Genomic DNA, 54,214 nt, shown 5'->3' on the forward strand with positions numbered 1-54,214 from the left:
CCATTACCGAATTTAAAAATAAAAGAAAAGTTTGAAACAAAAACCAAGAGTGAAGAAAAGAAAAAAGAATTACCACCATTACCGAATTTAAAAATAAAAGAAAAGTTTGAAACAAAAACTAAGAGTGAAGAAAAGAAAAAAGAATTACCACCATTACCGAATTTAAAAATAAAAGAAAAGGTTGAAACAAAAACTAAGAGTGAAGAAAAGAAAAAAGAATTACCACCATTATCAGATATAAAGGACAGCGAAGATAGAAAAAATGAAGTTAAAAAAGAAGATAAGATTAATAGACAAATAGATAAATCAGAAACTAGGAAAAATAAACCTTTTAAAATGGATACATCATTTTTGAAGAATGACTAGCCCATTTCATTTATTAGACTAAACATTGGTAAATAAAGTGAAATAACTATAGTACCTACTATTGCAGCAACAACAAAGATAACAGCAGGCTCCATCGCTTTTGTAAGTACAGTAACCGCCTCTTCCACTTCCCTTTTGTAAAAATTTGCTAGATTTTCTAACATAAAGGATAGTGCGCCAGTTTCTTCTCCTATTTTTATCATTGAGATTAATAACCTCGGGATAACTTTTGCTGACTCTAATGATGTACTTAATTCTTGTCCTTGAGTTACCAAAGATATTGATCTTCTCAAAGCAATTTTTATTATTTCGTTGCTAGATGCATTTATACACCTCTCGATAGATTCAACTATGGAAATTCCAGAATTGATTAAAGTGCTTAAAGTGTCAGACATTGAAGCTAGTTCAGACTTTAAAATTAAATCTCCAAAAAGAGGTACTTTCAAAACTAAATTATCAACGAATTTTCTTCCTGATTGAGTAGTGTAAGTTGTGTTAAAAAGGTAAAAACTAATAAATACTAAAATTGGGGTAACTATAAGAAATTGCAAAGAAGTCACAACTCGTGATAAGAGCAACATAAATGATGTCAATCCAGGTAATTCAGCTCCCATACTCTTAAACATTTCATCAAATGTAGGAACTATAAAAATTAAAAGAGCGAGACTTATCGTCACCGCTAAAACGAGAATTGCCACTGGATAAATTAAAGCTCCAGTTATTTGACCTTTTATTTTACTTTGAGATTCAACTAAGGAGGCTAATCTCTCCAAAACTTCAGATAATATTCCTCCTGCTTCACCAGCTTCAATAAGCCCTATCATGATTGGACTAAAAATTCTAGGGTATCTACCAAGACAGGTTGATAATTCTTCTCCACTTCCAAGTTTTTTTGATACATCAAATATGTTGGCCCCAAACTTTTTGTTCGTCATATTCTCTGCTAATAATTCTAATGCCTGTGAGAGAGGTACCCCACTTTTTAGCATTACTGCCATTTGCCGAAAGAAAACTAGTAAATCATTTTGGGGGACTTTTAATTTCGAATCAGGTTCATAATCTAAGTAAGAAACTTCCCCGAATGAGATTCCAAAAACAACTAAAGGGGTATTTTTATTTGCCTTTTTCTTGACTAAGTTAGCGTTTCCATATTCAACCATTATTAAAAAATCAGTGCTTTTGGATTTGAAGCTTTTCCTAAAGCTTCTTCTTTAGTAATTAGATTCTGATTATAAAGATTATTAAGACATTGTTCTAGCGTACTCATCCCATATTGGCTTCCCATTTGCAATTGTGAATAAATCTCGCTAACTTTTTTTTCTCTTATCAAATTGCCAATAGCAGGAGTATTAACCATTAGTTCGTAGGCGAGTGATCTTTTACCTTTTGTGTTTTTACATAATGTTTGGGACATAATACCAGCTAAAGAAGTTGAGACTTGCAATCTTGCTTGCTCTTGTTGATCAGCAGGAAATACATCAACTATTCTTTCCACAGTTTTCGCAGCTGATGATGTGTGTAATGTTCCTAATACAAGATGACCTGTTTCTGCTGCAGTAATTGCTAGTTGAATAGTTTCTAGATCTCTCATTTCACCAATATAAATTACATCTGGATCTTCTCTAAGAGCTGCCCTTAATGCAATGGAAAATGAATTTGTATCTCTTTTGACTTCCCTTTGATGGATAATTGAATTCTTAGAATGTTTAAAGATAAACTCTATGGGATCTTCAATGGTAAGAATGTGCCTTTGCTGTGTGTCTAGCATGCAATTTATTAAGGCAGCTAAAGTTGTTGACTTGCCTGATCCAGTAGGCCCAGTACATAAGACTAAGCCTCTATGAAGTTTTGACAATTCTATAAAAGCATTTGGTAATCCTAAATCTTGCCATTTAGGAAGTTGGTCAGGCAGAAGTCTTAGGGTAAGACATCTTTTTTCATTAGCTATATATGCATTTATTCTTAATCTGGATAATCCTTCCAATCCTATGGAACTATCTAAATCTCCGGTCTGATTAAATTCATTTAGTTTTTCTTCTCCAAGTAATTCTAATAATAATTGATCCATATCTTCTGATTCTAAGTTCTGGGGGCTAACTTTTATATCGGAATTCACCCTTACCGCAATTGGAGAATCTTCTTCTAGATGGATATCAGATGATCCAGCCTCCATCGCGAATTGTACTATCTCTCTTGCTATTGACATATTTAATTTAATCTGATTTGCATACTCTAATTACTTCTGAAAGAGTAGTTAAATGATCCTTCACTAACTCTACACCGTATTGAGTTAGCGTAAGCATTGAATTCTCGTTTACAGCTAAATTCTCAATCTCTTTATCAGTTAAACCTTGGGATATCGCACTTTGAATTTTTCCATCAACAACAAGAAGTTCGTATGTACCAATTCTTTGATGATAACCAGAACCTTGACATTTTTGGCAAAGAGTATTTTCTCTTTTTCTTTGTGCCTTTTCTTCAGGAGATAAAGCATTTGCATACTTAATTGGAGTATTTTTTTTGATGTTAAATTTTGCAGCTTCACTTTCTGATATTGGTCTTTCAATTGAACATCCAGTGCAAACTCTTCTAAGTAATCTTTGAGCCAATATTCCTCTAACGCTTGCATTTAATTTGTATTTTGGGACTTCCATATCTAATAGCCTTGTCAAGGAACTAGATGATGAATTTGCATGAAGAGTTGTAAAAACTAAATGTCCAGTTTCTGCAGCATCCATAGAAGATTCTGCTGTTTCAGGATCTCTTGTTTCACCGATAAGAATTACATCAGGATCTTGCCTAAGAAAAGTTCTCAAGATAGTAGCAAATGTCTGTCCCTTTGCTCTATTAACTTGTACTTGAGTTATGTCTCCACCCATCTCATATTCAACAGGATCTTCAGCAGTAATAATATTTGTCTCTCCATTATCTTTTTCTCTAAGTGCAGCTGCAAGAGTAGTTGATTTCCCAGAACCTGTTGGACCTGAAACAATTACTATTCCATTTGTTGAATTCATTATTTTCCTGAAGTTTTTTCTAACATCTTCTATGTGAATTAAGGTATCTAATTTTAGGGTTTCGGTATCACTTTTTAAGATTCGGAGAACCATTTTTTCACCATGTTTACTTGGGACTGTGGAGCATCTAAACTCGAGTCTATTTCCCTGAAACTTTCTCAATATTTTCCCATCTTGACTGGCTCTTTTTTCCGCTACGTCCATCTCATTAGTCATAGTTTTTAAGCATGAAACTAATTGAATTCCAGATTGTCTTGGAATTGTCATGAGTTTTTGCATTACTCCATCATTCCTAACTCGTATTTTGTATTGTTCGCTATTTGGTTCTATATGAATATCGGAAAAATTACTTTTTACAGAATGAATCAATATTTTCCCTGCTGCTTTTTGAATTTTGCTTTGCATCATTTCATCCTCTAGATCTTCCTCTTCAATAGTTTGTTCAATTTGTGCATCATCAAATTCAATGCCACCAATAACAGAATCTTCATTATCAGTTGTATCTTTAAAAGCCTCAATAACAGCATCTTCATCAAATTGAGATATTTCTATTGAGTCTCCACTAATAAATCTCTCTTCTGATGCTAAATCTAAAATTTCTTGAATCTCTTCTTGAGATCTCTCAACAAATTCACATTTAAAACCAGATTGACTTAACCTTTCTTTGATTGGTGAAGCTATAGTGCCTAAATAAGAGTAATTTGCAATAGCTATTTTTATAACTCCCTCCTTCATGGGCAAGGAGGTTTCCTCGTAAAGAGGAACTACAAAGTTATCCCTGCACCATTGAAGTGAGAAGAATTTATCAACTAATTTTCTTACGCTTGTTGGCGTGTATCTATTTTCAGCCATTTAAGGACACTTACACTGTTTGCTGTTCGCGCTGTAACTTGGCCAACCTCTGAATTGAGGTTTACAACGTTTATGTCTCCTGAAATAAGGGGGCTTACAGCGGTCCGGTTGTGGTCTTGGTCTAGGCTTAGGTGGTGGAGGGGGCGGCTTACCACAACTTGTAGTTCTGTAGGCACTGAGTGATGAATATTCAGACCCATTACATAAATAGACGGCTTGACCACAAGGGGCAGGTCCTGGAGATGGACCGTACCTATATAGCCCCTTCTTTCTTAGTCTTAAAGCATTTGATCTATCATTCATACATTTTTGTTTTTTTATTTGGTTATCAAAAGCAGTCCATTCTGTTTGAGAACTAAATTCATAGCCTGAATGATACCAATATTTTATCCCTCCGCATTCAGGATCTTTAGTTTCAGGTTTGCCATTTCTGCTAATGCTCTTACTTCTTCTTTTTGATGTCCTCCAATCGAGGCATGCCCTTCCATATTTAGCTTTTAGAGCTTGATCAACAGCTTCAAGAGTATTTACTGGAATTCCCTCGAAAGCATATACTTTTCTTGTACAACTTTGCTTATCACTGTCCCAACTTACATTCTCACCACTACCGTCGGCAGCAAGCCAATTATTATATTTCCCAATACATTCTGCTTTAGACTTTGCTAGAGCTGCTAAACGAGCAAATTCTGCTTTTTGAGCCTCTGATAGCCCGCAATTTTTACCTGCCCAGCCTCTACATGAATTTAAGAATCTAGGATTACTTGAAGGTGTAGCAGTTTTAAGAATCTTGCCTTCACTTGTCATTTGAAAATCAAAGGCATAAAGATCTTTTTCTTTTTCATTCAAAGGCTTGAGTGCTATGTGGGAACATTTATTTTTATTGGCATCTATCTGATACCCAAGGGTTTGTAATTTTATATCATCTAATTGATCTGGAGTTGATTGCTCTATAAATTTTACTGGATCAGTAGATATTCTATATTTCCCCAAACAATCAGCTGCATACCCATTCATTATTGCTTTAGCTTCTTCAACTTTATTTAACTTTAATGAAGCTAATACGTTCGGGAATGTAAAACTACCTAAAGCAGCTATACCGGCGATAACTATTATGAGCTCAATTAAAGTAAAGCCACTATTGCTATTATTTCTTATGTTGGATATTTTCATTTTATATCCAATAAAGCCTGGTTCCTAATTATATTATTTATTTTATATTTATACAAGTTAATCTATTTATTTAGATTTGACTTTTATAATTCAAGAATATAATCTTCATTCTCAAAACTTATAATCAATTTTAATTTTTTAGGATCTATTTTTAATACTTTTGCTCCATTAGGTAATAAATTAGTATTTTCTCCCCCAATAGATTCCTCAGTAATTGTACCTTCTTGACCTAAGTAACTTACAAAAACATATTTACTTTTTTTTGTGTTGAGAAAACCAATTAATTTGAAATTAGTATTCAAATTATTTACTTCATCTTTTATACCTTCTTCAGAAAAAGGGTCAATTTTGCCTAGTGGTATTGAACTTAAAATTTCAGATTTATTTTGATAATTTTTCAGTTCATTTTTAATGATTTCTTTTTTTGTTACTAAGGAATCTTTGCTTTCTAAATTTAAAATTTTTTCATTATTTTTTGGTGGAATTTTAAAATTTGATAAATCTAAATCAAAATTTTCATTTTTACTATTGCAACTTGATATAAGGATTCCTAGGAGTAGGTACGAAATAAAATTTTTGTGAAAAAATTTATACATTTAAAAAAAATCTCAAGATTTTTAATCTTGAGATGTGCATCAAAAATTTATGAAACCTATTACCAGTTACCGTCTGTAGTTGTAACGCCCGTAACAGGATCAGTAACTGGAGTTCCATTACATCCGGCAGCACCAACATCTGAACAGGTTTTGGAAACTAATCCAGTTTGAGGATTCATAACAATTGTAAAATTGGAATCTCCACTACCTGCAGCAGCGGTTGCTGTAGCTGCATAACAGGTGTCTCCTGAGGATGCTTCTTGTCCCATTGTATAACCTTGAAAACTACCTGCAGAAAAAGATTGAGCATCGGCAAAAAGTGTTGAATCGAAATCTGATGCTCTCACAACACATTCTTTCACTCCATTAACTAAACCATTCTTAACGGCAGATGCTCTTGCTCGAGCTTGTACCCCAACAAAAGCTGGAATAGCTACAGCAGATAGAATTGCTAAAACAGCAATTACTACAACTAATTCAACAAGAGAGAAGCCCTCCTCTCCTTGTTTGGTGCTAAGAGTTTTTAAAACTCTTTTATTAATTAAAAAACTTTCTAATAAAGTCATCGTGAACAATAGAAATTTGGATTTGTAAGTTGATAGCAGAATTATATACATTATGCTAGAAAAGTACAACTTTTCAGAATGCTAACTATATTTAATTACTTTCAGTTTTTCATTGTTGGAGTGTGCATAGGGAGTTTTTTAAATGTTATTGTTTATCGTTTTCAAAATAATTTTTCAATTATTAAACCAAGAAGTTTTTGTCCAAAGTGTAAAATAAAATTAACTTGGAGAGAAAATATACCTTTAATTAGTTATTTAATACAAAGAAGAAAATGTCTGCATTGCAATAAATCAATATCTTTTAGGTATCCTTTAATTGAATTTCTAACAGGTATTCTATTTATTATTTTTACTAATAGTTCTCCTTCTTTCTTAATATCAAATTCAAATTTGTTTTTAAATTTATTTTTTAATTGGATATTTTTGTCGCTTCTATTTTGTATCGCATTAATTGATATTGATAGTTTTTGGATCCCTCAAGGATTGATAAACTTTGGTTTTCTTTCAGGGATTTCTGGTTTAATATTTATCGGCTTATTTGATAATAAATATATTGATTTAAACCTAATTAGCAAGGGTTTGTGTACTTCACTAATCGCTTTTTTTATCTTTGAGTCTTTCAGATACTTAGCTAAATATGTTTTTAAAAAAGATGCAATTGGTAGAGGTGACTCTAAATTAGTAGCAATGCTAGCTTTATGGCTAGGTCCTATTGGAACTTTGTTCGCAGTTGGCATTTCTTATATAATTGCAGCAATTTTCTGCCTAGTAGGATTATCCTTCAATCTAGTTAGGTTCAGGCAAGTTATACCCTTTGCACCTTTTCTGTCTTTAGGGGGGCTAATTATGTGGTTCCTTGGGAATGGATTTGTTTTTGAGAAAATACTTCGTATTTAGGGCAATTTATTTTGAATCTTTCATAAATAATTTAAACTAAAAGTGAAATTCCTATTCAATTTTCTATGGTTACCCAAAATTGATATTATCTTGAAAAATGCCAAATAGATTATTCCCAAATATTGCAGCAATAATCAATACAAATGCAACTATAAAAAAAAGAACACTAACGTCTTTTATATCGTAAGGAGCTTTAAATAAAGGTTTCTGATCGGCCATTACTTTAAATGATGCTGCTCTAAACCTTATTACTTTAGTGCTTTATTGAACTATTTAGTGATTTCTCTCTTTTCTTAATTTGATAAATTTATATTTAAAGAGGTTTATTAAACAGTTGATTGCTTTTATTACTTGATAGGACATAAATAAGTGACATCTAAAAATGTGTACTTTTTAACTGTCAATTAATAATAATTAATTTATTTAATGTCTTGAAGAGGAATTTAATTTATATCTCATTAATACCTTTTCTAATCAAATACTTCTGAAAAAATTAAAAATTTGACAATAAAAAAAGCCACTTACAGTGGCCTTTTTATTTATGGTTATTTGAACTAGCTTGTGTAAGCTTTTCCTCTGTAAGTTAGTTCGTTATGCTGCTTCTTAGCAACGTTTTTGTTCTGGACGTATTTTTGTCCTCTGTAAATTAGAGTCATTTTTTTAAGCTCCGGTTTCGCTCAAGTCCCCGTTCCATGGCTTAAGTCGATTTGCGGCTTGCTAAACGCAAGTTGAACGTTTTGGTAGCGGTTGCTACAAACTTATCCTAACATCCAAGAAAATTATTTGTCTAGGTTTTTTATAAATAAAATTAAAATTTTTATAAAATTGAAATCTCTTTAAAATTATTTAATTTTTTGTTTAATAATTTTTACAGGTTACATTTTGTTCGTTTTTAAGAAGTATTTTTTATTTAACGAACTTTTAAATGTAAAATTCTTAAGATTATAAATTTTGTTTTATGTTTTCTAGAAGCAAAAAACCTACAGTAAAAAAGTCTGCAATAGTTGAAGAGACTCCATTATTTGCTCAATTGCTACCTTTCGCTAACAGAATGAACGATAAGGTTCAATTAGTAAATGCTCTAGCTTTTACTTTTATTATGGGGTTTTCAATTTTTGGAATTGCTCTATGGAAACTCTCAGGGCTGACCTAATTATTCAACTTTTCAAAGAATCAATAATTGATTCTTTATTTTTAATTATTGTTATTAACCATTTAGAGGCTAGTCCTCTAGATATTGATCTGTTTTTAAGAAATCTACATATATGTATATGTAGATTTTTTTCATTTTTGGAGTTAAATTTTTTCTCAAATTCTAGTATTTCTTCTTCTGAGTTTCTTTTTCTTAGCTCATCCACTAAGGCATGACTGGAGGAATCATTAAATAGGTTCCCAATATTTAGGCTTAATGTCATAAATAATTTATGTTCCTACTAAAGATGTAGCTATAAATTAGATTTTTAAAAACTAATTTATATTTTTTATTTACAAATAATTTAATATTTAATCTTTTGGTTTAGCCAGAGGAAGAAGACACTTATCTGAATCACACCCTGCTGGTCCTGCTTCAGATAGTTCTCCAATATCATATTTATTTAGAGCATCAAAGAAATCGTTATTAACTTTCCTCTCTATTACTTTATTTTGTAATGAAATATATTCCTCTTTACTTATTGGTTCAAAAGGTAGTCTCGGGAAAGTAGCGTTGGCACTAAATCGAGCTAGTAATGCCGCAGAAATATATCCTTCATTATTTTCTATTGCATTATGGATAGCCTTAGCTAAATCTTCGATTTCATTTTCTCTAAATTCTACGGTTGCAGAGGTATTATGCTCTGTATAAAATTTCTGAACTTGCATATAAAAATCAAATTGCGCTAATGCTGAAAAATTATTGATGTCTATCTGGTCTGCGCCATCTATATTGGCCCAGCTAACTTCAGTAGGGATTTCAACTAACCATTCTGTGCATCTTGGATCAAATGGATTGTCAAGCAAACAGCCATTTTCATCTTTATCAGATTGAGATGGAACGACTGAATAACCATAATCCATGCAAGCTAAAGCAATTGGATCATTTTTCCTGAAAGTTATTCTTCTTATGAATCTTTGAGCCTTTGGAGGATGCCATCCTGGAGCTGCTCCAGTAAGAAGACTTTTAGTCCCGGCTGGCTGAACTGTTGTGCATCGATTTGGTCTCCTTAGACTATGCTTATCACAATATTCCCATACAGTTTCTTTTACTATTTTTCTCCAATAATCTAAGAATTTAGCTTCTTTTTCTTTAAATGCTTTCCCTTCTTCATTATTTGGCCTTCCTGCTTCCCACCACTTCAACCATGGCGTTCCAAATGCATGGACACAAAAATCAAATAATCCAGTGAAACTTACCCCTACAATAGGATCATATTCCCTACTTTTTCTGTAACGCTCAACTTCAAATTCATGATTAAGTAAGCATGCTACTGAAAGAGCTGCAGCTTTAAAAGCCTTTTTTTGCTCTTCAAAGTTTTTTGGATCAATCTGATTTAAATGAACTTCAGCCAAATTGCAGTGGAAATCATTCCCCAAGATCTCTCCACAAGGGTTAAGTCCATATCTGCTCATCCTGTGATCTAGCTCTTCTTCAGAGAATGGACCATAACTACTATTTATCCAATTTCTCGCTTCATCCTTACCTTGTTCTGAGTAGATTTCAATAAATTCTTTCCTCAATTCATCATCTTTGAGAATATCTGCATTTGACCTTGCGATGGCTTCTGGAGCAAATTGAATAGCTCCTTCACCTGAATGGAATTGTTTTGTTACGGCATCCAAAATAGTTTGGTAAGAGGGTTTTTCATGATAAACCCTAGTATGATTAGCCATCCTGAGGGCATCTTTTTCAGGATCTATTCTCCAATTACCATTTTCATCTTGACTCCATAAATTTTCTTTTGCCGATGCTGCTTCCTTATCGTCTGAAGCAAATTGCCTCATCCCAGCACTTCTTCTTATATTTCCAGCAACTATGGTTACTGCAGCTTCATCAATTAATAAACAACATTCTACTGTACTTAATTTCCTGCCAATGGCTTTTCCAAGAAGTGATGCAACTCTAGAATATAGATCTTTCAATTTGATAGGATTTGCCATGCCACCAAAACCTTTTAATGATTCTCCTGCAGGCCTAATATCTTCCAAATCAATATAAACATCAATTTCTCTTTCGAGACTCTCGTTACTTGATGCCTCAAGAAGATATTTATAGCTATCTACCCAGCCTCTTCTGCTATCTCCAACTTTGATATGGAGATCTTTGCCTTTGATTTCTAATGATGATTTTTCTTCTCTTTGATCTTTAGGAGTGATTCCAACTTCACTAACTGATTTAATATTTATTTTATTTATTACTGTAGGTAGATTATTAATAAAATGAGGCTCAATTATTGCACCTGTTCCACATCCCATCATTGCTAAATCCATCATCAAAGCAAAGGCTTCCCAATCAATTAAGTTTGTTGAAGTACAGTTGTATGCCCCAGAGAAATTTTGGTTTTTATTAATCCAAGGAGTTCCTCCAATCCATAACCATCTTCCTGAAGGTTGGGCTTTTTGGTTGCTTTGCATTTCTCTCATTAGGATTAATTCTTCATCAGAAAGTTTTCCTAATTCTTTTAAGCCTGATAAATTTCTATCACCAACTTCACTCCAGTTCTCCCTTTTACCAGAGGAAGTTTTCCTACTGTAAGACCTGAAAAAAACAGGATAAGCAGCTGGCGCAGTCTTTGGAAAATCATCTTTTTTAAGATTATTGGAATTGCTCTCTGAAGAAGCTTTATTTGGTGCAACAGTCACGATAAAAAAAAGTATGTAAATAACCCGTACTGGAAGAATAACTCTACCTGTGGCGTCTGCAACCATTCTTACCACTATTTAACGGTTTGTGTAGAATTATGTTTATTATGAAATCTTTGTTTCAAGAAAGGATATGGAAAGAGTCCCCGAACCTGAATTAATGGAAGAAAAAGAGCAGGTCATTTCTTATGACGAAGCTGATTTTTCAGAAGGGGAAGATAATCTAATTAATCAAATAAATCATTATCTTTTGAGAAAAAATATTTTTTTAGGTGAAAAAGATTTAATAGTTGATCTGGGATGTGGCCCAGGAAATATTTCTGAGAAGTTAGCAATAAAATGGCCTGATACTGAAGTAGTGGGGATAGATGGATCTAAAGAGATGATTTTGAGGGCGGAATATAATAAAAAGATTTCTACTAATCAGAAAAAATTAAAAAATTTACGCTATGTATGTTCTGATATCAAAGACATTAAATCCAATAGTCTTTTACTTAAAAAAAGAATTAGTTTACTTGTAAGCAACAGTTTGATCCATCACATTACGAACCTTGAAGATTTCTTCAACACCATAAGAAGTTTGTCTAGTAATATTACCGTAAATTTTCATAAGGACTTGAAAAGGCCACTAGATGAAAAGTCCGCTCTAGAACTCAAAGCAGAATGTTCAACTAAATACAATGAGATTTTGACTAATGATTATTATGCATCTTTAAGAGCTTCTTATACTTTCAAAGAGCTAAAAAATTTTACCTTGGAGAATGATCTATCTTCTTTAGATGTGTTTGAAGACGGTGATAAATATTTAATAGTCTATGGTAATGTTTAAGAACCAGGTGTAAGTCCCTTATATTATCTAGATGAACTTAAGTACTAAAATTTTAAATAATAAAGACATACTGGAAGCTGTAAATAAAAGAAGAAATTTTGCAATTATTTCACATCCAGATGCTGGGAAAACGACTCTTACTGAGAAGCTTCTTTTATATGGAGGTGCTATTCAACAGGCAGGAGCAGTAAAAGCTAGGGGTAATCAGAGAAAAGCTACGTCAGACTGGATGGAACTTGAGAAGCAAAGAGGTATTTCTATTACATCAACTGTATTGCAATTTGAATACGAAAGATCAGTAATCAATCTATTAGATACACCAGGACACCAAGATTTCTCCGAAGATACCTATAGAACATTAGCTGCTGCAGATAATGCAGTAATGTTGGAAGATGCTGCTAAAGGATTAGAACCTCAAACTAGAAAATTGTTTGAAGTTTGCAAGATGCGAAAAATACCAATATTTACTTTTATAAATAAAATGGATAGACCAGGTAGAGAACCATTTTCTTTACTTGATGAAATCGAATCAGAACTTGGATTAAATACTTTACCTATTAATTGGCCAATTGGAAGTGGCGAGGAATTTAGAGGAGTTATTGATAGATTTTCGAGAGAGGTAATTTTATTTGATAAAGCCGTTAGAGGAAAACAATCGAATGAGAAAAGATTAAGTCTTGAAGACAAAGAGCTATCAAAATATGTAGAGAGAGATTTACTCGAAAACTCTCTTGAAGAATTGGATGTTCTCGATGAAGCAGGATCTAAATTTGAAAAAGAAAAAGTTTTTAATGGCTCTTTAACCCCAGTTTTCTTTGGATCTGCTATGACTAATTTTGGTGTAAGGCCATTTTTAGATAGTTTTTTGAAAATGGCTCAAAAGCCGACTTCAAGAAATAGTAATAAAGGGGATATTGAACCTGCAAGCGATGAATTTAGTGGGTTTGTTTTTAAGCTTCAAGCAAATATGGATCCAAAGCACAGAGATAGGGTTGCTTTTGTAAGAGTTTGTAGTGGAAAATTTGAAAAGGATATGTCAGTTAAACATTCCAGAACTGGGAAAACAATCAGACTATCAAGACCACAAAAAATATTTGGGCAAGATAGAGAAGTAGTAGATGATGCCTATCCTGGAGATGTTATTGGTTTAAATAATCCGGGTATGTTTTCTATTGGAGATACTCTTTATACTGGTGCGCATCTGGAATATGAGGGCATACCATCCTTTAGTCCTGAAATATTCAGCTGGCTAAGAAATCCAAATCCCTCAGCATTTAAAAACTTTAGAAAGGGGGTTAATGAACTTCGAGAAGAAGGCGCTGTTCAGATTCTTTATGACTTTGATGAGAGTAAAAGAGACCCTATACTCGCAGCTGTTGGTCAATTGCAGTTGGAGGTAGTAACTCATAGATTAAAAAGTGAATATGGTGTAGATGCAAATCTTGAAGCAATGCCATATCAATTGGCTAGATGGATTTCTGATGGATGGCCAGCTATTGAAAGACTAGGCAGAATATTTAACTGTAAAATAGTTAAAGATTGTTGGAATAGGCCAGTTATTCTTTTCAAAAATGAGTGGAATCTAAATCAATTTGTTGAAGACAATAACCAATTAAATCTAAACAAAGTTGCGCCCGTTGTTAGTGGAGTCGAACCAATTGTTTTATAAAGTCTTAATGGATTATAAAATTAGTTAATCTGTTAGTATTGGTAAAAAATTTTGGATTCAAACAGCAATAAAAATAATAACGAAAAATCACCTTATGAAATTTTAGGTGTAAAAGAGGGTGCCGCTTTTGAGGATATTCAGAAGGCTAGAGATATTAAAGTTAAAGAGGCTGGTGAAGATTTAATTTTAAAAGCGAAAATAGAATCTTCCTTTGACCAATTACTCATGGGGAGTTTGAAAGCCAGGCAATCAGGAAATGTAAGCTATGAAGCTGTGAGTGCCTCAAAAAAAGAAAAACAAATTAATCAATTTACCAATAATAATTTCCCACTTCTTTCTAAGATAAAAAATTTAAACAATAACTCTAACAATTCAAGCCAGTTTAGTCTGCCAAAAATAACTACCCCCTCATTTGATAATCTTTCAATTAAAATATCTTTTGGGCTATTATTTTTAATTTTGTTATTTATCAGTCCAGACTCTAATAATAGACTTTTACTCTCTATCTCAACATTAATACTTACCTATACTCAAATTAAATCGGGGAAAAGATTTATAGGTTCTCTGGGTTGGAGTGTTACCTTTCTCTCGATAGGATTAATATTTGGTGGATTGCTTGAAAATAATTCATTCATTCAGGAAGTATCAAACAACTCTTTATCAATACAAAAAATTCAAAGTATTCCGGCCATGGTTATTTTATGGTTAGGCGTAATTTTTTTATGATTGATTTTCTATCATCGATTTGATTTCTTCATAATTTATAAGATATTTATTTTTACAAAATTCACAAACCAACTCTGCTTTACCATCTTTCTTAAGGATGTCCTCTAACTCTCTCTTATCAAGCATTTTCATCGCATTTAAACTTCTTTGTTTGGAACACTTGCATTTAAAACTCACTTCTTGGGAACGAGCTTTTTCAGAGATTGATTTATCGTCAATATCGGGAAATATATTTCTAATTAATGAAAGAAGATTATCTTTTGACTTAAATAGGTCTTCGCTAAAAGAATTAATTTCTTTACATCTTTCTTCGAGTAGTGAGATTAGTAGTGGGTCAGTATCTTTTTTAGGTAGAACTTGAGCTAATAAGCCACCACTACAAATAACACTTTTATTTTGGATTTTTTCCCCAATAAATACAGCAGAGGGAGTTTGCTCTGAATGATATAAATATGAAGCTAAGTCTTCAGCAATATTCCCATTTACTAATTCAACAGTGCTTGTAAAGGGTTCTCCAAATCCACTATCTCTAATTACATTTAAATATCCTGTACCTAATGCTTTTGTGAAATCAAAAGAATATTTATTATTATCTATTTTGACTAGGTCCAATTCTAAATTAGGATTCCCTACATAACCCCTAACTTTCCCGTCTCTGCCTGCATCAACTAGTAATCCCTTTAAAGGTCCGTCAGATCTAACTCTTAAAGTGACTCTCCCATGCATTATTTTCATCGAGCTTGCTAAAAGCAGTGAAGCACTAAATGCTCTGCCTAAGATACAGGTGGTTAAGTAAGAAAGGCTGTGTCTTTTTTTTGCTTCTAAAGAAGATTCTGTTGTTAAGACCGCAACTAATCTTATTCCTCCATTGGCTGCAGTAGCCCGAACTATCCTATCCTGCATGATTTTCTTTCATAAAATTTTTGATTTTCCCTTTTTCCAAGAATAATATCCTAGAAGGAATTCCCTCAAATAAAGCAGGTTCATGAGTAACAATAATAATTGTATTTTTATTTTTTAAATCAAGAATTAAATTCTTCACATCATTTCTCATTGAATAGTCTAATCCAGCAGTTGGTTCATCAAGTAAAAGAATTGAAGGGTTTCTAAGTAATTGAACTGCTACAGCTAACCGCCTTTGTTGTCCGCCACTTAGCTGTTCTGGTGGTTGAGTCAGATTAATTTTTTTCAAACCAACTTTATTTAAAACTATTTCTATATTTTTTTCTCTTAAAGATTTATGGCCTATTTTTAATTCTTTACCAATGGTTGTACCTATAAAGTATCTTTCAGGAAATTGGAATACTACTCCACAAAACCATCTTCTTTGTCTGGAAGACAAAATTTTATTATTCCAAGTAATTTTCCCCTTTTGCGGATTTGTTAATCCACTTATTATTTCGAGTAGTGTTGTTTTCCCAGAACCACTATTGCCGCAAATTAAAATGATTTCATTTTCATGAACTTTTAAATTTAAATTGTCTATTATTTTTCTTTCACCAGTTTGGGGTTGATAAGATATTTCTTTTAAATCAAGCATTATTAATTAAGTTATAGGTATGAATTTGAATCTAGTAATAACTTACTTATAATAGCTTTAGATCTAAAAAGATATTAGTCAATATGAATATTATTTTTAGGGAAGTTGATCCTTTTAATTGTTGGATATGGATCAGGTTTTCAGAATCACCAACTCAAGACGAAAAAAATTATTTAGATGGTGTTTTTGATAGTTGGTACGTTTTAGGAAGGTTAGGTGGATTTAATTCTGAAAATTTGCAAACTCATGAAGAGGGTTCTGATCTAAGTTGGATGTCCTATGATAATGACCAAAAGAATGCATCTCTTCCAGCCTTAATGCATAATTTAGGAATTATGGAATATCAAAATCTTTGGGGAAGATGTTGGGTTGATTTTGGAACTTCAGACTCCATTTCAATAGATATATTAATTAATTCTTTGAATGAGATATCAAATAATTATGTAAAAATTGAAGAGTTAATTATTGGGGGTGAAAATAATGATTGGTCAGTTGAAGAACATGAAGATTTAGTTTTCAAAGATTAAGTGTTTTAGATGGAAGACTTAACAAGATTAATTATTTCCCATGAAAGAATTGAAAATATTAAGAACAATAATTTAGAACTTTCTAAAGAAGAGGCTCATTATTTAAATAAAGTAATGAGGATAAAAAATGGTAAAAAAATATTTATAGCTAACGGAGAGGGTTCATTATGGAAAGCTATAAAAGTTAAAAATGATTGCTTAGAAATAATTAAATCAAAAAAACCTTACTTATTTCAAGAACAAGAAATTCACTTATTAGGAATAGCTGTTGTTATACCAAAAAGTGGTTTTGAGGATATTTTAAAAATGTGTACTGAAATAGGAATTGATTTTATACAGCCATTATTTTCAGAAAGACAGGTAAACAAAAATTTAAATTTTTCTAGAAAACTTTTGAGATGGAATTTAATTATCAATGAAGCTGTTGAGCAAAGTGAGAGATTATGGAAACCATCTATTTTAAATGGAATGGATATTATTGAATGGCTAAAAAGTAGAGATAATCCAGAAAGAGTTTCAATTTCTATAACTAGAGAAGAAACACTATATGACTTAAATCAATGGTTAAGAAAAAAACAAGAATTTGGAAATAAAAAAGGAGGTATTTTTTGGAATGTAATTGGTCCTGAAGGAGGTTGGTCCGCTAAAGAAATTGATTTTTTTAAAAAAAATAATATTCCCTTTGTTAAGCTTTCCGACACTATCTTGAGAACTTCAACGGCTAGTATTAACGCATCATCAATTCTAAATCAGTGGAGAATTGATTTAAAATTAAAGAATTAGATAAATATGGATTTAATTAGAAATCAATTTTTTATAGGTTTTTGCATTAATTTTATTTTGATTTATATATTTTGCAGGATTCCTTTGATGACTAAAAGAGGTTGGGTAAGTGCAGGCATCTTAGGCACAATTTTGTGGGGATGTTTGTCTTGGCAGGGATGGATGTCAGTTGTTATTTATTTATTATTTGGATCCCTCGTTACCAAAATAGGTTTTAAATTTAAAAAAGCACAAGGAATTGCTGAAAAAAGAGGCGGGAGGAGAGGCCCTGAGAATGTATGGGGCTCAGCAGCTACAGGATTATTTCTTGCCATGATGACAAAATTTAATGCTGCCAATGTAGTCATGTTTAAAGTAGGTTTTGCTGCAAGTTTTGCTGCAAAGTTGGCGGATACTTTTGGTAGCGAAATTGGAAAAAGATTTGGTAAAAATACATACTTAATTACTTCACTCAAAAAGGTGGATAGGGGAACCGAGGGAGGAATAAGTATAGAAGGAACATTAGCTAGTGTTTTGGGATCAATATTTATGGCTTTTATAATGCTTCGTCTATCAATTATTTCTACAAAATATCATTTTATAGTTGTTGTAGTTTCTGGATTCTTGGCAACACTTTCCGAAAGTATTATTGGTGCTAAATTTCAAAACAAATATAAATTAAGTAATGAATTGGTAAATGCTATTCAGACAAGTATTGCTTCTGTTTTTGCTATCTTTGCTCTTATTTTATATTCATATTTTGTAAATTAATAATATTTGGAAAGACCTAAGATCCCTTCCATTTTGTAAGCATCTCCCAACTTTTAAGTCTTTGGAAAAGCCAGAAATGACCTTCTGAATTTAGATGAATTCCATCATGCGTAATCCAATTTTTACTCCTTTTATCAGAGTACATTTCTCTAAAAGTAGGAAGAAATGGGACATTCTGATTGAGGCATACTTCCTCCATTCTCCTTTCATAAGAATTACAAAAATCATTTGTGTACCATAGACATCCTGCGAACGGCATTTTGCTTTCGTCAACTGGTGTCAAACCAATAACAAATAAATTTGTTTGAGAGTTCATTGCATTAATTAGCCTTTCTAATCCATATTCAAATCCATCTATATCTAATTGATGTCTTCCATTTATCTGACCAATTGCTGCAGTGTCGTTAAGACCTACATTTAGTAGGATTGCTTTAGGTTTATTTCTTCTCGTTTCTCCTCTAGATGACCATTCTTTTTCCCATCTAGATGAAACTTTTTCTATCCCATCTCCTCTAACTCCAAGTTGATAAATAACTGGCCCATTTTGGTTATTACCCCAATCTTTTCTAAGCCTCTCACACCATCCACCACCCTCGTTATCTCCCCATCCATAAACTGAGCTATCTCCAATTACAACAAGCTGTTTTGGTAAACTAATCACTATTACCGGAAAAAAATAATTACTTGATTTAACAAATTATTCTTACAAATCAAGTTAAACTATTCTTGATTTTACCATTTATTAATTCTCCAACTATTGCGATGGAGCTATAAGCTATCAAAACTATGGTGACTTCCTGCCATGCAAAGGAACTTAGTGATTCTTGTAATTGCCAACCTAGACCAACACTTCCAATAACCCCAACTATTGCAGTTTCTCTAATAATGATGTCAGATCTATAAGCGCAATATGCTAAGTAACTTTTTGCTTGTTGAGAAAATAAACCTAAAAGCCAACTAGTCTTTTTTGAGATTCCTAGAGATTTCATTGCAATATAATTTCTCTTGTCTTGGCTATCTAGATTTGTAAAAAGTAATTTGCTAGTAATACCAGCGTTGTGGAGACCTAATGTTAAAGCTGCTAAAGATAAAGAAGGATTATTAAAAGTTAATAGAGTTAGAAGTATTACAGGTGTAGGTATTAAACGTAATAAAAATGCAAAAATTTTTATAAAAATTTTAGAACTATTGTTGTTAAAAATTCCTATTACTAATGGAGGTAAACTAATTGCGATTCCTGTTGATAAAAGACTTAAAATTATTGTTTCTAATATAAGTTTTAAGAAATCAAATAATCCTAAATCTGAGCTTGATTTAAAAAGAGAACTAATGGAATTAAAATTTTCAAAATTATTATTAAAAATAAAATAAAGAAAATATGAAAAAGAAAATAAAATTGTTATGAAAATAACTGCAATAAAAAAAATAGATACGATTTTATTTGTAGTATTAAATTTTATTTTTTTGAATATTAATCTAGAAAGAATTATCAAAATTGCTAAGGACCATAAATAAGTCCATAACTCTCTAAAATTCAAAGTTTGGAAAGATAAAAAAATACTGGTACCTATTCCTCCAATCCCAAAAATTCCTAAAATCACAGTACTTCTTATTGAACACTCTAATCGATATAAACCAAAGTTTTTAAATGTATTTATTATTGGATTCCATATTAAAGTTAGTAAAGAAGAAAATTTAGGTGCATTTATTTGATTTATAGATTCAAAACTTTTGTAGTCAATAGTTTCTAATTGTTCAGCAAAAACTTTTGAATTTACAGCAATATAAGGTATACATATAGCTATTATTCCTATCGAAAAATTTATTCCATATATTTGCATTAATATTATTCCCCAAACCACTTCGTGTATAGATCTAATTATTGTTAGAAAAAACCTTATTATGCGGTAGAAAAAATTTGGAATATTAAAGATTTTATAAAAAATATTTGAGGAAATTATTCCAAAAATTACTCCAAAAATAATACTTACTAACCAACTAAAAAAACCAATTAAGATTGTTTCATTTAATCGCTTAATTACGGTAATAATAATTTCATTATCGATCTTGGGATTAAATGCAGAAATTAAGAATTCTTGGAATAATTTAAATCCTCCAAAATGAATATTGTTTATTAATTGATACCCTAGAGGTATGCATACCAAAATTGGAAGAAAAGATAATGAAGTATAGTTTAATTTTAATTTGTTCAACTAATTAATATATTTTCTCTAAATGAATCTTCTTTAAGTTATTTATTTTGATATTGAAAAAAATTTTACCATCCCTTATTCCAATAACTTTATCGAAATCGTTCAGCAAATCTAATCTATGTAATGCAACTAATACCGTCTTTGGCGATTTTTTTGCTTTATTTTTATCTACATTTTCTAGCAGAAGGTTTTTAATTGTTGTTATCAATTTGGGATCTAGATTATTAAAAGGCTCATCTGCAAGTAATATATTTGATTCTTGAATTAATGATCTAGCTATAGCCACCCTTTGTTTTTGCCCCCCAGATAGTTTTCTGATTTTTTTGTCGTAAATAGAGTTATGAAGTCTACATAATTTCATATATTTATGTGCCTTCTTAAAAGAACTTATATTTAATAAATTTTTAAAAGCGAAATAAAAATTGTTTTCCGCTAGTAGTCCACAATTAACATTTTGTTCTGCAGAGAGATCTTCTATTAATCTTAAATCTTGCCATATAGTTGTTATTTTACTTTTCTTCTCTCTATCTAATTCCTCGAAACTTTCATTGAATAATTTAACCTCACCTTGAGTTGGCTTTATAGTGCCATTAAGTACTGAAATAAGTGTAGTTTTTCCTGAACCGCTTTTACCTAAAAGTGCAATTTTTTCGCCAGAATTTATTTTTAGATTTATTTTATTTAGGATCAGATCATTTTTGTATTTATAAGATATATTTTCTAATTCTAAGACAGTATTGTTCATCTAATTTTATTTAATTTCTTCCCGATTTCCTCTATATTTTTATATTGTTTTGATTCTGCCTTTATAAATCTTTTTGCATTGAACATATCTAATAGCTGTTTATGTGATTTTTGCTTTATATCTAAATTTAGAATTACTGATTTAAGTTCTTTTGTAAACCCTTCCCCGAATCTATTTTCAAGATCACCTTGAGCTAACCAATGATAGTCAACATATTCTGGTGTGATCCAGAATAACTCTAAATTACTTGTTCTTTTGGGATTGTTTTTAAGATTGTTTTCCCAAACCTGTTTATTTAAAGCTCCAGCATCAAATGCCCCACTATTAACTAAAGCTATAGTGGCATCATGACTCCCACTAAAACCTGCTTTTTTTCCTTTAAAATGTTTAATTCCTACCCCTGCTTGATTTAAAAAATATTCTGGCATTAATCTTCCAGATGTTGAGTTTTCAGAGCCAAAAGTAAATCTTAAATTCTTTAGTTTTTTAAGTCCTTTAATGTTTGAAATTGAGTTAAGTTCTAAATTTTTGTTTACTATAAAAACACTTTTAAATTCCTTATCGATATCTCTTTGAGCTATGACAATTGAATTAGGTGTTTGTAATCTTGCTTGAACTCCTGATAAACCGCCAAACCAAACTAAATCTAAATCTTTAGTTCTAAATCCAGTTACTGCTGCAACATAATTAATAACAGGAATGTATTTAACTTCTACATCAAGTTGTTTGGATAATTCTTTTGAGAATAAATTAAATCTTTTGTCCAAAACATCTTGGTTTTGATCAGGTATTGCTCCAACTTTTAAAACTTTGGGATTTGAAAATACAGGTGATGAAAAAACAGAAAATAATAGAGATGAACTTAGTATGAAATTCTTTAAATTAAACATAACTTAGTTAAATTAATAGTATTCAGAGATTGCTTTTTCAAGCCTTTTTAGACCATCTTTTATTTTAATTTCTGAAGCTGCACAAGATAATCTTATACATTCGTCAGCCCCAAAGGCTTTCCCAGGCACAACAACTAATCCATAATCTTGAAGAGCTTTATTACAGAAATCAACAGAAGTAATTGAGGAATTGGGTAATTTTGGAAATGCGTAAAATGCTCCATTAGGTTCTTCAATATAAATCCCATTTATATTATTAAGACCCTCATAGAGAAGTCTTCTTCTTTGATCATAATGGCTATTTATTATTGAGAAAAACTCATTATTAATTTTTAAAGCCTCTAAAGCACCTTTTTGAACAAAAGAGCAAACATTACTTGTACTTTGACTTTGTAATGCTGAGGATGCTTTGATTACATCTTTGGGACCTGCTAAATAACCTATTCTCCAGCCAGTCATAGCCCATCCTTTCGCAAACCCATTTACTATAAAAATTCTATCTTTTAAGTCATTTGCTAATGAAGATAAACTGTAGTGTTTAAATTCTTTTTTAAGGATTAGTTCGTAAATCTCATCAGAAAGAATATTGATATTTGGATTTTCTCTAGCTAAATCGGCAATTTGTAATAATTCTTCCTTTGACATAATTCTCCCAGTAGGGTTATTAGGAGAATTGATAATTATAAATTTAGTTTTTGAAGAGACTTTAGACTTCAAATCTTTTATATTTATTTTGAATCCATCTTCTGCAGAAGAATTTGTAAAAATTGGCTTCCCACCCGCCAATCTAACCATCTGGGGATAACTTAACCAATATGGAGAAGGAATAATAACTTCGTCTCCATTATTTAATAAGACTTGGAAAAGATTATATATTGCTTGCTTAGCACCATTTGTGACCATTACATTTTCAAATTCATAATTTAAATCGTTTTGAATTTGAAGTTTATTTGCAATTGCTTTTCGGAGATCTAAATTCCCCGCTGCGGGCCCGTACTTTGTAAATCCATCAAATATAGCTTTACTTGTAGCCTCTATAACTTCTTCTGGAGCATTGAAATCAGGTTCTCCTGCACTTAAATTGCAAATATCTACTCCTTCTGCAGATAATTGATTTGCTTTAGCACTTATCTGCAATGTAAGAGAAGGCTCAATTGAAAGTGCCCGATCAGATAAATTAACTTGACTCATTGACTTATGACTTTTCAAATATGACTTTTAATAATGGCAAATGCATAAATTAAGAATAAATAAAACTATCACATAATGGTTTAATTTAGTTCATTTTCTTAATCTATTTTATTTTCATGTTTTGAGTTCTTAAGATAAAAATATTTAAAGTTTTATTTTCGGTGAAAAGGTTAGTAATTGGGAGAGGAAGTGTATTTGCAGATTTGTTAATAATTGGTGAGGCACCTGGAGCACAGGAAGATTTAGAAGGAAAACCTTATGTAGGTAAATCTGGTAAGTTATTAAACCGATTATTAATACAGGCTGGGATTGACTATGAGAAGGATGTTTATTTTTGTAATGTAATTAAATGTCGTCCACCAAATAATAGAAAACCCACTGCTAGAGAAATTAATATTCATAAACCTTGGTTGTTACAGCAAATAAAGCTAGTTGATCCAAAATTTATATTACTTACTGGTTCTACTGCTATGAGAGCTATTTTAGAAATTAAAGATCCTATAAGTAATTTAAGAGGTGAATGGATTAAAAAAGATGGGAGAGAAATTATGGTAATTTTTCATCCATCTTATTTGTTGAGATTTCCTTCGAAAGAAATCAATAAACCTTATCATCAAACTTTGAAAGACCTAAAGAATGTAAGTGGTAAACTATATGCCGTATAATTTAGTGAAATCCTTTTTGAATATCTAGAATTTTAATGTCATTAACTCAATCAAAAGAGGTTAATAGTCTCTCCAAAAGATATTCAACTCATATTGAGAGAAGGTTAACTAGAACAGTAATGGTGGGTGATGTAGCTATTGGAAGTGATTATCCAGTAAGAGTTCAATCGATGATAAATGAAGATACTATGGATGTAGAAAATGCTTACTTGGCTATCAAAAGACTTCATGATGTGGGTTGTGAAATTGTAAGGTTAACTGTTCCTTCTTTAGCACATGCAAAAGCAGTAGGGGATATAAAAGCAAAATTATTAGAAAATAATATCAACACCCCCTTGGTCGCTGATGTTCACCATAATGGTATGAAAATTGCAATGGAGGTTGCAAAACATGTTGATAAAGTGAGAATTAATCCTGGATTATTTGTATTTGAGAAATCGGACCCTACAAGGACTGAATATACGGATGAGGAATTTGAAACTATTAAACAAACAATACTTAAAAGATTTACCCCTTTGGTGGAAGTTTTAAAGGCTGAAAATAAAGCTCTAAGGATTGGAGTTAATCATGGGTCTCTATCTGAGAGAATGCTTTTTACTTATGGAGATACTCCATTGGGAATGACAGAATCTGCGATGGAATTCGTCAAAATTTGTGATGAGCTTGATTTTCATAACATAATTATTTCTATGAAAGCTTCCAGGGCCCCAGTTATGATGGCAGCTTACAGAATGATCGCAGATAGGCTTGACTCAGAAGGATATAACTATCCCTTACATTTAGGAGTGACTGAAGCTGGAGATGGTGATTATGGAAGGATTAAAAGTACTGCTGGAATTGGAACGCTTTTAGCAGAGGGATTAGGAGATACCATCAGGGTATCTTTAACGGAAGCCCCAGAGAAGGAAATACCAGTTTGCTATTCAATTTTGCAATCTTTGGGATTAAGAAAAACAATGGTTGAATACATCAGTTGCCCTAGTTGTGGCAGAACACTTTTCAATCTAGAGGAAGTTGTAGACAAAGTTAGGAACGCAACTTCACATTTGACGGGTCTAGATATAGCAATAATGGGATGTATTGTTAATGGCCCTGGAGAAATGGCAGATGCTGATTATGGTTATGTTGGTAAAGGCAAAGGAACTATTGCCTTATATAGAAGAAAAGAAGAGATAAAAAGAGTACCTGAAGATGAGGGTGTTAATGCTTTAATCCAACTTATTAAGGATGATGGGAAGTGGATTGATCCTTAAGGATTTGTCAAATTTTTGAAATTATAAATAAATTTTTTTTATAATAAAAATATAATGAATTCTTTGAAGATAAGAAATTGCTTAAAAAAAAATTTATAACTATTATTGCAACAACCTTTTCAGGGCTATTTTTAAATAATTTTGCAGAAGCAACAGTTTTAAATAATAGTTATAAAGAAGTAATTGATCATGTTTGGCAAATTGTATATAGAGATTTTCTTGATTCAAGCGGTAAATTTCAAAAGTCTAATTGGATTAACCTAAGAAAAGAAGTTTTATCAAAAAAATATTCAGACAGCAATGAAGCATATGATGCGATTAGAGATATGCTTTCTAACTTAGATGATTCTTATACAAGATTTTTAGAACCTAAGGAATTTAATCAAATGAGAATTGATACCTCTGGTGAATTAACTGGAGTTGGTATCCAAATAGTTAAAGATAAAGAATCTGATGATTTAATAATTATTTCTCCCATTGAGGGCACCCCTGCATACGATGCTGGAATTAAAGCTAAAGATAAAATATTATCTATAGATGATATTTCTACTGAAGGCATGAATATAGAGGAGGCCGTGAAATTAATAAGAGGACAGAGAGGTACTAAAGTTAAGCTTGAAATTCTAAGAGGTTCTAAATCCTTTTTTGAGATTTTATCGAGAGAAAAGATTGAAATAAAATCTGTATCAAGTAAAGTCAACCGATCCAAAAACGGATTGTTAATTGGCTATGTGCGAATTAAACAATTTAATGCAAATGCATCTAAAGAGACTAGAGATGCTATTAAAGATTTAGAAACAAGAAAAGTTGCAGGATATGTTCTTGACTTGAGAAGTAATCCAGGAGGTTTATTAGAGTCAAGCATTGATATCTCAAGACACTTCATTGATAAAGGAGTAATAGTAAGTACAGTCAGTAAAGATGGTTTAAAAGAAACAAAAAGAGGAAACGGTCAAGCTCTAACAAAAAAACCTTTAGTTGTTTTAGTTAATGAGGGTTCTGCTAGTGCCAGTGAAATAGTTTCTGGCGCAATAAAAGATAATAAAAGAGGAAAATTAGTTGGGAAGAAAACGTTTGGTAAAGGTCTAGTTCAATCTATGAGAACATTAGTTGATGGTTCAGGATTAACTGTTACAGTTGCTAAGTATTTAACTCCGAACGGCACTGATATAAACAAATCTGGAATTATTCCTGACATAGAAGTGAAAATGAATATCAACCCTATTCTCCAAAGAGAGATTGGAACTAGAAGAGATAAACAATATAGAGCTGGTGAAAAAGAGCTAATAAATATAATTAATAGAAAGAATCAGATAAGTGAATTTAAACCTAAGACTGCAAACCTCAATGCATTCCTACAAATTAATAAGGAAGATAAAGTATTTTCATTAAATTAATTACTCATATCTAGCATTCTCTTTATTGGAACATAGGCTCTTCTTATTATTTCTGGGTCAAGTTCGATAGACGGTGAATTATTTTTCAAACAATCTAGAATTTTTTCTAAAGTATTCAATTTCATATATGGACACTCGTTACATTTACAACCTTCTATATCAGGAACTTCAATGAAGATTTTATTAGGTTCTTTCTTCTTCATTTGATGAATTATTCCAGGCTCAGTTAATACCATGTATGTTTTAGATGGATCTTTACTTACGAAATCAAGCAGTTTACTTGTTGATCCAATAAAGTCTGAGAGAATTAGTAAATTTTGACTACATTCAGGATGAGCAATGACTTTTGATCCTGGATTTTGATATTTTAATTTTAGTAGTGCTTCTTCACTAAATGATTCATGGACAATGCAGCTGCCAGGCCATAATTTAAGATCTCTTCCTGAGTTTTTTTGTACCCATCTCCCAAGGTTCTGATCAGGGGCAAATATTATCTTTTTATCTTCAGGTATCTTTTTAACTAATGAGACTGCATTACTGCTTGTGCAGATTAGATCACTTTGCGCTTTTACTTCTGCAGTACAATTTATATAACTTACCACATAGTGCTCTGGATTTTCTTCCCTAAATTTTTGAAATTTATCTGAGGGACAATCGTCTGCTAATGAGCATCCCGCGTCAATATCTGGTAAAAGGACTGTTTTATTTGGGCTAAGTATTTTTGCAGTTTCGGCCATAAAGTGTACACCGCAAAAAATTATTATATCTGCATCATTATTTGCAGCTTTCCTTGATAGATCTAATGAATCGCCAATAAAATCTGCAATTTCTTGAATCTCTGGAGCTTGATAATAGTGCGCAAGAATAATGGCATTAGCTTTTTTGCAATGCTCCTTTATTTCCGAAATCAAAATCTCTTCAGTTTGAACGGATTTCTGTTTTGCAGTAGAAGTTATACTGGTCAGGATTTAGAATATCTCTAAATAGATTATATGCCTTTAAATAGAAAAAATTCTGACAAATTTAAAAATTGCTATTGTTGGTGACTGTCATGGACAGTGGTCTGAATTAGACTTGAAAGTCTTATCGACTATCAAACCAAATATTGTTTTATTTGTTGGTGATATTTCTGATGGGAGTGTCAAAATAATAAAAAAAATCAATGAGATTAAAATTCCTACTTTTGTGATTTTAGGAAATCATGATAGAGGTAAGGATTCTACAGGAGAAATTCTCTCAAAGCAGATACGTGTTCTTGGTGAAAAATATTGTGCATGGGATTTAAAAGTTTTTAATAACCAAATTAATTTACTTTCTGCGAGACCATGTAGTTCTGGAGGTGGTTATTATCTTTCAAAAGAAGTCAAAGGCGTTTATGGACCTATCACCGAACAAGATTCAATAAATAAAATTATCAAATGTTCAGAGGAGACTATTGAAGATATCCCTTTAATAATTATGTCTCATGCGGGCCCTTCTGGTTTAGGCTCAGAAGCTAAAAGTATTTGTGGGAAAGACTGGAAATTACCCTCTTTAGATTGGGGAGATAGAGATTTGTCTGTGGCGATTTCTCAAATACAAAAGAAAAGAAAAGTTGAACTTGTAATTTTTGGTCATATGCACAATCGTCTTAAAAGAAATCTTGGTTTAAGAGAGATGTTTAAAATTGATAGTAAAGGGACAATTTATTTCAACACTGCAGTAGTGCCAAGGTATAAAACTGATGAAGATGGGAAATTATTAATTAACTTTTCATGGATTGAATTTAAAAAAAAGGAATTAATAAATGTTTCTCATCGATGGTATTCAGAGTCTGGTGAAATTTGTGAAGAAGATAAATTTTTTTAGGAATAGATATTTTGATAAAATTTTAATTTTTTTTGGGCTTTTCATATCTGGCAAAGAGAGTTTGAGACAAGATATAACCCGTAATTCCTGCGGCTGTAAAAGCTAAACCATTTTTAAATAAAGGTAATAAATCATTTGTTCTGGATATTATCGGTGCTAAACCAAAAATTCCAAATAACATACCCCACAAAGGAGAAAGAAGAGCTAAAAATCCAATTGATATAACTTGACCTTCTCTTCTTGGAGCAGATGCGAAACCTGCTACTAGACCTCCAAGAATAGAAGTACATAAAGTCCATATATATTGCTCTTTGGGTAGGCCAGGGACAACTTGACACCCTCCTTTTTCAAGGCAAATCTTTACTGAATTAATTGCATCTAATACTGCACCATCTTCACCGTGATCTTTCACATAATATTGATTACCAAATCTTGTTTGAAGTTCAACCCAAAATAACCTTGGCATAAAATTAAAATAAGCCTCGCCAACGTTAAAGTTGAGTAAATTTCCTCCTCTAGGATCTGCAACTATTAACAAACTTGTCTCATCTAAATTCCAATAGTCCTTGATTGCGCTACCAGGAGAACTCTCAAACTGAGATAAATATTTAATTTTCCACCCACTTTCAATTTCAAGATTGTTGAGCTTGTCTTCTAAAGATTTTTTTTGATTAGGGCTTAATGTTTTAGCTAAATCAATAACGGGTGTTTTTTCTTGAGGTAAGATATTTGGATTATTTATAGCGAAAACGGGTTTTTGTGAAATTAAAACTAAAATAGATAGAAATATTCCCAATAAATAGTTAATCTTTGAAGGCATAAATAAGTTTTGTCTCTTTATATTTTCGCCGATGAATAGCTTACCCGCGAATAATACAGATTGGTTAGTAAAAAAAATAATAAAAATGGGAGGGACTATAAGTTTTTATGACTTTATGAATTTTGTTTTAAATGATCCTATTAATGGTTATTACGGCAGCGGTAAAGCTGAGTTAGGCGTTCGAGGAGATTTTGTCACATCACCTTCTTTATCTGATGATTTTGCTTTTTTGGTTGGTAAACAAATAGAAAATTGGCTAATTCAGTTGAAAAATAGTTTTTTATCGAATCAGAAATTAGCTGTAATTGAATTTGGAGCTGGAGATGGAAGCTTTATGAGTGGATTAATTAAATATTTTTTAGAAAACAACAAGAATTTTTTGGAACGAGTTTCTTTTGTAATTATTGAACCCAATGAAGGGATGGTAGGAAAACAAAAAAATAAATTGGATGAATTTTTAAACTTAGATATTGATATTTTATGGAAAGATTTGGAAGAAATAGAGGAAAATAGTTTAAATGGAATAGTTCTTGCAAATGAGGTTTTAGATGCTTTGCCAGTAGAGAGAATAACCTTTTCAAAAGGTAAATTACTTCGACAAGCAGTTTCTATAGACAAAAAATCTCGTAAATTATTTTTTGATGTAATGCCAATTACAAGTGAATTGAAAAAAAGTATCGAACTTGCTAGAAGTGACTCGGGAATTAATATTCCACCTGTAGATGCCCTTGATGGATGGTCGACGGAATGGCATGTAGATAACTCAAAATGGTTAAAAGCTATTTATGGAAAATTCAGCAATGGTATTTTATTGATAATTGATTACGCTAAAGAAGCTAAAAGATACTACACATCTAAGAATTCTGATGGGATGATAGTTTCTTATGAAAATCAAAAGATGAAGAATAATATCCTAGATTCTCCTGGAAATTGCGATTTAACATCTCATGTATGTATAGAAACTTTAATTAATGATGCTGAGTCTCTTGGATTTAACACTCTTGGAATAACTAAACAAGGAGAGGCTTTGTTGGCACTTGGATTGGCAGAGAGACTTTATGGAATTCAGAAAGAATCTAAGGAGGATTTATCAAATGCCCTTTTAAGAAGAGAGGCATTACTTAGACTCGTTGATCCTGTATGTCTAGGTGACTTTAAGTGGTTTGTTTTTAATAAGTTTAAGAAGAAGAAAATGAATATAAATTCAACCTGTTTGCGTTAATAAAAAAACTTTAAAAATAATGAATCCTCTACGTCATCATATATATCTACTGCACCAATTTCTTTAGGCAAAATAAATCTCATTTTGCCATCACGAACTTTTTTGTCTCCCATGAGTATTGTTAGAACGTCTCCTTTATTTATTTTGGGGATCTCGGTAGGAAGATTGTAACTCTCCAAAAGATTCTTCTGTCTCTTTAATTCTTCTTTAGTCCATAACCCTTTCTCGATTGCTATTCCCCCCGCAATATTCATACCAATTGATATTGCCTCTCCATGCAGAAATTTGCCGTATCCACACAAATTTTCAATAACGTGACCAAAAGAATGTCCATAATTCAATATTGCTCTAACGCCATTTTCATGTTCGTCTTGAGAAACAATATGAGACTTTGTTTTAATTGAACTTTCAATTATATTAATTAGATATTCATTCTTGAGATTTATAAGTTCATTCTTGTTTTTTTCAATTTCTAAGTATTCGAAAAGTTCTTTATCTTTTATTACCCCATATTTTATTACTTCGGCCATGCCTGCATTAAATTCTCGTTTGGGCAAACTTTTTAAAGTTTCTGGATCAATAAAAACTGCTTTGGGTTGATTGAAAGCCCCAATTAAATTTTTACCTTTTGGGTGATTCACTCCTGTTTTTCCTCCAACAGACGAATCAACCATCGATAATAATGTTGTTGGAATCTGGATATATTCAATTCCTCTCAGCCAAGTAGCAGCTGCAAAACCACTTACATCTCCTACAATTCCTCCTCCAAGGGCAATAATTATTGAATTTCTATCTAAACCAAATTCAAATGCAAAATCATATATTTCACTTAAGGTTTTTAAGTTTTTATATGATTCTCCAGCCTTGATAAGGAACATTTGGGCCTGATATTTATTAACTTTTAAATTATTTAAGAATTTTTCTCCATACAAATTTGATATTTCTTCATTTGAAATCACGAGTATTTTTCTATTCTTTGTTATTCCAATTTTTAAAAGTTCTTCGCTGATATTATTCAGTATCCCTGCATTTAGAGTTACTTCGTATGACTTATCACCTAATGGGACTAATATTTTTCTCTTATTCACAATTGATTACCTAGTTAAAATTTATAAATATTTAGTATTAAATACTTTATATATTAGCAAAATCTAAGCTCTAGATAATTAAAAATTCAGTTGTTAAGAATTAGAAATGGTAATAAAATCATGCTATGAGTTTTAAAAAAAATATAAACGATATTAAGAAAAATTATTCCCTTGGAATAATTGGAGGAGGTCAACTAGCGTTGATGTTAACCGAGGCAGCAAAAAAAAGAGATTTAGAGGTATGTGTGCAAACAAAATCTTGTGATGATCCCGCTGGTTTAAAAGCAGATCATGTCATAGAAGCTGATCCTTTAAAGATAAGAGGTAATAAATCATTAATTAATGAGTGTGAAAAAATAATTTTTGAAAATGAATGGATAAAAATTGACAAATTAGATTTAATTGACAATAACGATATTTTTGTTCCAAGTCTTAATGCAATTAAGCCATTAGTAGATAGATTTTCTCAAAAGAAATTAATAAGTAGGATGAATATTCCCTGCCCAAAATGGATAAGTATTGAAGATTTTAAAAAACTCTCGGATGAGGAAATCAGTAATTGGACTTTCCCTCTAATGGCAAAATCAAATAAAGGTGGATATGACGGTAAAGGGAACAAAAAAATAAAGTCAAAAGAAGATTTAGGTTCTTTTTTAATAGACAATAATTCTGATGAATGGTTAATAGAAGAATGGATAGAGTATGAAAAAGAACTAGCTCTTGTTGGTTCGAGAGATAGAACCGGTAAGATAAGATTTTTCCCAATCGTTGAGACAATTCAATCAAATCATGTTTGTGATTGGGTGCTTGCACCTGCGACAACTGAATATGATTTGAACTTGTTTGCAATAAATATTTTTTCTTCAATAGTCAATGAACTTAATTATGTTGGAGTTTTAGCTATTGAATTCTTCTATGGGGATAATGGTCTTTTAATTAATGAAATAGCTCCTAGAACACATAACTCAGCTCATTTCTCTATTGAAGCTTGTACATCAAGTCAGTTTGATCAATATGTTTGCATTTCTTCTGGGATAATGCCACCTGAAATCAAAATGAACTGTGAAGGGGCAATTATGATAAATCTACTGGGATTAAAAAAAAATTTCCCCATTTCGATGGAGACAAGAGTCAAAATGTTATCTGAAATTGAGGGTTCTAATATTCATTGTTATGGCAAATCTCGAGAAATTCTGGGAAGAAAAATGGCTCACATTACATTTCTATTAAATGGTAAAACACATTCAGAAAGATATGATGAGGCACAAGTTTTATTAACTATGGTAAGAGACATTTGGCCATCTCCAAATGGATAAAAAAATAAGTTAGAGTTAAGTTACTGGGTCTTTGGTTATGTTCTTCTTTATGTGCTCTGATCTGACTCTCTTTCGACATGAGGAGACTGTCGTGATGCGGTAGTAAACCGATCTTGTAATCGGAAACGAAAGCCCACTTTGAATCCTCTTCTGGCATTTCCAGGTCGATGCAGCAGAGAACTAACGGGGATCCGGTATTACTTATCACAATAGTTGCTATGAAACGTTTTTGATAGGTATTTTATTTAGAAGTTATTTTTAAGGATAAAAATCCACTTTCCAACGCATTATGCAATAACTTAGATTGTTATATCCATTGCAATTCCAGAATTTAAATATTTTTACAGTGAAATGGTGGAAACCAGCATCATTGAAAAATGCCCAACCAAAATAAATAGCAAATGCAGTTGCAACAAATGCCGCATATTGAAGCCAATGCGTTCCAGACTTGTCTAAACCATTTTTGTCAAAATTAGAGTTGCTCATTTAAAGGATTGGATAAGCTATCCAACCAAATAAAGAATAGTTGATTATGACAGCCATGAAGCCAATCATTGCCAGCCTTCCATTTGTTCTTTCCGCAATAAACCAATATGTATTTGGCCATTCAAAAATTTCCCCCATGTTGGATATTTGATCTTTTGAAAGTGAAGTCTCTTTGGGAGTATTTTCCTTGTCAATGTAGTAATTACTATCTGGGTAATAGCTTTCGCTTCGAATATTGTATTCTTTTTTAATCATTTTTTTTGAGATTTAAATTTTTTATATCATAAAAACTAAAAAGCCTAAATAGGTCAAAAAGATATTTTTAGAGGAAGTTTTGAATAAGACTTCTACATTCAAAAGCTATTTTTTAATAAGTGTAAATAATAATTTGTTTCCCAAAATACTTGACGATCCATTTCATATACGTATATTTATAGTACACATGTATTATTAGCGATGACTTTAGGAGGAGCTAATGTTTGGACTAATTTTTCTTACGGTTATCGTAATGAGTCCCCAAGTGGTTGGTTACTCAGCCCTGACCGCAGCAGATTAATTTTATTTACAATTAATAAAAAATCTCCAAGAAGTAGTACCAGAATTTTTACTCATACATATTATGCAAATGATCTTGGTGAGCCAATGGCAATTAAATCATCAACTCAAATGTATTTGGATAATGCCTGGGACAAATGGCATGACCTTCAATTAGAAGGTTGGACTTTTGAAGAGCTCGAATTACCTGAATAAGTATGACTAACTTAAATCCAATCAAAAAAAAACTATCAAAAGTAGATAGAAAGGTATCTATCCAAGAGCCATCAAAATTATTAGCAGAATTTTTTAATGGTGTTGTTATTGAACTTGATGAAGAATATGAATATGACTCATAAAGAATTGATAGATCATGTTTCCGCAAATTTATTTAAACAAAGTGGAAAGTTAGAAAGCCGAAGATCTTGGTTAGCAATGAGAAATTATCTCGAACAATTAGATAGCGAACAACTTAAGTCCATGCTTGAGGATCATCGATGATTGTGAAAACTTTTTACTAGATATTTATTTGGTTTTTATTTTTTTCTTAATTCTCAGAAAGCCGTAAGTTCCAAAACCAACCAAAAACATGTCTAGGTAAATATGCCAAGTAGGAAAAATCTGGTGTATTGATTCCATTAACTTTTTATTGCTACTTGCCAATAAGGATAATGTAAATTTGATTTTTCTCTAATTAATTGTAATTTTCTAGAATTTATCTTTACTACTATTCCGTCTATTGGATATTTCCTAAAAAGCTTTCCTTCAAGCCATTGTTTTCTAAATACTTGAACTTCGCTAGTAAAGTTGCATGAAATATCCTGAGGTATCGTGAAGCCAAGCTTAGAAAGAATCTTTTTGGACTCATATTGGTTAAGTTTTGAATTAAGTATTTGAAATGCGCAGAAGCTAAGACTTTCAGTAGATCCTTCTTTAGCCCTGAGAAATCCAGAAGCGATTTTCTGGGATATATTTGAACTTTGATTAGTTGCGTATAATTCTCCCCTAACTTGAAGAACTCCTTGTAAAGGGAGATTATTAGGAACGTCTTGGACTTGAATAAGTTTGCTAGTAACGTCTGCCCCTTTTCTTGTAATCGCCTTCTCCAATGATCCATCGCTGTATTGCAAAGCAACAGCACAACCATCTATTTTAGGTTCAATTAATAATCTAGTATCTTCTAGTAAGCCTTTCAAGAATTCGTCTATCGAATCCCTCTTTAATGTAGGTAAAACTAGTTTATTTTTCTTTTTAAAGTAATCGCAATCAGGATTTATCCTAAATAAATTCCTTTCAAGCTGGTCGAACTGCTTATTAGATATTAAAGCATTACCATTTCTATAATTATCGTCATACCATTCAATTCGTTCTTCTAAATAAGTCTTCATTTAATACGATGGCTTAAGTTTTTGGTTAGGTATCCAACTTGGTTTATCAATGATCCATTTTTCTTTATCTTCATAGTGAACAGTCCATAACAGGAACGAAGAAAAATTTTTTAGAGATATTCCAACTACATATCTTGTTTTTGGACTTATTGAGATAAAGCAAAGTAACAATATTAATAAAAACATCTTAAACACACCCTTAATCATTTGAAAACACAGCGATATTATTTCAGGATTTTTATTAAATGCAATTTTTATAACCTTCAATTTTCGCTAATTCATTAATGTTCAAACCTGTTTCTTCTAATAAGGTTTCACCTATATCGTCTTTATTAAATTTAGTTAGTGCTCCTTTAGTGGAATACTTAATGCATTGGTTTTTATATGCTGCTTCTTTGACAACAGGTGATAAATAAAAACCAAACAAGATGATAAAAGCCCCATAGGTTACAACTTTTCTATGGTTTTTCCACCATTCATAAAATTTATTAGACACGATAAATTAATAACTAGACTCTATTTTAAATTGATTGTCAAGAAATTACTTCTGTAATTGATTGACTACATAATTTTTTATTTTTCATTAATAGATCTAAACCAAGAATGATACCTTGATTTTCTAATCCTTTGTTCTTTCGAGACTAATCTATCTGCAGATTCTAAGGGCGATTCTCCTTTCTCTACTTTTGTTGTAATAGATATACCAAAACCTTTTGCTTCAATTTTTGCAATGCCACCCTCTAAAAAAAACAGAAAAGACCAACCTTTATTCCATCCTAAAAAGAAGGGATTTCGATACATATTTTTATTTTGCGGATTTACTCTTTAATGATATTTATCTTTTGATGGAGTTACTTGTATACACTATTACCAAATGAGAAGTTTACGGCTGATTATTTATGGAAAGTAATTTTCGAATTTAAATAATTAAAAGGAACGATACTTGACGCTGAGAAGTAGTACATTTATATTATTAGTACAACTGTATTATCTTTATGACATCAGGAGCCTCTTATGTTCGGACTAATCTTTATTATGGCAGCTTTATTGACGCCCCAACTGGCTGGTTGTTTAACCAAAAAAGTGGTTTATTAATTTCTTTTGAGAATTATGAGAAATTTGTATCGAATAACTTAAAAGTATATACTCACCTTTTCTATGCAAATGAATTAGGTGAACCAGCTCAACTTAAAAATTCAAGACTTCATTCTATTGAGTGTGCTTGTGAAACATGGAATGAATTAATTTCTGGAGGTTGGCAAATTGTTACCAATAAATTCCAGTAATCATGATTAAGGTAAATCCTTCAAAATGGTAATATCTAAAAGAATCTATCCTAAAACGAAAACGTACAAAGATTTGTATTACTTGCAGTCACTTTCGATTCAGCACTATAGAAACTTTTGCTACTGTCTTGATCTGTCCAAGATACGAAAAACGAATACCACAGGGTGACCATTTACTTAAAGGTTGTGAGTATTGGCAAAAAAATAGGATTATTTTTTCTCCTGAATCATCTTAATTATTCTCTAATTAAACTTTCCTAGATAGAGATATTTAATTATGTAAACAAAGCATTATTTTATACAACTTTAAAAAATCTTTTTAATTAATTTGTTATTTATGATTCAATTTTACTTTTCCATATTTCTATTAGTAGTGCTTACATTTTTTGCACTTTTATTAGATGCCCCAGAATTGGCTTCTTTAATTCAAACATTCTAGAAAAAAATAAATCAGCATTTTTACTGATTTACTTACTTTATAGATAAGGCTTAGGTTTAATTTGTTGAATCGGAGGGATCTAATGATTGACAGTCCACCAGAGGAATTAGATTATAAAATTTAAATCTAGATAAAACTAATGCTAAAAATGGAATGAATCTTCTATTTAAGATTCATTTCTTTTTTTTTATTGCAAAATAATGGATATTAAATTTTTAAAGTTAGAAATCTATTCTTTAAACTTATTTGTTTTCTCAGAAAGTTCTTTATATTGGCTAACTTTACCTGAATCCAAAACTAGTTTTTTGTTCTTGCTTTTGTTCCCATTCATTCAAAATTAGTTTTAATAAACTTTTAACTTCTAAATTTGAAGTATCAGTTTCTTTTTGAAGATTTATACAAATACTTTTAATTTCTTCATAGGCATTATCAATTAAGATAGTTTTTTGATCTGGATTAGCCATAGAACTCTAAAATGCTCCGTTACAGTTGAATCCACTGCAATTAATAACTCTAAAAATATTGATTACAAAGTTGTGGAATCTTTCATCATAAAAAAATGCCCAGGTCGTAAATATAGCAAAACCAGACACAGCAAAAGCAGCATATTGAAGCCAATGTATTCCATAGCTATCTAATCCATTTTTATCAAAATCAGAATTACTCAATTGCTTTTTTACTTATATTAAAATTATTTTTTTTAAAAGGAGAGTTTGTTTCGAGTGAAAGATTTATTTTCTTAAAAAATTGTTAGCCTAAATAAAACCTGGAATTATCCATCCAAAAAAGCCGTAATTTATTATTAAAGCAAAAAAACCAATCATAGCTAATCTACCATTTGTTATTTCGGCATTTTTCCAAAATTTACCCATATAGTTTTTAATTTTTTTCGAATTTTTTTCTATCAAATAATTTGGTTCTAAAGGTTCCTGCAGTCTTTTGATGGTGTATAAGGAAAATTGTATTGTAATTGCGACTATAACAACTATAAAACTTGTAAGAGCATCCATTTTTAGATTTCGTATGTGATCAATTTGCAGCCAAAGAGTAAATGACATTTGTATGTATTTAACATTTCCTTTTTCTACTTTTATGACAAAGGAAAACTTAACTTTAATTATTAATTAATGTAACATGTTTAAAAAAAATAGGTATGAATCCTTACATTTTCTTAGGATTTCATGCCGTAAAAAACAATAATGGCACATTTATGTGCCATTTATATCCAAAGAGAAAAATAATTGAATTATAAATTAGCTCTAAATTTAATTTATCCAAATCAGATAGAATAATGAAAAGTTTTTTATTGAAATATATTTTCAACAACTATAAATTATTGCTTTTGTTTAATTTCTGGAAGATAAAACTTATTGCCTAATGTGTAACCTATCGACATAAGTACGAAGCCAATGAGTTGAGGTAAATGAGAATTTGCTAGAGACATTTTTTCAATCATTTCTCAATCTATAAAATAATATATTAATAAAAAAATTTTAATTATGTAAATCTATTTTTTTTTGATTCTTTTATTTCTCCAGATTTTTTTAGTGAATTAACGAGTCTTTCATTTTCTGTTTTTAAATTTTCCAATGCAGATTTTGTGAATTGTTCTTTGGCTTCAAATTTTGCTGAGCTTATAACTTTTTTATTAGGCAGTTTTTTCTTCGGTTCTGGATTCATATTAAATAGCTTTTTAAAAATCTTATAAGTTATTTTTCTTGTATTAGGTATTATTTTTTACAATTTTCTGGTTAATAATATTTGTTTACATATACAAACTAATCTTTATCTATTGGGAGCCTCAACCATCCAGTATTCCATTCTGATTTTAGTTTTGCCCATGAGATCCTTTTAATATCTTTTTTATTTTTGGTAGGGAAAATATCAACCCATCTTTCTTCATTTTTACCACCATAAGCTTTAACTTGAAAATGCCTGTTACCATTAATAGTCTTTGGTGCTGTCCAACACAGAGTAGGAGGCCATTTCATGAGAAATTTTTAAAAGTAAAAAAACTAAAGGTTGCTTTGCCCAGTCAAAACTAAACCATAATATGCAATCGTATCAAGAATTAGTATGATACCTAGTATTCTAATAATCATGCTTTAATATTTTTAAATTCAAAGTTTATTAAAAAATTTTTATAAATTTGAGTTGAAGACTTAATATTTTCTAATTTTTCCTTTTTTTATTTCTAACTATTGAGTGGCAAGATTCTGGTTGCCATTCATTCTGAATCTTGCCAATAAAATCATAAATAAATGAATCGGGACATCCAGTTTCTTTTTGAAGTTCTGAAAGTTCTTTTTTAATGAATTCATAAACACTTGTTATTATCCCTAAATTTTCTTCTTGAGAGGGAGCCCATTTTTTACTCTTCATTAATATTTTTAATTATTTTCCACAATATCGTAATAGGTTATATCTGCATAATCAGCATCTGAACAACATAAATCTCCAAATATTTCTTCTAACAAATCGTATGCATCTGAATACTTATCAAAACTTTGAGCGGTTAATTTGTCCTCTTTCCCATCAAGTCTAATTAATTTGTAAGTCATATTTTACTTAGATGCAAAAAATATTATTTTGATTCATTAGATCAATTTATATATAAAAAATCATTTAGGAGTATTAGTTGGATAAAGCTTTTGAATTTTATTGTTCTGAATTTCTATTTTTCTTTGTTCATATTTTTTTGCCATTATTTTTCTGATAAATAATTGTGGGATAAGCCAAACTAATGCAATGGCAATAGTCATGAAAGCAGGATTTCTCCACGTTAACCTAATAAATTTTTGTATAAATTCTTGATTGAAAATTTCCATACATTAAATTTTGATGATAAAGATATCTTGGCTTTCTTTTAAAAATCTTTTAATTACAAGAATTATTATAACCTTAAAAAATCTTATGAGGAATTTCATAAATTTTTTCTTTTTCAAGTTTTTTTTTTTATATTTGAATTTAGATTAATTTTTTATTTTTTAGTTTAGAGATGTCTACTTATCTAGTTACAGGATCAAATAGGGGTATTGGCTTAGAACTATGTAGGCAAATTCATACGAGGGGAGATAATGTAATAGCAACGTGTAGGAAAGCTTCCAAAGAACTTAGAGAATTAGGAGTGAGAATTGAGGAGAATATAGAAATTTCTTCTAATAAGTCGATAACAAATTTGTGTAAAAAATTATCTGGAGTTGATTTAGATTGCTTAATTCATAATGCAGGAATTTATGAATTTAATTCTTTCGAAAACTTGGATAAAACAAGTATTTTGCGTCAATTTGAAGTCAATGCATTGAGCCCAATATTTATGACTCAATCGCTTAAACATCTTTTAAAAAGATCTTCTAAAGTTGCTTTTATCACAAGTAGAATGGGATCTATTGAAGATAATACATCTGGAAGTTCTTATGGTTACAGGATGTCTAAAGTCGCCTTGTCCATGGCAGCAAAATCACTTTCTATAGATTTATCAAGAGAAGATATTCATGTAGCTATTTTGCATCCTGGGTTGGTGAGTACAAGAATGACTGGCTTTACAAGAAATGGAATTAGCCCTGAAGAATCAGCAAATGGCCTTTTAAAACGTATTGATTCTTTAAATAAAAATAACTCGGGTACGTTTTGGCATGCCAACGGAGAAGTTTTGCCCTGGTAATATCCTTACCTTTGTATTGAAGAGATTTATATCGTTAATTTGTTAAAAAACTTTTAAATTTTTAACGAATTTCTTTCCTTGTTTATTTCTTTTAGTTATCTTTAGGAAAACATTAGTAAAGGAGGTGATTCATTGTCGTATCTACCGAAAAATGCGGTTATAAAAGGGGCCGTGAATTCAGTATCTTCATCACATTCATCGGTCTCTTTTTCTTTAATTAAGAAAAAAGGTTTCATCATCAATAGATTTATATAAATCAATCACTTAATAATCAAAAGCTCTGCATCTCAAGTAGTTGTAGAGTTTTTTTTATGAATTTAAATAATCTTTCAAAACATACTCTATCTTTTTTGTCCGAAGTAAATTAAGGCTAAAAAAGATAAAGTACTTACCAGAGCGATTAAGTACCACCCAGTAGAGGAGTTGCTGGTTACTTCGGTCATTTATTTTGATTTATCGGAGGAATTAATTATTTGAGTGAAAATCACAATTGATATCATTAAAAAAACTAAAAGGATGTAAGTAACGTTCATTTATAGAAAAATGCTGATTATCAAAAGGATTATTCCTAGAACTACCGTAACAATTGCTCCATCTACTAATAAGTCTCTCCATGTATAACTTTTAAGCATCCTTGTTTTATCTTCTTCACTCATAAGGTTCTTTAACCAAGTCCAATCTAAAAGCTGTGTCAATGCAACACCAAAAATTAAATGACCAAACAAAATACCAATTAGATCGATTCTCGAAATATCTTTAGTGAGACTTGTAATAATAAAAAAGTCCACTAACTTTTTTCTTTATTAGATAAGGCACCACCTTCTTCTTTGTATTTTTCCCAAGCTTCGCTTATTTTTGCTTTAGTGAAATTTTGTTTTCCCTCAGAGAATTTATTTTTGAGGTTATTTAAACTATTATTCAATTCTTTTTTTGTCGGTTCATCAAGAAAGTTTGATGTTAATTTCCATATATACCAGCTGCTAGCTAGAAGAAGAATTAATCCAAGTAATTGCATATTAGTTTTTTACTATACTACAACTTTTCAAACGGTTTCGATAAATTAATTTCTTTAATACTTGAAGAAATTTTTTTGACCTAAATAAAAATTAAAACTTTAACTAGTGGAAAAATATTCTATCCAGCAGCCATATAGTTAGACCTCCTTCAAGGAAAGCCAACCAATACATCCCATAATCAGAAAATCCCATTTGTTTTTTTACTGTTTTAATTAATTTTTTGTGAGCTTGAATGAGATCTTTCATGAACTATCAAATTTTTTAAACCTGCTGAATTTCCTTCATTAAAAAACCCTTCCCGTAGCAAGAAAGACATGTCTTAGTCTCATCTAGTGAAATTCTTAGAAAACCTGCTCCATTACATCTATAGCAATTCACTCTAGTGTTTGAATAAATTTTTGATTTAATTTTAGCAGCTCGATTTAAGTAAGAAACAGTTTCTTTACGGCCGTTTGCTTTGGCAGCTTTGTTTAGAAGCTTTATGTAGTTGACTTTAAGTTCTTGAGTATTCATATTTTATTGAAACTAAAATGCAAATACAGGAAAAACTTGAATTTTAAAAAATTAAAAACTTTAGATTTCCTGTTTATATTTCTAATCTGATCTCTTACTGAGATCAGATTAATATAACTAAGATTTATTTTATATGTTTGGTTTAAACAGAATTAACTTGTATATTTAATAAAAATTTTATATTTGATCAACTTAAACTTTTTGAGTGATAGTTCAAGAGATATTGTTATGTCTTAGGAAAAAGGTTTAGGAATTTCTATTTCAATAATTTTTGAAGTTTTAGTAGCTTATCCAGCCTTCTTGAGGTTTTTAACTAAAAAATCATTTTCATTAGTAAGAACTTCGAGCTTAGATTTTTGCAACTCTTTTTTGATTTGGGGATTTAAGTCCTTACCTGTCTCTTTTATATTCATATAATTTTTAATTAAAATTTTTTTTAGACAAATAAAATCATAGTGATCCCCAAAAAAAATTGTGGATAATTTTTTCTTAAAAGAAGATAATATTTTATTTTGCACATAGAAATTCAAATTTAATCAACATATTGTGGAAAACCCTGTTGAAAAACGCTTAAAAAGTGGATAACTCTTCGGGAGCATTATCAAAACAAGCTTTTCTCGAAAAATTTTTAAGTATTAATACTTCATCAAAAACCAATTAAATGTATTTTAAAAAGTATCATGATCAAAGGTTATTACTGGGGGATCATTACTTTTAAAAAAAAGATAAAAAATCTATTCCAGGAACTCATGTTGATAAAAAATTTAAAGAGTTTTTATTCTTGATGTATCAATTTGAAAATTAAAGTGAAGAAAAATCAATCTAAACTTGAAATTTTTAATTTTTGTCTTAGCTAGTCAAAAAATCTTTAATTCGGTTATCTCTATGAAAATATTTCTCAAACCTAAAACTAATCAAATAGGGTTAACTAAGTTGTTAAATTTTAAATGACAGAAGAAAAAAAGGATTCAAAAAAATGTTCTGGAAAGAAAAATATTATGTTTGCTTATGGTTTTATACAACTTGGTTCTAGTTTCGTATCTGCAATAGCTTTAGCTGCAATCGCTTTTGGATTCTGTTCAGTAAAAAAAGAGTCTAAACTTTTCAATAAATGTGTTGCAGAAATTATTGAAGATGGTGGTACAAATTCTGAGGCCGTAAGGTATTGCAACGGAGGCAATTAAAATTTCTCTCAGAATAATTAAGTGGACTCAACCTGTGATTTGATTATTGACTCTTTAAAAAAGGAGCCAATAGGAGAAACTGATCATTTTATTTGGTTTATAACAGATATTGGTATCGTTGCATTATTTAAAAGAGAGGAAAACTTTGAAGCCTATGGTTTGAATGTCGAAATTGAGGCAAATAAAATTGCTTTAGATATAACTAAAGAAGAGAAAGAGTACCTCAAAATAAAAGAGAGACGGGTTTTCTTATTTTATTCATAATCTAGGATTTAGTTCTTGATTTAGTAAGATGGCTCAAGGTTAAAGGCCGGCTCCATAATATTGCTTTCGCTAACTAATTCGTAGGTTAGCTCTTTATTTAGGGCATTTATATAAGATGTATAAAGTTTTCCCCAAACAAATTCAAATTCATCTTTACTTAAATTCTTGAAAAGAATTTCTCCTTTGAAGTAAATGTGATAAGAATCATTCATCATGGAAAATTAATCTTATCCTTTTTAACGCAGTGAAATATGTATGTAGTATTAGGTGCTACTAAAAAGAAATTTATATGTAGAAGTTAGAAATACTTTTAGACTATCCGTGTATTCATTTTTTGTTTTTTGAATAATCCGACTGTCTCATCAAGATCCATACAAGGCTGAATGCTTATATCCATTAACCTTCTCCATGGATGCCATTGCTTCCAAATTGTCTCAAGAGAATCTGCACTCACTACAGAATGTCCAATCCCATTTTGAACCATAAAAATCCAAGAATGAACCTCATAGTTTTCAGGTCTATTTTGGGGACCACCTGATTCATACCAATTAATTAGCATTTCTGCCCCTTCTTCTTGATCCTCGCCATCAGTAAATTCGTAGGAAATCAAATACCTTTGCATATAGATTATTATTAAAATCTCTAAACTATTTTAACTCTAGATTTAGATATTGCCTCCGAATTTAATTAATGCTATGAAGTTTATAGAAGTGATTGTTTTAAATGACAGAAAGATTTGGGAAAATTAAAAAGAATATTTTGACTAATTTATCTTTTATAAATAAGACAATCTTGAAGTACTTTCAAAACCATGATCTGTTCGTATAGCTTCATTTAATAGATAAAATTTGATACTTTTTAAAATACCTTAAATTAGTTAACATATTTGTACTGTATAGATACCGATGATAAATAAAAAGGATCAAAGCGATCCAATTGATAATTTAGAGTATGAAAAAGTTCTAGAAGAAGAAATAATTAATTCGTACGAAAGTAAATTTCAGAAAGGTACTGAAGAAGATAGTAAAAATATTAAATTTTACAGACTTAAAAGAACCCCATTAGAAATACTAAATAGGACATTTTTCTTTTTCTTTATTGGAAGCTTTCTTTTCTCTTTGTTTTTAGCTTATTCAGAAAGTAAGTTGTGGTTCTTACTTTATGTAATAAGTGCAATGTCTTGTGTTTTTTATACACCTAATAGAAAAGCACTTAAAGAATTAATAGCAGCTTGGCCAAATATTGAGGATCTCATTAAAGGGAGGAGTTTGTGGAGAAAAGGCAAGTAAATAGATTATGAAATCTTTAAGTGCATTTAAAAAATGGTTATTAAATATCCTTGTTCCATATATCGAAGGCACCAACAAGAAAAAAGAGGATAAAAAATGAGCCTTATACAGCTTGGAATTATTGTTGAAATATTTTTGTTTGTAGGGGTTTTTATATGGGTTAGGAAACTAACTAGTAAAAAAGGTAGACAACCATCTCTATCAAAAAAAACAATTAAAAATCTCAAATTTTAGAATTTTGATCACAAAATAAGGAATCTTTATAAAGAGATCAAATTTATGGGAGAATTCTTTACTTTTTCCCTCTCACTTTGTGTATGAAATCGGTTAGAACATCTATATCGTTTTTAAAAATATGGTTTCCTCCATTCAAGGTCTTGCTCCAATAACTAATCCATTAAATAGTGTCTTAATAGAAAAGAAACTAATAAATGTTGATCAAAAGTTCATTCAACTTGTTTCTTTGGCAGAAGGGTTACCTAGGACAGAAGTTATTGAAAGTGGAAGGAATTATTGGAGAGGTGTTTGTAGAAGCTTGATTTTTAGATTCCCTGATGATCTTGAAATTTTAAAGCTTGATGTTAGAAGTTATGTAGATAGATCTAAAGGAATCATTCAAATAAGATCTGCAGCAAGATTAGGTCAATCAGATTTAGGCGTTAATCTAAGAAGAGTGGAACACTTGTTTAATCAATTAGAGAAATTTTAATTAATCTGTTTTTTATAAATTTAAGGTTCTTTTTACTAAATAGGTGTGCTTTAATTCATAAGAATATGTGAATTGCCATGGTAAAGATAATCTTAGTTGGAATTATTGTCGCACTTGTATATTCTCAACCGGACCTTCGTCTTACTGTTGCTGATTGGTTAAAAGCAGCTTCTGATTTTCTTATTGAATCAGTACAAGTAAAACCTTGAATTAATTTTTAATGAATTATTAAATAATACCTGAGACAGTAATCATTTGTTTAACGCATAGAGCTACGAAAATAAATATTATTATCCTGCTCAATATGTATTTCACTTAAACAAATAAATAGTTTTAGGAACATAATAGAAAATTTTTTTGAAATTTTTGAATAGTTAACGATAATAAGGGATATGAAGCTTAGATTATTTGAGTTCTATTTTATTAAAGACTATTTAAGACCTTGGTTTGGTCTTATTTATTCTTTATTCTTTCTGTTTTTTTTAGGTGCAATTGGCTATCGAATAACAGAAGGATGGGAATGGAGTGATTGCCTATGGATGGTTCTGATCACAATAACCACTATTGGTTTTGGAGAAGTTCAACCTTTAAGCCCTGAAGGCAGGATCGTAACTGTTTTAGTAATCGTTGGCGGATTGATCTTTATTCAATTTACCTTTCAAAAAGCTGTTAGATTATTCGAATCCGGCTATTTTCAAAGAGTAAACGAATTACGTTTTAAAAGACTTCTTAGAAAAATGGAAAATCATGTAATTTTGTGCGGATATGGAAGAGTAGGTCAGGAAATATCTAACCAGATAAAAACACAAAATATTCCTATTATCGTCGTTGAAAGTGATGAAGATAGAAAAAAGATTGCAGAAGAAAATGGTCTAGAAGTACTTTGTGCTGATGCCACTCTTGATGAGACTTTAAAACTGGCAGGATTAGAAAAATGCAAAAGTTTGGTCGTTACCTTACCCAACGATGCTGCTAATTTATATGTGGTTTTAAGTGCTAAAGGTATAAGAAGCTCTATCAGAGTAATTGCAAGAGCAGGAACTGAAGAGGCCGCAAGTAAGTTGAGATTAGCTGGTGCAAGTATAGTTGTAAGCCCTTATATCGCGGCAGGCAGAGCAATGGCGTCAATGGCTTTAAGACCAATCGCGATTGACTTTCTAGATCTTCTCGCAGGTAGTGAATGTGAGATTGAAGAATTTGAATTAAGTAATGATATTAGTCTTTTTGAAACTGCAGAGAAAAGATCACTCTCTGAACTAGGAATAGGCAAAAAGAGTGGGGCTAAAATATTAGCCATTAAAGAAAATGAAAAGTTGTTTACTAATCCTGGAGGTAATTTCATCCTTCAACCAGGTCAGGTATTAATAGCATTTGGTAGCAAAGAACAATTAAATATTTTGAACGGACTTTTAGGAAATCTTGTTGTGGCAGTTGAGCTATTAAAATAGACATAACAAAATAATTTGATTCATAAATCTTTCAATTTTTAAATTTCTTAAGGGCTGTAAATTATCCTTGTATTTAATAAACTTAGTTCTTGTTACATAGTGAGCATTTTCAAAAAAACCCTCATTTTCTCTTCTGCCATTTCATTAATATTTTCTCCATCTGCGATGGCTTCAAAAAGATTAAGTGGAGCTGGTGCATCATTTCCTTCTAAAATTTATACCAGGTGGTTTTTTGACTTGGCTAAATCTGGAGGCCCTAGAGTTAATTATCAAGCCATTGGTTCTGGTTCTGGAAGAAAAGCTTTCATAGATGAAACTGTTAATTTTGGAGCCTCTGACGATCCAATGAAAGAAGCTGATATAAAAAAAGTTACTAGAGGACTTGTTCAAATACCGATGGTAGGTGGAACAATTGCGTTTGGATATAACTACGATTGCGACTTGAAACTAACACAAGAACAAGCTGTTCAAGTAGCAATGGGAATGATAAAAAATTGGAAAGATTTAGGTTGTAAATCAGGGAAATTGACTTGGACTCATCGTTCTGATGGATCAGGTACAACTAAAGCTTTCACAAATTCTATGGAGGCTTTCTCTAAAACCTGGAATTTAGGTACTGGTAAATCTGTTAAATGGCCGGCAGGTGTTGGTGCTAAAGGTAATTCTGGAGTTGCAGGTGTTATTCAAAATACTCCAGGTGCAATTGGTTATGTAAACCAGTCATACATTAAAGGTAATGTTAAGGCTGCAGCTTTACAAAATCTTTCTGGTGAATTTGTTACCCCCAATACTGAATCAGGTGCAATAGCTTTAAATGGGATAAATCTTGATGAAAACTTGGCTGGTAAAAATCCGAATCCTACTGCTAAAGGAGCTTATCCAATAGCAACCTTGACTTGGATACTTGCTTATGAAACAGGTAATGGAAGAAATACTAAGGCAATTCAAGATACATTCTATAAATTGCTCAGCGATGAATATCAAGGTAAAGCTCCTGCTCTAGGATTTGTTCCACTTAAAGGAGATATCCTTAAGAAATCAAGATCAGCTATTAAAAAAATAGGTAGATAAATTTTTCACTACATTTCAAATTATCATGACTTTCATATACCTTTAACCCCTCTTAAAGTCTTTTACAGCATTTAGTAGTAGATTTATAGAGATATTCTTTTTTTAATGGAAGAGAAATTAACTCTTTTCAAGAATCGTAAAAGATTCGGTATCGAAAAAAATATAGATATTATCTTCAAGAATACTGCCCTAGTCTTGTCTAGTTTCGTAGCAATAATACTTTTAGGAATTATTTTAGTAGTCTTTTTTCAGTCATTTGAATCATTTTCAAGGTATGGCTTGAAGTTTTTAGTAACCTCTGAATGGAATCCAGTAAAAGATGAATACGGAGCTTTTACCGCAATATATGGGACTTTGGTAACCTCATTTCTTTCGTTATTAATAACTATCCCTTTGGGAGTTGGAACTGCAATATTTATTACCGAAGACTTTGTGCCTAAAGTTGTTAGAGAAATAATAGGCTCCTTTGTTGAATTACTAGCGGCTATACCATCAGTTGTATTGGGACTTTGGGCAATATTTGTAATGGAACCTTTTTTTAGAGCCTTTTTTGTCTTTTTACATAATTTCTTTGGTTGGATACCTTTATTCAGTACAGAACCTACAAGCAGGAATTCTTTGTTAGCAATATTGATTTTAGTAGTTATGCTTTTGCCAATAGTGACATCTATAGCTAGAGATTCTCTTAATCAAGTTCCTAAAAAGTTAAGAAATGCAGCCTATGGAATTGGAGCAAGTAGATGGAAAACAATATTTTCAGTAATCTTGCCAGCAGCTTTATCAGGAATTATGGCAGGTGTTTTATTGGCTTTAGGCAGGGCAATGGGAGAAACAATGGCTGTGACAATGATTATTGGTAATTCCAATGCATTTAGTTGGTCTCTATTATCTCCTGGATATACCATTTCTTCCATGCTTGCAAACCAGTTTGGTGAAGCTGATGGAAGTCAGGTTTCATCGCTATTTTATGCCGCTTTTGTATTGATGATCCTATCTTTAGTGGTCAATATCTTTGCTCAATGGCTAGTTAAGAAATTTAGTCTCAAATATTAGATAATTATGAATTCACTTTATTACCAGAAAAGATTATCAAGAAATATAGGAGATAAATTCTTTACTTCTTTATCAGTAATTTGTGCACTGATAGCAATACTGCCTTTGATTTTTCTGGTGACTTATATTCTTATAAAAGGTGGATCTCAAATTACACCAGAACTATTTACTTTAGAACCAAATCCTCCTGGAGATGATTTAGATGCAGGAGGTATTAATCCTGCATTGATCGGGACATTAATAATTACTACCATTGCTTCAATTATTGCCATACCAGTAGGTGTTGGCGGTGGAATATATTTAGCGGAATATTCTAAAGGGGGTGCTTTTTCTAGGTTTATAAGATTTGGGGTAAATGTTTTAGCTGGAGTTCCTTCAATAATTGCAGGTGTATTTATTTATGCCTTAATAGTTTCTACAAAGATCCTATTTGGAAGTATGTACAGTGGTTTGGCTGGAGGAATGGCGCTCTCAATATTGATGTTGCCTACAGTGATTAAGACGACTGATGAAGGTTTAAAGTTAGTGCCAAATGAATTGAGATATGCCTCTCTTGGTGTTGGAGCAAGTATGTATACCACCATATTGAAAGTTACTTTGCCCTCTGCCTTTAGGTCTATTGCTACTGGAATTGTACTTGGAATCGCAAGAGCTGCAGGTGAAACAGCACCTTTGATATTTACAGCTTTATTCTCTTACTACTACATAACAGGCTTTGGAGACTTGTTTTATGAGATGGGTTCTTTGGCTGTATTGATATATAACTTTGCTCTAGAACCTTATGATGCACAGAATAAATTAGCCTGGGCAGCTTCCTTTATTCTTGTTTTATCGATACTATCAGTAAATATATTTTCAAGGATATTAGCCGCTTTTACTGAGAAAACTAAGAGAGTATAAATGATCAAAACTAATAAAAAAACACAAAAGAATATCATTTTATCTCTTGAGAACGTATCTATTAGCTATGGAACTTTTGAAGCAGTAAGAAATGTTTTTTGTAACTTTAAAAAAGGAAATATAACCTCTCTTATTGGACCTTCAGGTTGTGGTAAATCAACTGTTCTTAGATCTTTAAACAGAATGAACGATTTAATTCCTAATTGTTCGTTAAAAGGCACTGTCCTCTTTGATGGCACTAATATTTACGACAAAAGAGTAGATCCAATTGAAGTAAGAAGAAGAATTGGGATGGTTTTTCAACAACCTAATCCTTTTCCAAAATCTATTTACGAAAATATCGCATTTGGTGCAAGAATTAATGGCTTTGCGGGAGATATGGATGAATTAGTGGAAAGTTCACTTAGAAAAGCTGCCTTGTGGGACGAATGTAAGGATAAACTAAATGACAGTGGTTACTCTTTATCTGGCGGACAACAACAAAGACTATGTATAGCAAGAACCATCGCAATTGAACCTGAAATAATTCTCATGGATGAGCCATGCTCAGCCTTAGATCCAATCTCTACTTTAAAAATAGAAGAGACCATGCATGAACTTAAGAAGAATTACACAATAATAATAGTTACTCATAATATGCAGCAGGCTTTAAGAGTTAGTGATATGACTGCATTTTTTAATGCAATTGAGTATGAAGATGGTGATAGCGGAAAGGTTGGTTACCTTGCAGAATTTAGTTCGACAAAGAAAATTTTTAACTCTCCAAAAGAAAAAACTACTCAGGAATATATATCGGGCAAATTTGGTTAATGTTTGATTTTTACCTTTTTAAGAAAAATATTTACCTTAAAACTCTTCAGGGGTAGACAAACAGTATAAATACCTATATAGTTATTTCAAATTAGTAAGTTTATCTTTGAAAAACTATCCTTTTCTACCTTTCTTAATTTTTGCAGGTGCTCTGATAACTACCGCAACAGTAGGTTTGCCGGTATTTACTTCATAATTTAAAAATAATTTTATTAAAGGGTAATCCTATGATTCCAATAATAAATAAACAATTAATTGGAAGTCCACATAAAACATTAATAAATGGAAATTTATTTGACTTTGTCAAAAAAAGAGAGAATATGAATTTGTGTGGGAGTGAAAAATCTGTATTAAACCATTTTTAAAGGTGGTTAATTTCTAATTTATTTATCATGGATAAAACAAAAGAACAGTTAGAAAAATTGAGAGAAGTAGCTGAAGCATCTCTTACAAAAACGGATGAACTTCAGAAAGTTCTTGCTCAAATAGAAGCTTTAATGTCCAGGGAAGAATCACAAACTTTATCAAAGAAGAAATAATTATTTAAAAAATAATTTTAGTTTTTGTACTTTTAATTACACCTCTAAAATTCCCTCTTAGTTATTAATTAGGTATGCAGAACCCGTTCCAAAGTTTTCTGTTAGGTCTCGGGGTCTTACCTTCTTTAAGTAAAAGACCCCTTTAATTTGTTTGTTTTTAATATATTTTTATAACCTGCTTATTTAGTTGATTACTTTATTGATTTCCTTCAAGCAGACATTTACATCGAAATATTCAGTATTTACAACCTCTAATCCTGTCTTTTCAGTTACTTCAACTGTGGCATTGCATTCGTCTTGTTTAAGAGCCATGTAACTAGGCGTTTTGTTATTATCATCTAGTTCAATTTTAGAATCATTATCTTCTTTATATTGCTCCATCACAAGTGTAAGAGCCTCTATCTCAACAGAAAAATTCTCATTTGCTTTGGTGTTCAATGGAATAAAAAGAAATGGGAATAAAATAAATGTTATTAATTTTTTCATTTCTATAAAATGTGTTTATTTTTTTTATAACGTGGATCGTGAACTAAAGAAAGGGGCATTAGATATAAGTGTGTTTTGAATTATTTATTCTTACTTATTAAGGAAAAATAACTTCCTTAAAATTAATTGATAAATATATTAAACGAGACTTTTATGTATAAATTTGTATAGTTAAACGGAAATGAAATTCAGTTAGTTTGATTTTCTGATTAATTTTTTATTTCGATAATTTTTTCTCCAGTAACAATTGCCCATTTTTTAAAAGACTGTTTACAAGGATATCCGCCTGTTAAATCTCCAAATGCAGGCAAATATAAAATATTTTTGTTTGTATCCATTGCAAAACATCTAAGAGATAATTTATCTCCATTATTTTTTAAATATAATTTTGGATGATAATGTCCACAAATATTCAAAGTTTCTTTATCTGATAAATTTACAGACTCATGGCTATAAGTAATATTTTTAGTTCTCTTAATATCAAAAATTTTTATATTTTTAATATCACAACCAACATCATGATTTCCCAGAACAAGTTCCACATTTGTTTTTAGAAGTCCAGGAAGATCTTCAACTTTTTTTTGAAGAGTTTTTCCTATGGAATATTTACTATGGAACAAATCTCCTAAAATTATTAATTTTTCAGGACTATATTGTTTTACAATTTTTTTAATTCTTGCGAAATTATTTTCATCTGAATTATTTGTCAGGGGAATACCATTTTGCTGAAAATAATCAGCTTTCCCAAGATGAATATCGCAAATTAAAAGTTCTTTTGTTTCGGGTAAAAATAATGCTCTTGAAGGCAGCATTTCTAATAAAGTATCTTCCCAGTAATATTTAAAAGAACTTTTTTTCATTTAATCACTATATTTTTTTATAAGTTTTTCTACTCTTTTTTCTATTGGTTCATTACTTAGAGTATTTTTAAGTCTCTCAACTAATAAAGGGAAAGCAAAAGGAGTTGGAGTTTTAATCTCGTTTATAATCATCTTTAAGTTTTTTAATCTTTCTAGAGATCTCGATATTCTCTTATTTTCTAATTGATATTCTTTTACTTCTTGATGCGATTGCTGTATTAAAAGATGATCTTCTTCGTATTTGGTAAATACATCGTAAAAAAGACTTGAGCTTATCTGCAGTTGAGAGGAGGTTTTTGTTTTTGTGGGGCTATTTTGATTTACTAGTCCACTTATTTGTGCAATATTTTTAAATCTTCGTTTTGTTAATTCTGAAAAATTAATTGCATTTTCAAGATCTTCTTCTAGTTTTTGGTTATCCAAAAAGTAATTAGCTTCTTTTTTTATTATGGAAAAATCATAATCTTCTGAAGTAGTTAAGCTGAATCCAAAATCATTAGCAGTAATACTAAATGTGGATTGTTTTAATTTTGTAAATCTTAAAGCCCATAAAAATCCAATTCCTTCATTTACAAATTTGCCATCAAGGGTAAAAACAAAAAGATTTGAGAAATCCCTAGTTTTATAAATTTCTATAAGGAATTCATCTTTCTTTGGAATATTGGAAAAAACCTTTTGTTTCTTTAATATTGGGAGTAATGAATTTAGCTCAGGATTCAAGTAATCATATTTTTCTAATTTATTGCATATATCTATTTCTTTTCTCAAGCTTTCACAAAGAAGATCAGAAATTGCCATTTGACCACCAACCCAGGAAGGGATTAGGGAACTTTTTTTTGATGATTTTTTAACGTATAAGATCATGTCTCTCATTCTTATAAATTGGAGCATTTTCCCAGCAAAGTAAAAGGTATCGCCTGGATTTAATTTTGAGGCAAAATTCTCTTCCAAATTCCCTAGTGATTTACCCTTCATATATTTAACAATTACAAATTTGTCGCTTGTTATAGTGCCAATATTAAACTTATGCATTCTTATTAATGATTTGTCTTTTACAAAATATTTAAAGTTTTCACTTTTATTTTGTGATTCTTCTTTGACAATCTTTTTATATTTTGGATATGCCTTGAGACATTTCCCACCATATTCTAAAAAGTCTATACACCAATTCCATTCTTGATCTTTTAAGTTTCTATAACTCCAACAATTTTTTATCCTTTCTTTTTCAATATCTGGATCAAAGCCATTTCCGCAGGCTAGGCTTACAAGATGTTGAAGGAGCACATCATATGATAATTCAGGAAGTTTAATTTTTTCAGATATACCGCTTTTTATTATTCTTCTCATTGCACTAATCTCTAATAACTCTAAAGAATTAGTAGGCATAAAAATTATTTTTGATTTTCCTCCTGGTCTATGAGCACTTCTTCCTGCTCTTTGAATAAGCCTAGCTAAATTTTTTGCACTACCAATTTGAACGATTTGATCTACAGGTTGAAAGT

The 54,214-nt window shown here is 30.9% G+C and carries 77 protein-coding genes and 1 other RNA gene (1 of these 78 cut by a window edge); 33 read left to right on the plus strand and 45 right to left on the minus strand.

Translation table 11 applies throughout. From position 1 onward, the window contains the following. A partial coding sequence (locus EU95_RS09905) for a hypothetical protein (RefSeq protein WP_032522210.1) occupies positions 1-366 on the plus strand: 366 nt, incomplete at its 5' end. Here EU95_RS09905 and EU95_RS04255 read toward each other — a convergent pair. From EU95_RS04255 to EU95_RS04230, 6 genes are all read right to left on the minus strand, one after another. Next, the gene (locus EU95_RS04255; protein WP_080728114.1) at positions 363-1,526 is read right to left on the minus strand and encodes a type II secretion system F family protein; all 1,164 of its coding nucleotides are present in this window, start codon (positions 1,524-1,526) and stop codon (positions 363-365) included. The genes EU95_RS09905 and EU95_RS04255 overlap by 4 nt on opposite strands. A gap of 2 nt (positions 1,527-1,528) precedes the next feature. Further along, positions 1,529-2,572 carry a type IV pilus twitching motility protein PilT gene (locus EU95_RS04250; protein WP_032522211.1) on the minus strand — a complete coding sequence of 348 codons (1,044 nt, stop codon included), beginning with the start codon at positions 2,570-2,572 and terminating at the stop codon, positions 1,529-1,531. Between the two features lie 7 nt (positions 2,573-2,579). Beyond that, positions 2,580-4,235, minus strand: coding sequence for a GspE/PulE family protein (locus EU95_RS04245; RefSeq protein ID WP_032522212.1), 1,656 nt, complete (start codon positions 4,233-4,235; stop codon positions 2,580-2,582). Beyond that, complete coding sequence (locus EU95_RS04240; protein WP_032522213.1) at positions 4,236-5,405, minus strand: type II secretion system protein; 1,170 nt, start codon at positions 5,403-5,405, stop codon at positions 4,236-4,238. Positions 5,406-5,488: 83 nt separating this feature from the next. Beyond that, entirely contained in the window at positions 5,489-6,001 is a 513-nt protein-coding gene (locus EU95_RS04235; protein WP_032522214.1) for a hypothetical protein, read from the minus strand. Positions 6,002-6,060: 59 nt separating this feature from the next. Then, a complete protein-coding gene (locus EU95_RS04230) occupies positions 6,061-6,567 on the minus strand; it encodes a prepilin-type N-terminal cleavage/methylation domain-containing protein (RefSeq protein ID WP_032522215.1) in 507 nt (168 codons plus the stop codon). A gap of 78 nt (positions 6,568-6,645) precedes the next feature. Between EU95_RS04230 and EU95_RS04225 the strand changes: the two genes are divergently transcribed. Beyond that, positions 6,646-7,464, plus strand: a complete 819-nt coding sequence (locus tag EU95_RS04225; RefSeq protein WP_032522216.1) for a prepilin peptidase — start codon at positions 6,646-6,648, stop codon at positions 7,462-7,464. 69 nt (positions 7,465-7,533) lie between these two features. Here the strand turns inward: EU95_RS04225 and EU95_RS09910 are convergent, their stop codons facing one another. Next, entirely contained in the window at positions 7,534-7,683 is a 150-nt protein-coding gene (locus tag EU95_RS09910) for a hypothetical protein (RefSeq protein WP_193742471.1), read from the minus strand. Positions 7,684-8,018: 335 nt separating this feature from the next. Next, on the minus strand, positions 8,019-8,120 hold the full coding sequence (locus EU95_RS09440) for a DUF4278 domain-containing protein (RefSeq protein ID WP_072014838.1): 102 nt from the start codon (positions 8,118-8,120) through the stop codon (positions 8,019-8,021). 302 nt (positions 8,121-8,422) lie between these two features. Between EU95_RS09440 and EU95_RS04220 the strand changes: the two genes are divergently transcribed. Further along, positions 8,423-8,617 carry a hypothetical protein gene (locus tag EU95_RS04220; protein ID WP_011818162.1) on the plus strand — a complete coding sequence of 65 codons (195 nt, stop codon included), beginning with the start codon at positions 8,423-8,425 and terminating at the stop codon, positions 8,615-8,617. 4 nt (positions 8,618-8,621) lie between these two features. Here the strand turns inward: EU95_RS04220 and EU95_RS04215 are convergent, their stop codons facing one another. Both EU95_RS04215 and nrdJ read right to left on the minus strand, forming a co-directional pair. Beyond that, complete coding sequence (locus tag EU95_RS04215; RefSeq protein ID WP_032522217.1) at positions 8,622-8,879, minus strand: RNA recognition motif-containing protein; 258 nt, start codon at positions 8,877-8,879, stop codon at positions 8,622-8,624. Between the two features lie 88 nt (positions 8,880-8,967). Continuing rightward, positions 8,968-11,301, minus strand: coding sequence for a ribonucleoside-triphosphate reductase, adenosylcobalamin-dependent (gene nrdJ / locus EU95_RS04210; RefSeq protein WP_032522343.1), 2,334 nt, complete (start codon positions 11,299-11,301; stop codon positions 8,968-8,970). A gap of 133 nt (positions 11,302-11,434) precedes the next feature. On the opposite strand from nrdJ, the gene EU95_RS04205 reads away from it, so the two are divergent. The 3 genes from EU95_RS04205 to EU95_RS04195 are packed head-to-tail and all read left to right on the plus strand — an operon-like array spanning position 11,435 to position 14,525. Beyond that, positions 11,435-12,130 (plus strand): class I SAM-dependent methyltransferase, encoded by a 696-nt coding sequence (locus EU95_RS04205; RefSeq protein WP_032522218.1) that lies wholly within the window; start codon positions 11,435-11,437, stop codon positions 12,128-12,130. A 31-nt stretch (positions 12,131-12,161) separates the two neighbouring features. Continuing rightward, entirely contained in the window at positions 12,162-13,799 is a 1,638-nt protein-coding gene (locus EU95_RS04200; protein ID WP_032522219.1) for a peptide chain release factor 3, read from the plus strand. Positions 13,800-13,850: 51 nt separating this feature from the next. Continuing rightward, positions 13,851-14,525 carry a CPP1-like family protein gene (locus EU95_RS04195; protein WP_032522220.1) on the plus strand — a complete coding sequence of 225 codons (675 nt, stop codon included), beginning with the start codon at positions 13,851-13,853 and terminating at the stop codon, positions 14,523-14,525. Here the strand turns inward: EU95_RS04195 and hslO are convergent. After that, positions 14,520-15,428, minus strand: coding sequence for an Hsp33 family molecular chaperone HslO (hslO, locus tag EU95_RS04190; protein WP_032522222.1), 909 nt, complete (start codon positions 15,426-15,428; stop codon positions 14,520-14,522). The two genes, EU95_RS04195 and hslO, sit on opposite strands and share 6 nt — an antisense overlap. Then, a complete protein-coding gene (locus EU95_RS04185) occupies positions 15,418-16,065 on the minus strand; it encodes an ABC transporter ATP-binding protein (RefSeq protein WP_032522223.1) in 648 nt (215 codons plus the stop codon). Before EU95_RS04185 ends, hslO begins: the two co-directional genes overlap by 11 nt. Before the next feature lie 83 nt (positions 16,066-16,148). Here EU95_RS04185 and EU95_RS04180 point away from each other — a divergent pair, with 83 nt between their 5' ends. The 3 genes from EU95_RS04180 to EU95_RS04170 are packed head-to-tail and all read left to right on the plus strand — an operon-like array spanning position 16,149 to position 18,125. Beyond that, entirely contained in the window at positions 16,149-16,592 is a 444-nt protein-coding gene (locus EU95_RS04180; protein ID WP_011818170.1) for a DUF3531 family protein, read from the plus strand. Between the two features lie 9 nt (positions 16,593-16,601). After that, positions 16,602-17,375: a 16S rRNA (uracil(1498)-N(3))-methyltransferase gene (locus EU95_RS04175; RefSeq protein ID WP_032522224.1), complete on the plus strand. Its 774-nt coding sequence runs from the start codon at positions 16,602-16,604 to the stop codon at positions 17,373-17,375. Positions 17,376-17,381: 6 nt separating this feature from the next. After that, positions 17,382-18,125 carry a TIGR00297 family protein gene (locus EU95_RS04170; protein ID WP_032522225.1) on the plus strand — a complete coding sequence of 248 codons (744 nt, stop codon included), beginning with the start codon at positions 17,382-17,384 and terminating at the stop codon, positions 18,123-18,125. Between the two features lie 16 nt (positions 18,126-18,141). Here the strand turns inward: EU95_RS04170 and EU95_RS04165 are convergent, their stop codons facing one another. The 5 genes from EU95_RS04165 to EU95_RS04145 are packed head-to-tail and all read right to left on the minus strand — an operon-like array spanning position 18,142 to position 23,164. Beyond that, a complete protein-coding gene (locus EU95_RS04165; protein WP_032522226.1) occupies positions 18,142-18,786 on the minus strand; it encodes a GDSL-type esterase/lipase family protein in 645 nt (214 codons plus the stop codon). Positions 18,787-18,835: 49 nt separating this feature from the next. After that, positions 18,836-20,338 carry a PhnE/PtxC family ABC transporter permease gene (locus tag EU95_RS04160; protein WP_032522228.1) on the minus strand — a complete coding sequence of 501 codons (1,503 nt, stop codon included), beginning with the start codon at positions 20,336-20,338 and terminating at the stop codon, positions 18,836-18,838. A 4-nt stretch (positions 20,339-20,342) separates the two neighbouring features. Then, on the minus strand, positions 20,343-21,083 hold the full coding sequence (locus EU95_RS04155) for an ATP-binding cassette domain-containing protein (RefSeq protein ID WP_032522230.1): 741 nt from the start codon (positions 21,081-21,083) through the stop codon (positions 20,343-20,345). Continuing rightward, positions 21,080-21,973 (minus strand): putative selenate ABC transporter substrate-binding protein, encoded by an 894-nt coding sequence (locus EU95_RS04150; RefSeq protein WP_032522231.1) that lies wholly within the window; start codon positions 21,971-21,973, stop codon positions 21,080-21,082. The genes EU95_RS04155 and EU95_RS04150 overlap by 4 nt, the downstream gene beginning before the upstream one ends. A gap of 12 nt (positions 21,974-21,985) precedes the next feature. Next, positions 21,986-23,164: a pyridoxal phosphate-dependent aminotransferase gene (locus tag EU95_RS04145; RefSeq protein ID WP_032522232.1), complete on the minus strand. Its 1,179-nt coding sequence runs from the start codon at positions 23,162-23,164 to the stop codon at positions 21,986-21,988. Positions 23,165-23,325: 161 nt separating this feature from the next. On the opposite strand from EU95_RS04145, the gene EU95_RS04140 reads away from it, so the two are divergent. The 3 genes from EU95_RS04140 (at position 23,326) to EU95_RS04130 (ending at position 26,479) form a co-directional block, all read left to right on the plus strand. Further along, positions 23,326-23,829 (plus strand): uracil-DNA glycosylase, encoded by a 504-nt coding sequence (locus EU95_RS04140; RefSeq protein WP_032522233.1) that lies wholly within the window; start codon positions 23,326-23,328, stop codon positions 23,827-23,829. 35 nt (positions 23,830-23,864) lie between these two features. Then, the gene (gene ispG / locus EU95_RS04135) at positions 23,865-25,082 is read left to right on the plus strand and encodes a (E)-4-hydroxy-3-methylbut-2-enyl-diphosphate synthase (RefSeq protein ID WP_032522234.1); all 1,218 of its coding nucleotides are present in this window, start codon (positions 23,865-23,867) and stop codon (positions 25,080-25,082) included. A 77-nt stretch (positions 25,083-25,159) separates the two neighbouring features. Beyond that, complete coding sequence (locus EU95_RS04130) at positions 25,160-26,479, plus strand: S41 family peptidase (protein ID WP_032522235.1); 1,320 nt, start codon at positions 25,160-25,162, stop codon at positions 26,477-26,479. On the opposite strand, the gene nadA is transcribed toward EU95_RS04130, so the two are convergent. Beyond that, a complete protein-coding gene (nadA, locus tag EU95_RS04125; RefSeq protein ID WP_072014839.1) occupies positions 26,476-27,435 on the minus strand; it encodes a quinolinate synthase NadA in 960 nt (319 codons plus the stop codon). The two genes, EU95_RS04130 and nadA, sit on opposite strands and share 4 nt — an antisense overlap. 118 nt (positions 27,436-27,553) lie before the next feature. Here nadA and EU95_RS04120 point away from each other — a divergent pair, with 118 nt between their 5' ends. Beyond that, the gene (locus tag EU95_RS04120; RefSeq protein ID WP_032522238.1) at positions 27,554-28,327 is read left to right on the plus strand and encodes a TIGR04168 family protein; all 774 of its coding nucleotides are present in this window, start codon (positions 27,554-27,556) and stop codon (positions 28,325-28,327) included. Between the two features lie 22 nt (positions 28,328-28,349). On the opposite strand, the gene EU95_RS04115 is transcribed toward EU95_RS04120, so the two are convergent. Beyond that, positions 28,350-29,147: a methanol dehydrogenase gene (locus tag EU95_RS04115; protein ID WP_032522239.1), complete on the minus strand. Its 798-nt coding sequence runs from the start codon at positions 29,145-29,147 to the stop codon at positions 28,350-28,352. A 31-nt stretch (positions 29,148-29,178) separates the two neighbouring features. On the opposite strand from EU95_RS04115, the gene EU95_RS04110 reads away from it, so the two are divergent. Further along, positions 29,179-30,369, plus strand: coding sequence for an SAM-dependent methyltransferase (locus EU95_RS04110; RefSeq protein ID WP_032522240.1), 1,191 nt, complete (start codon positions 29,179-29,181; stop codon positions 30,367-30,369). Here EU95_RS04110 and aroB read toward each other — a convergent pair. Continuing rightward, positions 30,366-31,457, minus strand: coding sequence for a 3-dehydroquinate synthase (aroB, locus tag EU95_RS04105; protein ID WP_032522241.1), 1,092 nt, complete (start codon positions 31,455-31,457; stop codon positions 30,366-30,368). The two genes, EU95_RS04110 and aroB, sit on opposite strands and share 4 nt — an antisense overlap. Before the next feature lie 125 nt (positions 31,458-31,582). Here aroB and EU95_RS04100 point away from each other — a divergent pair, with 125 nt between their 5' ends. After that, positions 31,583-32,773, plus strand: a complete 1,191-nt coding sequence (locus EU95_RS04100) for a 5-(carboxyamino)imidazole ribonucleotide synthase (protein WP_032522242.1) — start codon at positions 31,583-31,585, stop codon at positions 32,771-32,773. 17 nt (positions 32,774-32,790) lie between these two features. Beyond that, a non-coding RNA gene (ssrS, locus tag EU95_RS09445) (6S RNA) lies at positions 32,791-32,975 on the plus strand. Positions 32,976-33,031: 56 nt separating this feature from the next. Here ssrS and EU95_RS04095 read toward each other — a convergent pair. Continuing rightward, on the minus strand, positions 33,032-33,259 hold the full coding sequence (locus EU95_RS04095; protein WP_032522243.1) for a hypothetical protein: 228 nt from the start codon (positions 33,257-33,259) through the stop codon (positions 33,032-33,034). Continuing rightward, positions 33,260-33,514, minus strand: coding sequence for a high light inducible protein (locus EU95_RS09915; protein WP_032522244.1), 255 nt, complete (start codon positions 33,512-33,514; stop codon positions 33,260-33,262). It lies immediately after the preceding gene. A 201-nt stretch (positions 33,515-33,715) separates the two neighbouring features. Between EU95_RS09915 and EU95_RS04085 the strand changes: the two genes are divergently transcribed. The 3 genes from EU95_RS04085 to EU95_RS09925 are packed head-to-tail and all read left to right on the plus strand — an operon-like array spanning position 33,716 to position 34,294. Continuing rightward, entirely contained in the window at positions 33,716-34,009 is a 294-nt protein-coding gene (locus tag EU95_RS04085; RefSeq protein ID WP_032522245.1) for a DUF1651 domain-containing protein, read from the plus strand. A gap of 2 nt (positions 34,010-34,011) precedes the next feature. Then, positions 34,012-34,152, plus strand: coding sequence for a hypothetical protein (locus EU95_RS09920; protein WP_193742472.1), 141 nt, complete (start codon positions 34,012-34,014; stop codon positions 34,150-34,152). After that, entirely contained in the window at positions 34,142-34,294 is a 153-nt protein-coding gene (locus EU95_RS09925; protein ID WP_193742473.1) for a hypothetical protein, read from the plus strand. Before EU95_RS09920 ends, EU95_RS09925 begins: the two co-directional genes overlap by 11 nt. A gap of 137 nt (positions 34,295-34,431) precedes the next feature. Here EU95_RS09925 and EU95_RS04080 read toward each other — a convergent pair whose 3' ends face one another. From EU95_RS04080 to EU95_RS04065, 4 genes are all read right to left on the minus strand, one after another. Then, a complete protein-coding gene (locus EU95_RS04080) occupies positions 34,432-35,181 on the minus strand; it encodes an NAD-dependent DNA ligase (protein ID WP_032522246.1) in 750 nt (249 codons plus the stop codon). Beyond that, positions 35,182-35,367, minus strand: coding sequence for a hypothetical protein (locus tag EU95_RS04075; protein ID WP_241466724.1), 186 nt, complete (start codon positions 35,365-35,367; stop codon positions 35,182-35,184). It lies immediately after the preceding gene. Positions 35,368-35,422: 55 nt separating this feature from the next. Continuing rightward, positions 35,423-35,677 carry a hypothetical protein gene (locus tag EU95_RS04070; protein WP_032522247.1) on the minus strand — a complete coding sequence of 85 codons (255 nt, stop codon included), beginning with the start codon at positions 35,675-35,677 and terminating at the stop codon, positions 35,423-35,425. A gap of 77 nt (positions 35,678-35,754) precedes the next feature. Continuing rightward, entirely contained in the window at positions 35,755-35,982 is a 228-nt protein-coding gene (locus EU95_RS04065; RefSeq protein WP_032522248.1) for a hypothetical protein, read from the minus strand. A gap of 194 nt (positions 35,983-36,176) precedes the next feature. Here EU95_RS04065 and EU95_RS04060 point away from each other — a divergent pair, with 194 nt between their 5' ends. Further along, entirely contained in the window at positions 36,177-36,467 is a 291-nt protein-coding gene (locus tag EU95_RS04060; protein WP_032522249.1) for a DUF1651 domain-containing protein, read from the plus strand. 720 nt (positions 36,468-37,187) lie between these two features. On the opposite strand, the gene EU95_RS04055 is transcribed toward EU95_RS04060, so the two are convergent. The 8 genes from EU95_RS04055 to EU95_RS04025 all read right to left on the minus strand — a co-directional run bounded on the left by EU95_RS04055 (position 37,188) and on the right by EU95_RS04025 (position 39,734). Continuing rightward, positions 37,188-37,370, minus strand: a complete 183-nt coding sequence (locus EU95_RS04055; RefSeq protein ID WP_032522250.1) for a hypothetical protein — start codon at positions 37,368-37,370, stop codon at positions 37,188-37,190. 6 nt (positions 37,371-37,376) lie between these two features. Beyond that, entirely contained in the window at positions 37,377-37,574 is a 198-nt protein-coding gene (locus EU95_RS04050) for a hypothetical protein (RefSeq protein WP_032522251.1), read from the minus strand. 87 nt (positions 37,575-37,661) lie between these two features. Then, on the minus strand, positions 37,662-37,916 hold the full coding sequence (locus tag EU95_RS04045) for a chlorophyll a/b-binding protein (protein WP_032522345.1): 255 nt from the start codon (positions 37,914-37,916) through the stop codon (positions 37,662-37,664). Between the two features lie 487 nt (positions 37,917-38,403). Continuing rightward, positions 38,404-38,586, minus strand: coding sequence for a hypothetical protein (locus EU95_RS04040; RefSeq protein ID WP_032522253.1), 183 nt, complete (start codon positions 38,584-38,586; stop codon positions 38,404-38,406). A 98-nt stretch (positions 38,587-38,684) separates the two neighbouring features. Beyond that, entirely contained in the window at positions 38,685-38,897 is a 213-nt protein-coding gene (locus EU95_RS04035) for a TIGR02450 family Trp-rich protein (RefSeq protein WP_032522254.1), read from the minus strand. 181 nt (positions 38,898-39,078) lie between these two features. Beyond that, on the minus strand, positions 39,079-39,288 hold the full coding sequence (locus tag EU95_RS04030; protein WP_032522255.1) for a hypothetical protein: 210 nt from the start codon (positions 39,286-39,288) through the stop codon (positions 39,079-39,081). Positions 39,289-39,296: 8 nt separating this feature from the next. After that, positions 39,297-39,467: a hypothetical protein gene (locus EU95_RS09930; protein WP_193742474.1), complete on the minus strand. Its 171-nt coding sequence runs from the start codon at positions 39,465-39,467 to the stop codon at positions 39,297-39,299. A 60-nt stretch (positions 39,468-39,527) separates the two neighbouring features. Continuing rightward, a complete protein-coding gene (locus EU95_RS04025; protein WP_032522256.1) occupies positions 39,528-39,734 on the minus strand; it encodes a hypothetical protein in 207 nt (68 codons plus the stop codon). 170 nt (positions 39,735-39,904) lie between these two features. Between EU95_RS04025 and EU95_RS04020 the strand changes: the two genes are divergently transcribed. Further along, entirely contained in the window at positions 39,905-40,570 is a 666-nt protein-coding gene (locus tag EU95_RS04020; RefSeq protein WP_032522257.1) for an SDR family oxidoreductase, read from the plus strand. Between the two features lie 101 nt (positions 40,571-40,671). Here the strand turns inward: EU95_RS04020 and EU95_RS09935 are convergent, their stop codons facing one another. The 6 genes from EU95_RS09935 to EU95_RS10275 all read right to left on the minus strand — a co-directional run bounded on the left by EU95_RS09935 (position 40,672) and on the right by EU95_RS10275 (position 42,512). Then, positions 40,672-40,809 carry a hypothetical protein gene (locus EU95_RS09935; protein WP_193742475.1) on the minus strand — a complete coding sequence of 46 codons (138 nt, stop codon included), beginning with the start codon at positions 40,807-40,809 and terminating at the stop codon, positions 40,672-40,674. Positions 40,810-41,103: 294 nt separating this feature from the next. After that, positions 41,104-41,358, minus strand: coding sequence for a hypothetical protein (locus EU95_RS0108955; protein ID WP_032522258.1), 255 nt, complete (start codon positions 41,356-41,358; stop codon positions 41,104-41,106). Next, positions 41,358-41,585: a hypothetical protein gene (locus EU95_RS04015; protein WP_032522259.1), complete on the minus strand. Its 228-nt coding sequence runs from the start codon at positions 41,583-41,585 to the stop codon at positions 41,358-41,360. Before EU95_RS04015 ends, EU95_RS0108955 begins: the two co-directional genes overlap by 1 nt. Positions 41,586-41,688: 103 nt before the next feature. Next, positions 41,689-41,832: a hypothetical protein gene (locus tag EU95_RS09940; protein ID WP_193742476.1), complete on the minus strand. Its 144-nt coding sequence runs from the start codon at positions 41,830-41,832 to the stop codon at positions 41,689-41,691. 15 nt (positions 41,833-41,847) lie between these two features. Continuing rightward, the gene (locus EU95_RS04010; RefSeq protein ID WP_032522260.1) at positions 41,848-42,099 is read right to left on the minus strand and encodes a hypothetical protein; all 252 of its coding nucleotides are present in this window, start codon (positions 42,097-42,099) and stop codon (positions 41,848-41,850) included. A gap of 287 nt (positions 42,100-42,386) precedes the next feature. Then, positions 42,387-42,512, minus strand: coding sequence for a hypothetical protein (locus tag EU95_RS10275; protein WP_275040496.1), 126 nt, complete (start codon positions 42,510-42,512; stop codon positions 42,387-42,389). Between the two features lie 534 nt (positions 42,513-43,046). Between EU95_RS10275 and EU95_RS04000 the strand changes: the two genes are divergently transcribed. Next, positions 43,047-43,283 carry a hypothetical protein gene (locus EU95_RS04000; protein WP_025890625.1) on the plus strand — a complete coding sequence of 79 codons (237 nt, stop codon included), beginning with the start codon at positions 43,047-43,049 and terminating at the stop codon, positions 43,281-43,283. 21 nt (positions 43,284-43,304) lie between these two features. After that, the gene (locus EU95_RS03995; RefSeq protein WP_032522263.1) at positions 43,305-43,547 is read left to right on the plus strand and encodes a hypothetical protein; all 243 of its coding nucleotides are present in this window, start codon (positions 43,305-43,307) and stop codon (positions 43,545-43,547) included. Between the two features lie 20 nt (positions 43,548-43,567). On the opposite strand, the gene EU95_RS03990 is transcribed toward EU95_RS03995, so the two are convergent. Both EU95_RS03990 and EU95_RS03985 read right to left on the minus strand, forming a co-directional pair. Then, positions 43,568-43,762: a hypothetical protein gene (locus EU95_RS03990; protein WP_032520831.1), complete on the minus strand. Its 195-nt coding sequence runs from the start codon at positions 43,760-43,762 to the stop codon at positions 43,568-43,570. Positions 43,763-43,857: 95 nt separating this feature from the next. Next, entirely contained in the window at positions 43,858-44,169 is a 312-nt protein-coding gene (locus tag EU95_RS03985; protein ID WP_011818215.1) for a DUF3303 domain-containing protein, read from the minus strand. A gap of 283 nt (positions 44,170-44,452) precedes the next feature. Between EU95_RS03985 and EU95_RS03980 the strand changes: the two genes are divergently transcribed. The 10 genes from EU95_RS03980 to EU95_RS09950 all read left to right on the plus strand — a co-directional run bounded on the left by EU95_RS03980 (position 44,453) and on the right by EU95_RS09950 (position 51,366). After that, positions 44,453-44,836: a hypothetical protein gene (locus EU95_RS03980; protein WP_032522264.1), complete on the plus strand. Its 384-nt coding sequence runs from the start codon at positions 44,453-44,455 to the stop codon at positions 44,834-44,836. Between the two features lie 96 nt (positions 44,837-44,932). Continuing rightward, positions 44,933-45,070, plus strand: a complete 138-nt coding sequence (locus EU95_RS09945) for a hypothetical protein (RefSeq protein ID WP_193742477.1) — start codon at positions 44,933-44,935, stop codon at positions 45,068-45,070. 121 nt (positions 45,071-45,191) lie between these two features. Then, a complete protein-coding gene (locus EU95_RS03975; RefSeq protein ID WP_032522265.1) occupies positions 45,192-45,545 on the plus strand; it encodes a DUF1499 domain-containing protein in 354 nt (117 codons plus the stop codon). 77 nt (positions 45,546-45,622) lie between these two features. Then, the gene (locus EU95_RS10280) at positions 45,623-45,754 is read left to right on the plus strand and encodes a hypothetical protein (RefSeq protein ID WP_011818220.1); all 132 of its coding nucleotides are present in this window, start codon (positions 45,623-45,625) and stop codon (positions 45,752-45,754) included. A gap of 183 nt (positions 45,755-45,937) precedes the next feature. After that, complete coding sequence (locus EU95_RS03970; protein ID WP_011376270.1) at positions 45,938-46,993, plus strand: potassium channel family protein; 1,056 nt, start codon at positions 45,938-45,940, stop codon at positions 46,991-46,993. Positions 46,994-47,092: 99 nt separating this feature from the next. Beyond that, positions 47,093-48,064, plus strand: a complete 972-nt coding sequence (gene pstS, locus EU95_RS03965) for a phosphate ABC transporter substrate-binding protein PstS (RefSeq protein ID WP_032522266.1) — start codon at positions 47,093-47,095, stop codon at positions 48,062-48,064. A 105-nt stretch (positions 48,065-48,169) separates the two neighbouring features. After that, positions 48,170-49,117 (plus strand): phosphate ABC transporter permease subunit PstC, encoded by a 948-nt coding sequence (pstC, locus tag EU95_RS03960; RefSeq protein WP_032522267.1) that lies wholly within the window; start codon positions 48,170-48,172, stop codon positions 49,115-49,117. A 6-nt stretch (positions 49,118-49,123) separates the two neighbouring features. Continuing rightward, on the plus strand, positions 49,124-50,017 hold the full coding sequence (gene pstA, locus EU95_RS03955; protein WP_032518711.1) for a phosphate ABC transporter permease PstA: 894 nt from the start codon (positions 49,124-49,126) through the stop codon (positions 50,015-50,017). Continuing rightward, positions 50,018-50,827 carry a phosphate ABC transporter ATP-binding protein PstB gene (pstB, locus tag EU95_RS03950; protein WP_032522268.1) on the plus strand — a complete coding sequence of 270 codons (810 nt, stop codon included), beginning with the start codon at positions 50,018-50,020 and terminating at the stop codon, positions 50,825-50,827. 392 nt (positions 50,828-51,219) lie between these two features. Beyond that, entirely contained in the window at positions 51,220-51,366 is a 147-nt protein-coding gene (locus EU95_RS09950) for a hypothetical protein (protein WP_002808068.1), read from the plus strand. Positions 51,367-51,549: 183 nt separating this feature from the next. On the opposite strand, the gene EU95_RS03945 is transcribed toward EU95_RS09950, so the two are convergent. From EU95_RS03945 to EU95_RS03935, 3 genes are all read right to left on the minus strand, one after another. Beyond that, on the minus strand, positions 51,550-51,852 hold the full coding sequence (locus EU95_RS03945) for a hypothetical protein (RefSeq protein WP_032522270.1): 303 nt from the start codon (positions 51,850-51,852) through the stop codon (positions 51,550-51,552). 209 nt (positions 51,853-52,061) lie between these two features. Then, the gene (pdeM, locus tag EU95_RS03940; protein ID WP_032522271.1) at positions 52,062-52,712 is read right to left on the minus strand and encodes a ligase-associated DNA damage response endonuclease PdeM; all 651 of its coding nucleotides are present in this window, start codon (positions 52,710-52,712) and stop codon (positions 52,062-52,064) included. Then, positions 52,713-54,214 carry the 3' portion of a ligase-associated DNA damage response DEXH box helicase gene (locus EU95_RS03935; protein ID WP_032522272.1) on the minus strand. It continues 973 nt past the right edge of the window, so only the last 1,502 of its 2,475 coding nucleotides appear in the window; its start codon lies beyond the right edge, outside the window; the stop codon is at positions 52,713-52,715.

Origin of the sequence: Prochlorococcus marinus str. MIT 9201, from assembly GCF_000759955.1 — a bacterium.
Taxonomy (GTDB): Bacteria; Cyanobacteriota; Cyanobacteriia; order PCC-6307; family Cyanobiaceae; genus Prochlorococcus_A; species Prochlorococcus_A marinus_G.

Bases quoted from the DNA above. Each gene is read 5' to 3' on its own strand.
- EU95_RS10280 (WP_011818220.1), top strand. From the start codon at position 45,623: ATGGTAAAGATAATCTTAGTTGGAATTATTGTCGCACTTGTATATTCT.
- EU95_RS04030 (WP_032522255.1), bottom strand. From the start codon at position 39,288: ATGAAGAGTAAAAAATGGGCTCCCTCTCAAGAAGAAAATTTAGGGATA.
- EU95_RS09910 (WP_193742471.1), bottom strand. From the start codon at position 7,683: ATGGCCGATCAGAAACCTTTATTTAAAGCTCCTTACGATATAAAAGAC.
- EU95_RS04080 (WP_032522246.1), bottom strand. From the start codon at position 35,181: ATGAAGACTTATTTAGAAGAACGAATTGAATGGTATGACGATAATTAT.
- EU95_RS09925 (WP_193742473.1), top strand. From the start codon at position 34,142: ATGACTCATAAAGAATTGATAGATCATGTTTCCGCAAATTTATTTAAA.
- EU95_RS03970 (WP_011376270.1), top strand. From the start codon at position 45,938: ATGAAGCTTAGATTATTTGAGTTCTATTTTATTAAAGACTATTTAAGA.
- EU95_RS04170 (WP_032522225.1), top strand. From the start codon at position 17,382: ATGGATTTAATTAGAAATCAATTTTTTATAGGTTTTTGCATTAATTTT.
- EU95_RS04085 (WP_032522245.1), top strand. From the start codon at position 33,716: ATGACTTTAGGAGGAGCTAATGTTTGGACTAATTTTTCTTACGGTTAT.
- EU95_RS04060 (WP_032522249.1), top strand. From the start codon at position 36,177: ATGACATCAGGAGCCTCTTATGTTCGGACTAATCTTTATTATGGCAGC.
- EU95_RS04000 (WP_025890625.1), top strand. From the start codon at position 43,047: ATGACAGAAGAAAAAAAGGATTCAAAAAAATGTTCTGGAAAGAAAAAT.
- EU95_RS04240 (WP_032522213.1), bottom strand. From the start codon at position 5,405: ATGAAAATATCCAACATAAGAAATAATAGCAATAGTGGCTTTACTTTA.
- ispG (WP_032522234.1), top strand. From the start codon at position 23,865: ATGTCATTAACTCAATCAAAAGAGGTTAATAGTCTCTCCAAAAGATAT.
- EU95_RS04055 (WP_032522250.1), bottom strand. From the start codon at position 37,370: ATGGCTAATCCAGATCAAAAAACTATCTTAATTGATAATGCCTATGAA.
- EU95_RS04250 (WP_032522211.1), bottom strand. From the start codon at position 2,572: ATGTCAATAGCAAGAGAGATAGTACAATTCGCGATGGAGGCTGGATCA.
- EU95_RS04200 (WP_032522219.1), top strand. From the start codon at position 12,162: ATGAACTTAAGTACTAAAATTTTAAATAATAAAGACATACTGGAAGCT.
- EU95_RS04145 (WP_032522232.1), bottom strand. From the start codon at position 23,164: ATGAGTCAAGTTAATTTATCTGATCGGGCACTTTCAATTGAGCCTTCT.
- EU95_RS04095 (WP_032522243.1), bottom strand. From the start codon at position 33,259: ATGAGCAACTCTAATTTTGACAAAAATGGTTTAGACAAGTCTGGAACG.
- EU95_RS03980 (WP_032522264.1), top strand. From the start codon at position 44,453: ATGATAAATAAAAAGGATCAAAGCGATCCAATTGATAATTTAGAGTAT.
- EU95_RS04045 (WP_032522345.1), bottom strand. From the start codon at position 37,916: ATGGATGCTCTTACAAGTTTTATAGTTGTTATAGTCGCAATTACAATA.
- EU95_RS04255 (WP_080728114.1), bottom strand. From the start codon at position 1,526: ATGGTTGAATATGGAAACGCTAACTTAGTCAAGAAAAAGGCAAATAAA.
- pdeM (WP_032522271.1), bottom strand. From the start codon at position 52,712: ATGAAAAAAAGTTCTTTTAAATATTACTGGGAAGATACTTTATTAGAA.
- EU95_RS04020 (WP_032522257.1), top strand. From the start codon at position 39,905: ATGTCTACTTATCTAGTTACAGGATCAAATAGGGGTATTGGCTTAGAA.
- EU95_RS10275 (WP_275040496.1), bottom strand. From the start codon at position 42,512: ATGAATATAAAAGAGACAGGTAAGGACTTAAATCCCCAAATCAAAAAA.
- EU95_RS09440 (WP_072014838.1), bottom strand. From the start codon at position 8,120: ATGACTCTAATTTACAGAGGACAAAAATACGTCCAGAACAAAAACGTT.
- EU95_RS04040 (WP_032522253.1), bottom strand. From the start codon at position 38,586: ATGAATCCAGAACCGAAGAAAAAACTGCCTAATAAAAAAGTTATAAGC.
- EU95_RS04230 (WP_032522215.1), bottom strand. From the start codon at position 6,567: ATGACTTTATTAGAAAGTTTTTTAATTAATAAAAGAGTTTTAAAAACT.
- pstA (WP_032518711.1), top strand. From the start codon at position 49,124: ATGAATTCACTTTATTACCAGAAAAGATTATCAAGAAATATAGGAGAT.
- EU95_RS09930 (WP_193742474.1), bottom strand. From the start codon at position 39,467: ATGACTTACAAATTAATTAGACTTGATGGGAAAGAGGACAAATTAACC.
- EU95_RS04115 (WP_032522239.1), bottom strand. From the start codon at position 29,147: ATGCCTTCAAAGATTAACTATTTATTGGGAATATTTCTATCTATTTTA.
- EU95_RS03945 (WP_032522270.1), bottom strand. From the start codon at position 51,852: ATGAAAAAATTAATAACATTTATTTTATTCCCATTTCTTTTTATTCCA.
- EU95_RS04010 (WP_032522260.1), bottom strand. From the start codon at position 42,099: ATGAATACTCAAGAACTTAAAGTCAACTACATAAAGCTTCTAAACAAA.
- EU95_RS04035 (WP_032522254.1), bottom strand. From the start codon at position 38,897: ATGAAATGGCCTCCTACTCTGTGTTGGACAGCACCAAAGACTATTAAT.
- EU95_RS03985 (WP_011818215.1), bottom strand. From the start codon at position 44,169: ATGCAAAGGTATTTGATTTCCTACGAATTTACTGATGGCGAGGATCAA.
- EU95_RS03975 (WP_032522265.1), top strand. From the start codon at position 45,192: ATGGTTTCCTCCATTCAAGGTCTTGCTCCAATAACTAATCCATTAAAT.
- EU95_RS04065 (WP_032522248.1), bottom strand. From the start codon at position 35,982: ATGTATCGAAATCCCTTCTTTTTAGGATGGAATAAAGGTTGGTCTTTT.
- EU95_RS04245 (WP_032522212.1), bottom strand. From the start codon at position 4,235: ATGGCTGAAAATAGATACACGCCAACAAGCGTAAGAAAATTAGTTGAT.
- EU95_RS04100 (WP_032522242.1), top strand. From the start codon at position 31,583: ATGAGTTTTAAAAAAAATATAAACGATATTAAGAAAAATTATTCCCTT.
- EU95_RS04075 (WP_241466724.1), bottom strand. From the start codon at position 35,367: ATGTTTTTATTAATATTGTTACTTTGCTTTATCTCAATAAGTCCAAAA.
- EU95_RS09940 (WP_193742476.1), bottom strand. From the start codon at position 41,832: ATGAAAGATCTCATTCAAGCTCACAAAAAATTAATTAAAACAGTAAAA.
- EU95_RS04025 (WP_032522256.1), bottom strand. From the start codon at position 39,734: ATGGAAATTTTCAATCAAGAATTTATACAAAAATTTATTAGGTTAACG.
- EU95_RS09915 (WP_032522244.1), bottom strand. From the start codon at position 33,514: ATGATTAAAAAAGAATACAATATTCGAAGCGAAAGCTATTACCCAGAT.
- EU95_RS09950 (WP_002808068.1), top strand. From the start codon at position 51,220: ATGGATAAAACAAAAGAACAGTTAGAAAAATTGAGAGAAGTAGCTGAA.
- EU95_RS04175 (WP_032522224.1), top strand. From the start codon at position 16,602: ATGGAAGACTTAACAAGATTAATTATTTCCCATGAAAGAATTGAAAAT.
- pstC (WP_032522267.1), top strand. From the start codon at position 48,170: ATGGAAGAGAAATTAACTCTTTTCAAGAATCGTAAAAGATTCGGTATC.
- EU95_RS09945 (WP_193742477.1), top strand. From the start codon at position 44,933: ATGAGCCTTATACAGCTTGGAATTATTGTTGAAATATTTTTGTTTGTA.
- EU95_RS03990 (WP_032520831.1), bottom strand. From the start codon at position 43,762: ATGATGAATGATTCTTATCACATTTACTTCAAAGGAGAAATTCTTTTC.
- EU95_RS04235 (WP_032522214.1), bottom strand. From the start codon at position 6,001: ATGTATAAATTTTTTCACAAAAATTTTATTTCGTACCTACTCCTAGGA.
- EU95_RS04180 (WP_011818170.1), top strand. From the start codon at position 16,149: ATGAATATTATTTTTAGGGAAGTTGATCCTTTTAATTGTTGGATATGG.
- EU95_RS04225 (WP_032522216.1), top strand. From the start codon at position 6,646: ATGCTAACTATATTTAATTACTTTCAGTTTTTCATTGTTGGAGTGTGC.
- EU95_RS04205 (WP_032522218.1), top strand. From the start codon at position 11,435: ATGGAAAGAGTCCCCGAACCTGAATTAATGGAAGAAAAAGAGCAGGTC.
- EU95_RS04215 (WP_032522217.1), bottom strand. From the start codon at position 8,879: ATGACATTAAGCCTAAATATTGGGAACCTATTTAATGATTCCTCCAGT.
- hslO (WP_032522222.1), bottom strand. From the start codon at position 15,428: ATGCAGGATAGGATAGTTCGGGCTACTGCAGCCAATGGAGGAATAAGA.
- EU95_RS04185 (WP_032522223.1), bottom strand. From the start codon at position 16,065: ATGCTTGATTTAAAAGAAATATCTTATCAACCCCAAACTGGTGAAAGA.
- EU95_RS09935 (WP_193742475.1), bottom strand. From the start codon at position 40,809: ATGATGAAACCTTTTTTCTTAATTAAAGAAAAAGAGACCGATGAATGT.
- EU95_RS04015 (WP_032522259.1), bottom strand. From the start codon at position 41,585: ATGCAATTACTTGGATTAATTCTTCTTCTAGCTAGCAGCTGGTATATA.
- EU95_RS04150 (WP_032522231.1), bottom strand. From the start codon at position 21,973: ATGTTTAATTTAAAGAATTTCATACTAAGTTCATCTCTATTATTTTCT.
- pstB (WP_032522268.1), top strand. From the start codon at position 50,018: ATGATCAAAACTAATAAAAAAACACAAAAGAATATCATTTTATCTCTT.
- EU95_RS04110 (WP_032522240.1), top strand. From the start codon at position 29,179: ATGAATAGCTTACCCGCGAATAATACAGATTGGTTAGTAAAAAAAATA.
- EU95_RS04220 (WP_011818162.1), top strand. From the start codon at position 8,423: ATGTTTTCTAGAAGCAAAAAACCTACAGTAAAAAAGTCTGCAATAGTT.
- EU95_RS04155 (WP_032522230.1), bottom strand. From the start codon at position 21,083: ATGAACAATACTGTCTTAGAATTAGAAAATATATCTTATAAATACAAA.
- EU95_RS09920 (WP_193742472.1), top strand. From the start codon at position 34,012: ATGACTAACTTAAATCCAATCAAAAAAAAACTATCAAAAGTAGATAGA.